The organism is Oceanobacter antarcticus (assembly GCF_044962685.1).
GTDB classification, from domain to species: domain Bacteria; phylum Pseudomonadota; class Gammaproteobacteria; order Pseudomonadales; family Oceanobacteraceae; genus Oceanobacter; species Oceanobacter antarcticus.
Window position 1 is genome coordinate 115344 of sequence record NZ_JBBKTX010000001.1, and the last position, 57671, is coordinate 173014.

A 57671-nucleotide genomic window follows, 5' to 3' on the forward strand; every position below is an offset into this window, starting at 1 on the left:
TTTTTCTTCTCGACAGGATAGTGATAATTCACTTCCTATTGGGGAATTCTCTGGATAAACAGCGCATTGAGTACGGTGTCCCGTGTCATGAACCAAAGGAGGTCAATATGCGCCCGTCTTTCCATGAATCTGAGAATAATCACGATGATGATGAGGATCAGCCTCCGCGTCGCTTGCGTCATCGCAGTGAAGATTATGAACGTAAAAAACGTCGCGCCGAGGCGATTATTGAGCGGAGGAGGCTTGAGGATTTACTCGGTTTTGATGTCGATTTTTCCGATTAGTCAGTAACTGCTCTCGAGTCTGCGAGGTATTTTTACTGCATTCATTGGCACCGGGTACTGTTCCGGTGTCATCTGCTCTTTTTCGATTTTTGCTTTCAGGATTTGCCATGACCTTGCCGGCCCCTTTGTTGGACATTATCAAAAGCCTTATCCGCAGCCCGTCAGTGGTGGGTGCCGAACACTCGTTTTTCCGGGTGTTACAACGTGAGCTGGAAGATCGTGGTGCCAAAGTCACCTGGTATGAAGGCTTGCTGGTGGCACAGGGCAGTGAACCGGAGTCGTTGATGTTTTCTGCCCACATTGACCGCCATGGATTGATATGTACTGGCCCGAACGAGTTTCAGTACGCTGCTTTTGTCTGTGGCGGGCGTTCGGATCTGTTGGGTAATTCGGTTTCTGAAGAGCTGATGTTGCAGATTGTTGACCGCTTTGTGAGTGAAGGGGTGTTTGCCTATGACCCCTGGTCGGGGGCGTATCGTGGACAGGGCAGCATTCGTAATGCCTACATTTGTCCTTACCGTAATAACCTGATTTTTGAGTTGGACGGTATGTCGCATCTGGTGGCCGGTACGCCGGTCGCTTTTCAGGACAAGTTGCGGATTCTGCAGGGCCGGTTGTACGGACAACTGGATAACGTGCTGACCGCTGCGGTTCTGGTGTATCTGTTCGAGCTGGGTTTTCGTGGTACGGCGTTTTTTACTGCGCAGGAAGAGGCAGGACGCAGTTGGCGTTATTTGCTGGAGTGGTTCCGGCGTTTTGGTGGCTCCACCAACCAGTTGGTGGTGGTGGATACCAGTCCCTATCCGGATATCGCGGCGGCCAATGAGCAACAGCTGGTACTACGGCACAAGGATGCCAACGCCGGGTTTAACCGTGACTTGACTCAGGCGCTGGTCACCGGCTGTGAGCAGCTGGGCTTGAGTTATCGTTTCAAGGATGAATATATTGAAGATAATAATCGTCGTCTGGTAGCCGCCGGACTGTCTCCCAAATCCCTTGGCAGTACCGAGATGGGACGTATCGTGGCAGCGTCGGGTGGCTTGGTGGATGGCACCACGCTGCAAATTCCGACGACGGGTTATCACACCATGGATGAAAGCGCTGATCTGGATAACTGCATGGCGTTTGTGCAGTTGCTGTGCAAGCTGGCGGGGTTGTCGATTGATTAACCGCTGCCCGGCCTTCCCACACAGAGTGCTGGTTGGGAAGGCCGGGCGGGTTAACGAACGAAATACTCCCGACTGACGAGGGTATACGCGAGGCCGCAGGGGTTTAGCGATCAGGCAGGGTCACGTTGAGTTCAAGGATGGATGTCTGGCCATGGTTTTCCAGATGAACATTGACGTCTTCGTCTCCAACTTCGACGTATTTTCGAATCACCGCGAGTATTTCCCGTTCCAGTTGTGGCAGATAGTCCGGGCCGTTGGTACGTAGCCGGTCGTGCGCGACCAGTACTCGCAAACGCTCTTTGGCGACAGACGCGGAGGTGGTGCTTTCCTTGCGAAATCGTTTTAACAAGCTCATATCAACCTCCAAAAACCCGTTTCAGAAAGCCTTTTTTTTGCTTCTCAAGAAAACGGTGTGGACGATCCTCTCCCAGATAACGGGCGACGGCGTCGGCATAGGCCTGACCGGCGTCGCTGTCGCTGTCGTGCACCACCGGAACGCCCTGGTTGGAGGCTTTGAGTACGGCTTCGGATTCCGGGATGACGCCGAGTAATGGAATTGCCAGAATGTCTTCCACATCGGTGACTGACAGCATTTCGCCACGTTCAACCCGTTCTGGATTGTAGCGCGTGAGCAGCAGGTGCTCCTTGACCGACCCGCCCTGTTCCGCCAAGCGGGATTTGCTTTGCAGAATGCCGATGATGCGATCTGAATCCCGTACGGAAGAGACTTCAGGATTGGTCACGATAATCGCTTCTTCGGCAAAGTAGAGCGCCATTTGAGCACCATGCTCAATACCGGCGGGTGAGTCACAGACGATAAAATCGAAGGTTTTTGCCAGTTCGTTAAGCGTCTTTTCGACCCCTTCAATGGTCAGGGCGTCCTTGTCACGGGTTTGTGAGGCTGGCAGCACGTAGAGGTTTTCAAGCCGCTTGTCTTTGATCAGGGTTTGGGACAAGGTGGATTCCCCCTGTATCAGATTGACAAAGTCGTAAACAACTCTGCGCTCGCAACCCATGACGAGATCCAGATTACGCAAACCTACGTCAAAATCGATAACAACGGTTTTATGGCCTTGCATGGCCAATGCGGCTGCAAATGCAGCGCTGGTGGTTGTTTTTCCTACTCCGCCTTTTCCGGAGGTCACCACGATTATCTTTGCCAAGGTATTCATCCTGCAGGTTTGGTTATTTTTCCGAGCCGGTGATGGTTAATTGGTCATCGACCAACCGAACCAGTACGCTGCTGTTTTTCAATGTGTGGTCATCTTCAAATAGCTGATAGTGGCCAGCAATGGCGGTCAGCTGGGCATCAAATTGCAGGCAGCTGATCATGGCATCAGGATTACCCTTGATACCGGCGAGCGCCTTGCCGCGCAACGCGCCCATAATCTGGATATCACCTGTTGCCAGCACTTCGGCACCAGGGCTGACCATGCCCATCACCACCAGATCACCATCAAAGTACAGTTGCTGGCCGGAGCGGACGTTGCTGCTGTGAACCTTGACGGCACGGGCCGCTATTGGCTGTAGTTCCTGTTCCTGACTGTCCGGCTGCGTTGGCGTCGGTTGCTGCCGTACCGGCTTGACCGATGACTGACCAAAATCTGCCAGACACAGGGCATCGCAGGCAGAGTGCCATGCCGCTGAGCTGTAACGTACTCCGACGGGCGCCAGTCCATGTTGGCGCAATAATGTCGTCAGACTGGCAAGGCTGGTCTGCTCGGGATCCAGATGCTGCAGGGAAATCAGGCAGGGAAGGCCCTGAAACAGTGCCGGAGCCTCGGAGCGTCGGCGTTGCAGATCGGCGCTGATGACCTCTGGCTCAGTGCTGTGAAATGTCAGTGTGGTCAGGGGAGTCATCCCGGTTTTCATATCCAGCACAGGCGTGGCCATACTATTTTTTTCTCAATGGCAATTGTTCGAAGCGTACGCCTTCGAGGCCATGTTGTTGTAACTGGCGAATGTTCTGATGACTGTCACCGCTCGGGCTCGCCAGAACATCGCGATAGTGTTCGCCAAAGCAGCACAGGGTTTGTTCATCCGTCAGTTGCAGCAGCTTGGCCAGTGCCAGTACCCGACATGAGCCCTGATTCTGTTCCTGGCTGTTTTCCAGCTCACCGTTAGTAAATGCGGCAGCGGAAAATTCGTAGTACTTGTCAATGTAGCCCAGTGTCACTGAGAACAGGTGATCATCGTTCTCGATCCGGGTTAAAAATATTTCTTTTGCCTGGTTGTCGTCGTTCACTTTGGGTTCCTTTTTTCAACTGCTTCAGGCTAACACTGGTTGACCGTATGCGCCACGACAGTGAGTGCTGTATGCCCCAAATTATGGCCTGGTTGGCGGTACGATTTGGGTATTCCCCCATACCTGGGTATCTGATACTGTATGGATGTACAGTTTATGGGGCTGCATTATGGATACTTCTCCACGTCAGGTACTGCATATCGATTGTGACTGCTTCTTCGCTGCCATTGAAATGAGGGATCAGCCAGCGCTGCGGCAGCTGCCTCTGGCGGTGGGGGGTGACCCATCCGGACGCGGCGTGATTTCGACCTGCAATTATATTGCACGGCGTTATGGGGTGCGATCGGCCATGGCATCAGGGCTGGCGCTGCGATTGTGTCCTGATCTGGTGCTGGTAAAGGGAGATATGGTGCGATACCAGCAAGCATCCAGGCAGATTATGGCGATCATGCGTCAGTATGCGCGGGTGTTTGAGCAGGTCTCCATAGATGAAGCCTATCTTGAATTGCCTGTTGGTGAGAACGCCCTGGCCGTGGCCCAGGCTATTCGCCAGGAAGTGGCACACCAGGTCGGTGTGACGGTGTCTGCCGGTATTGCGCCCAACAAGTATCTGGCTAAAATCGCCAGTGATATCAACAAACCGAATGGTCTCCGGCAGATTCCTGCCGATGAGGTCGCGGCGTTTGTGCGTCAGCTTGAGATACGTAAAATTCCCGGAGTCGGGCCAAAACTGGGTGAGCGGCTAGCGGCTGATGGCTTGCACCTTTGTGCCGATTTGCAGGCGTTATCCATGGGGCATCTGATCCATCGTTACGGCCGTATGGGGGCAATCCTGTACGAGCGTTGTCATGGTATTGATCATCGGCCGTTGCGGGAGGTTCGAGAACGCAAGACGGTCAGTGTCGAGCGAACTTTTCAGAGCGATCTGGACAGTGAAGCCGAGTGCCTGCTGCAGTTACCCGATTTGTGGCTGCGCTGGCAGCAACGAGTGGTGAATACTGGCTGGCGTGCGGAAGAGCTGGCCCCTTTTGTGAAGGTCAAATTCGCTGATTTTACCCAAACGACGATGGCCGATAATGATATTCCGGCCGATCTCAATGGGTTTACCCGGCTGATTTCCAGCGCCATGCGACGTCAGGATAAAAAGGTACGTCTGCTGGGGATTGGTGCCAGACACTGCGGTAGCGACCCGGCCCAGGGACGCCTGTTTTGATGCTTGTTTGGGTGAAGTGCAGCCGAGTGTTGCAATAACGAGTGTTGCGACCAAGCCGATAACGTGTGGTTCTTAGTAAATAATAAACGCGAACATACCTGCCGGCCAAATAGCCAGAGAACCATAACTGAGCAACATACCGAGTGACGCGCCAACCAGCACGTCGGTCGGGTAGTGCATCCCCAGAATAACGCGGGACAGTGCCACCAGCAGGGCAAAGGGGGCAACCACCCAGAACAGTAGCGGGAAGAAAAAGCTGATCAGCACGGTAAAGTTAACCGCATTCATGGTGTGTCCCGACGGGAAACTGTAAAGATCCAGCGGAGCCGTGTGTGCTTGAATGGCTGCAAACGAAATATAAGGCCGCTGGCGTACCAGCCTGTTTTTCAGTTGGCTGTAGATGCCGACACAAAGTAAGCCGGTGATGGCCATATGGCCGAGTGCGGCCAGTCCTTCAATGCCGAATATCAGCGGCAACAGCAGCCCCAGTACATACCAGAACTCGCCGTCGCCTGCGCGGCTGATGCCTTTGAAAAACAGGCGTACGCTGCGATTGTATCCCATCCGGTTCATCAGCTGGCACAGGCTCAGCTCGAATCGATCGGCTTTACTGAACAGTAGCGCTGTCTTTGGCTGTAACTGCTTTGCGATTGCCATTAGGGGTTACCTTGGTATTGGCGCCGCTAAGGCGCTGGATGAACTCGTCCACAATGCTGTTCCAGGAAATCTTTTCTGCACGTGAACGGGCTTCCTGACGAATTTTTTGCAGTAAATTCGGGCTGTCGGACAGGGTTTCTACCTGCTTGATATAGGCTTCGTCTTCGCCGAATGGGGCAAGCATACCGGTTGTGCCGGAGGTGATATGCTCGTGACCGGCGGCATAGTCAAAACTGACAACCGCCAGCCCGCTAGCCATGGCTTCGGTGACGACATTGCCAAACGTATCGGTTTTGCTCGGGAACAGAAAAATATCACCGCTGGCATAGTGAGCGGCCAGATCTTCATCACGGCGCATGCCACAACAAATGATTTCGGGATGTTGGGCGCGAATGGCGGGTAATTCGGGGCCATCGCCAACCAGCACCATACGTACCTGTTCATCGGTATTGAGCAGTCTGCGGTAGGCCGCCAGCGCCAGATCCATGTTTTTTTCTCCCGCTATACGCCCCACATACAGCAGCACCAGGTCATGTTCGCCCGCACCCCAGGAGCGGCGCAGTGCGTTACTGCGATGGCAGGGGTTGAACTTCTGGCTGTCGACTCCCCGTGATAACACGCGCACATTGTGGAAGCCATGGGCGTCCAGTTCGTCACGTTGAGTACGGGTGGGTACTAGTGTCGCGGCGGTCCGGTTGTGGAAATAGCGCAGATAGCGATAGGCGAGTTTTTCCAGCCCGGCCATACGATAATGTTCAATATACTGATGGAAATTGGTGTGGAAGCCGCTGATGACGGCCACGCCGGTTTTACGTGCAGCACGAACGGCCGCCCATCCCATCGGGCCTTCCGTTGCAACATAAATAACATCGGGAGCAAAGTGTTGCAGGACGGAAGAAATGCGGCCAGTGAGGGGAACGCCGAATTTCAGCTCCTTGTATCCGGGTAATGGCATGCCAGGCAGCAGCGCGGTTTGTAGCCCATGTTCGTTGGCTGGCTGATCCTGTTTGTGCTGGCGTGGACGAATGATTTGAACCTGAATACCGCGCGCTCTCATGCCATCAACGAGTTGCGACAGCGTATGCGCAACGCCATTGATCTCGGGGGCAAAAGTTTCCGTCACAATCGTGACGCGGTTTACGAGTGCAGTCATGGTGCCATCAGGTCTCTACATATGACTCTTTACTCTGAGGTGTCAGTGTGACAGTTCTTTTTCAGCTCCGTGACATTAGGGTGAAATGCAGTACTCAATGCAATAGTCAATGCAGGCAGACTGGACAGTAATCAGGCTGCCTGAGGAGACGGCTGGGCGGATGCCAGGTTGTGGAAGAGTGCCTGTAAGCGTTTGACGGCCTGCTGTTGCTGATACGGTTGCTCCTGTGCGGCAAGGTGATCCAGTAACTCAACGGAGTTGGTTGTTGTTTCTGCCCCCTGCATGGCTTGGCGTAAGAGTGACATACCGGACAAGTCGCGGGGGCTGATCAGACCGAACTGCTGCAATGAGTCTTGCAGATGATTGAGTGTTGTATCGTCCAGTTCGTTCACATTGATATCACTGGCAAGCGCGCTGATCAGGATTGCACGGGTTGAAGGCTGATAGCTGTCTGGCGTATTACGAGATGTCAGAGACGTGTCGCCGCTGGGCTGTGTAACCGCGCTGGTCGTGTCACTTTCCCGTGTTATGGAGGCGCTCTGGTGCTGCAAGTAGCTGGTGAGTGCATTGAGTAGCATGGCTGTGAACCTCAGGATATGTGACCTGCTCTTCAGTGAGCGGGTTGGTTAGCATCTATCCTGTTTTAGCAAATATTATACCTCTTTTATTTTGTTATATTTTTCAAACACTTATTTGATTTCAGATGACAAGGGGGCAGTGATTTGCCGATAGTAGCGGCATGATGACGGTGGTGGTATCGGCTATGCTGACACAAATTGCCGTCGGTAGTATGTGACCGCCCAGATAGTGGCGAGCCGCGATATGTATAGCATCAGGAAAAATAGTAACCGGCCTGGGCCAGTACCAGACGGGTAATTTCAAGCTCTGCCTGAGTGAATGCACGCCTGGCTCCGCAATGCTGGCAGGTAATCGGTGCCAGCGCTTTCAGATCAGCAATACTGACGTTGGTATCCGCTTCACACTGGTCGCACGTAATGGGAATCTGGGCCTCACAAGGCAATATCGTACTCACATTGTCCTCGATAATGACGGTGGCGATTGGCAATGGGTGAATCATTTGAGCTCCCGAACGGTTCCTGACATATCGTTATCATCCCAGCCTAGCAGGCCATTGTTCTGTCGGAGACAGGTGTGATGGTAATACACCGATGAATTGGTGACGATTCGTGTGTCGTGAGTAGCCGGGATTGGTTATACCAGTGAAATGTTAGCGTTTGTCATTAAACATGGCGACTGTTGTAGTGTTAGTGCGACACATTGTCAGTAATGCCCCGTGTTATCCGATTTCTGCCGCCAGTTTTTTTTCAATAAGCTCCGCTATCGCCAGTGCGGATGTCAGCCCCGGACTTTCGATACCCAGCAGGTGCCATATCGGTGGTGTACTGATATCGCTGCGGGTGATTACAAAATCGACCGCAGGACAGCCTGGCGCGCTCAGTTTTGGCCGGATACCGGCGTAAGCCGCGTGCAGATTATTTTCGTCCAGGCCTGGCCAATACCGGCGTATGGCTCCGGCAAACTGACTGCGCAAATCGGCGCTTACGGCATAGCGCGAAGGGCCAAATGCCGTGTGCTGATCCAGATATTCGACATCCGGACCAAAACGCAGTTGCCCCGCCAGATCGAGCGTGGCATGAATCCCCAAGCCAGCCAGCCCTGGTTCGGGTAATGGATACACCAAATGCCGGAACGGGCTTTTGCCCTGATAACTGAAATAGTGCCCCCGAGCCGGAAACAGTTGGGGGATACGGGTATTGGTGTGGACAGAAGTGTCAGTGGTATGGGTGTTAATTCCTTCAAGTGCTGCCATCAGTGATATGGCTTGCAGACCGGCAGCGTTGATGACGGCCCGGCAGTGAATGTGCCAAGGGCCGTCAGGGGTTTCGACGTCAACCTTCCAGAGCGGCCCGCTGCTGTGAGCACCGGTGACCTGGCTGCGACAAACCAGTAGTGCTCCGGCTTGCTCAGCCTGATGTTGCAAGGCTTGCATAAACTGGTGGCTGTCGATGATGCCGGTTTCCGGCGACCAGAGTGCTGCTGCCGCCGCGACTTCCGGTTCCATCTGTTTTATTTGCTGGCTGTCCAGATGATGCAATGGAATATTGAGGCGTTTGGCCGTTTGCTGCAGACGTTCCAGTTCCGGATGAGCCGCGCTTGGGCTGACAATAAGCTTGCCCGTTTTTTGATGGGGAATGTCAAACTGCTGACAAAACGGATAGGTCAACTCCCGGCCCCGGATACAAAGGGTTTCCTTTAGCGAACCTGGTGGATAATAAAGGCCGGCATGAATGACTTCACTGTTGCGGCTGCTGGTTTCGCTGCCAGCCATGTCGGCCTGCTCAAGTATCAAGACCGAATAATGGCGGGATAGCTGTCGGGCGATCGCCAGGCCGATAACGCCCGCGCCAACAATGCATACATCAAAGTCTGGAGTCATCGAATAACGGTGCCTGCATACGGTAACGGTAGAGGGTGCCGCGCCATGCGGCTTTTGTTAAAGTGTCGCACCGATTTTTACCACAGCTGCGGAGAAGGTAACACCGATGAACATCAGTCACGTTGAGAATGCAGGCATGACAATCGGCATTGCCATTTTGATCGGCTTTATGATGTTTATCATCTACGACCTTGCCAAACGCTCAAATGCGGGCAAATTTGGGATGGGAGTACTGTTTTTTGCACTGGGGCTGGGCATGCTGGGTTTTGTCATCAAGAGTGTGATTGTCGAAATACTCAACCTGTAAGCCTGTTTGTTTTTAAATGCCGTTTTTCCGTTATTGGCACTGCATATGCAATAGCTATCGTTAGATTCACTTGTAGCGAATAGCTGGCCCGGTCAGTAGGCCGTGTCAAACGGAGGAAAAATGGAAGCTGCGCAAAGGCTGGGTAAGCCTGAGGAAGTTATGTTTGCCCGGATTCCAGAGGAATTCATCACATCACCAGGATGGAGTGTGAAGCTGGTTCAGATACCAGTCCCATATACTGGGGATGTATCTGACGAGGAAACGACGGCCAGAATACAGTTGCTGGCAGAAAATCTGCTGCCGACGGCTGTACACATGGCAAATTTTTATCATCTACCCCAAAGCCAGTGGCTGAACCTGGTGTATACCGATTCACGTTCCAGTATTGATGAAAACTCAAACCTGTTACTTGGCTTTTTGTCCAGAATTTCCGGGCAGCAGGAGCTGTGGGTACCTCTGGCGAGTAGCCACAGTATGTTGCTTAACGTGTTGGGCCGGATATTGCCGCAACTGCAATCTCTGGATTTGTCTCGTAATCCATTGCTCTACATTGGCGATCATGCCAATTTTCCTGCCTTCAAACGCCTCGCCGAATCCTGTGATATGCCTATTTTCTGCCAGGCGACGTATTAGGGAGCGTTCTCAATTATTTGCCACGGCCTGTCAGGAGGAAAAATCCCGTCAGGCAAGGCGTTGGACGCCGAGAATGGCGAGTCCTTTTCAAGTCCAATAACACCGCCTGGCGGGATGTTGACCCTGACTCTGACCCTTGGGGCTGAGGCCAGTGACTTCCAGTACGGCGTTATTCGTCACTTGTTTAGCTCGCCCAATCGCGCTCCTCATGCCTTGTTCTGAAACCAACGGGCTCTCAGCAGGCTCGGTTTGATCATTGAGAACGCCCGCTAGTCACAGCTGCCCTTGCCATAATGGAACAACGTCCTCAGCCTGATGCTTGTAGGCGTTGTCCCATCTTTACTGATCCCTGCTTGAACCGCGTTGCTTTATGACATCTGACGGTAATGGTTCCTTTCGCTAAAAACTCGCTGGCGTTATCGGTGTTGTTGTTAAATGTAATCAGGTTCACACAATCGTGCGCAAGATCAGCTGCTGATAGAGTATCCTGATACACAATGACCATATCGTCAGACAACGTGCCATGATCAAGCAGACTGTAGAAAATGAGAGGTGTTTTATGGGAAGCCCGCTAAAAGAACAGCTTCAGCGTTTACATGAGGAATTGTCAGCCAATCCTGAATTGGATGAAGAGACTGCTGAACTGATGAGGAAAGTCGCGGAAGACATTGAAGTTATGGAGCTGACGGACAACGCCGATGTTGTTGAGGGTTTGCAGGAGTATGCCATCCGCTTTGATCAGGATCATCCGACGCTCTCGGAAATCTTGCGACAAATCGTTGATACATTAGGTCGTATCGGAGTCTGACAGGGTGGGGAGGTTCCATTCGTATGGATGTAACTCCGGCGCTTCTTCAGGTACTCGGCTGGCGCATCTGACGACTGATCATCGCTTCCCCCGGTCGTACAGCAAAAAAATAATATTGGAGACCCGTTGTATGAGACATATGCCAACGCTCACTGAGGTAATGACGGCATTCCCGCTGCATGTTAACGAGGATACTTCACTGACAGAGGCTGCTGATCTAATGGCGCAGCACAAATGTCATCACTTACCTGTTATGGATGGAGTGAAGGTTGCCGGGCTGCTGAGTTCTGAAGAGATTAAGCTGGCACAGCTGCCGGGCCACGATCTGGAAGATAGCCAGGGTCTGACGGCAGGTGATATGTGCCAGCGACGTTTTGCTAAAGTGGATTTGCATACTCGGCTTGATGTCGTGCTGTCCTGTATGGCTGAAGAAGGAATCAATGCAGTGGTTGTTATGCGCCATGAACGACTGGCTGGCATTTTGACCAGCCAGGACGCCTGTCGATTTTTTGCCGGTTGGCTGAAAAAAGAGTACTTGCCAGACGATGATCCCAGCATTGCCTGAGGGTTGCCTGATAGTTTGCCTGACCGCAGACACGGCTGGTTAGTTATCAGGTCGTTTGAAACACAAGCAGATATGCCGAACACCGGAGGCATGATTACCCTTGCCGAGGGCTTGCCTCCAGCGAGACTACTGGCAATCTCGACTATTTTGGCCGTCGGCTCGTTTTACTCCGATTGTCTGCGTTTTACCTCGTTAGAGTTACCCCCTTTCTGCACCCTTTTGACTCGACTGTGTCGTCTTTGTGATAATTCTTTGTGCATTTTTGTGATGAGTGCTGGTTTTAGTGTAATGGTTATTGATAGATCGCAATATTTTTTCTGCCATCACTGGGATCGGGTAACGACAGGATTGATACCAAAAGCTCTGAAAGACAGCTTATAGAGCGTGTTTTTGCTCATTATTGTGGCTTCTGCAGCGGTATTTTTGTTGAAACCGGTTCCTGATAAATTTTATTGGCCTGTTTCTAATAGCTGGTACGGAGTTTGCGAAAGACTATACAAAGGAGGATCTGCCCATGTATAAAATCGCTGATATCCAAGACTACCGCCAGCCCAAGCCAACTACCGTTGCCCACTGGCTTACGGGGCTTACTGAAATTATTGAAGGTCGTTACCAGGACGAGGAAAGCATTCAGCGCCTGCTGATGCTGATTTCCGAGCACACTGAGTTGCGCAATGTCTCAATTGCTTTGCCCGATTCGCCGAGTCGTTTCAAGGCGCAGTATTGTTCAACCGGCGTGACTAATGGCGTTTACAGCTTTGCTGTCCAGCACGCCCTGTGTCGTCAGTTTGAGTCGCGAGAGTGGTTGGTTATCAAGGATGGTAGTGAGCGTCCTGAACGGTTTGATCCCCAAGCTTGTGGCCTCACCTTGCAAGATCGTTGCCTGCTGGTGCCACTGGTGTTGCGCCAGTCTGTATTGGCGGTTTTGGTGATGGATCTCCGTGGTGCACGCCTGGATCAAGTCAGTCTTGATTTGGTGCACTGCCTTGGCGCGCAAATCGCCCAGATTCTGGCAACCCAGGTCGTCCCTAACTTCAAAACGCTATATGCTCGCCCTTACCAGCGCGTGCAGGAAGACGAACTGAGTGATATTCACGCCGCAATCGACAAATGTAATGGTAATAAGACGATGGCTGCCAAGGTTTTGGGGCTGACGCCACGGCAGTTGCGTTATCGGCTTTCCAAACTGAGTGAAGAAAACCTGCAGCAGTTAAACGTTGCAGAAGTCACACACTAGGAATTTCACCGATTCGAATCCTGGAATGCAGGCTTTTGGGCCTGCCGGGATGTATTGCTGAATCCGCAATATTGACGAGGGGTTATTCGTTCCTCTCCAGGTGAGCATTGAGATATTTCTGGCTGGTTTGCGGATGACGTCTGTTTCGCCTATTACTGGCCAGGCTACGGTGGCTGATTATTTGAGCGCTGATGCCAGTATTACATTCTGCGGATAATGGCTGGCGGAGAATACCCGGTATGCTGTCATGCTTCATCAAAGTGTCACGTTCGCGCTGGCACACTGGTCAAATTTAGCCAGAGTGCCAGAGAAGTATGGCTTCGCTTCGTATCAGTATTGTCACTGAGACTTATGTTCCCGACGTTAATGGCGTCGCGAATTCCTTGCGCCAGTTAATTAATGCTCTGGATCCCGGTTGTTTCCAGGTGCAGCTGATTCGCACCCGCCCCCGTTCGGAATGGAAACCGGAAGTCGAGGAGGTGTGGTGTCGTGGTCTGACCATCCCCATGTACCCTGATTTGCAAATCGGCTGGCCAGCACGCAGTGAAATACGCGCAGCCTGGGAGCGATTTCAGCCTGAATTTGTATTTATTGCCACCGAAGGCCCATTGGGTAACTCGGCGCTTAATTTGGCCATAGAGCGCCATATTCCGGTGCTGAGCGCTTTTCACACCAATTTCCATCGCTACAGCAGTTATTACGGGCTGGGCTGGATTCGAACACTGACTTTGAACTGGTTGCGACGCTTCCACAATCGTACCGCCGGGACTCTGGTGCCTTCCGAAGAGGTTGCTGCCTTTCTGCGTGAATCACGCTTCCATAATGTTCAGGTGCTGCCACACGGTGTCAATTGCACCTTGTTTCACCCTCGTCGGCGCAGTTCAGGGCTACGCCAGGCATGGCAGGTTGGAGAAGCCGATCGGGTCATGCTGTACGTCGGGCGTATCGCTGCCGAAAAGAACATCCCGCTGGCGATTGCAACCTATGACCGTTTGCGTGTTTCACGCCCGGATCTCAAACTGGTGATGGTCGGAGATGGCCCCATGCGTGACGAGATTCAGACCAGCCACCCGGAGGTGATTTTTGCCGGGGTACAAACCGGTGAAGCACTGGCCCGGCATTTCGCTTCTGCGGATCTGTTTGTGTTCCCCAGCGTGACGGAAACGTTCGGCCTGGTGACGCTGGAAGCCATGGCCAGCGCCTTGCCAGTGGTTGCCTTTGATCTGGCGGCTGCGCATATGCACGTCCGCACCGGTCTTAATGGTGTACTGGCATTAACGGGAGAGGACGGTCATGCTGCAGATTTTGCCTTTGTCGCGGCGGCAGAAGCATTGGTCGACAGTGATCTGGTGGCGTTGGGTAAAGCCGCCCGAGCAACGGCTGAACAATTGAGTTGGGAGAGTGTGGCATCCCAGTTTAGCGGCTACATTGAGCGCCAGCTGGATCGTCCCGTGGGGCAAATAATCGCCGAGAGCAAAACTATGGTATGAGCGTTGCAGTGAACTTTCCAGAACCACTTTGGGGGGAACCACATGGTTGAATTCAACCGCATCAATATCGCGCTACTACAAAAAATAAAGCGATTAGCGAAAGAAGAGCAGGGCTGCATGATTCACTATGATTCGCCTTCACTGGAAGACGACCTCAGAAACCTTGTAAAAAGCGGCGTCAGTCAGGATCTGTTGGCCCTGGTAGAGGAGTTTTTGCCGACCCAGGAGCCACCATCCAGACAACTTATGGATAGAACCTACCGTGGTGCCACCACCATGATTGATGACCGTGAGCGTATTGGACCGTCTACCCGAGTCTATCGAGGCCGAATTATCTCGGGATAGTTTGTTATTGATGTGTTGTTTTTTGGTGCGATATTGAACTGGTTTGATAACGCCTGTAAATTTCTGGTGCAGTTGTCTCGGATTGACCTTATCAGGTTGTTCATCAAGTCGGGTTAATATCCCATCAATCTTTGCCGGGTTGGTGTTTTTTCAACCGGAAACAGTACATGTTTTTTGCCCCTTTCGATAAACGGCTTTTACGCCGACGAGTGCCGGTTTACGCCGGTATTCTGATCACCGTCTGTCTGACACTGGCCTGTAACCGTCTCGAAAGTGGTAGTGGATTCTGGCTGCAGCGTTTGGATTATTTGCTGTACGACTGGCGTTTCGGTCTGTTGTCTGATCATTATGCTGGTGATGCGGACAGCAGGGTGCCGGTTATCGTTGTCGATATTGACGAGTCCTCGCTGGCAGAGCAGGGGCGCTGGCCCTGGAGCCGTCGGCAGTTATCGCAATTACTGACCCGTCTGGCGGACGCTGGTGTGGCGGTTGTTGGTCTTGATATTGTGCTGGCTGAAGCGGAACAACAACCTTTGGGTCGTTGGCTGGATACTGTCCCAGAGCAGCAGCGTTTAATGCTGCTGGAACTGATGAAATCGGCCCCGGATCCCGACACCTTACTGGCCAGTACGATGCGACGGCTAGATGTCGTGGCAGGATTCTTTTTCAGCGACAACAGTACGGATACGCGCGGCGTACTGCCTGCTCCGGTGGCGCAACTGCCTTCTGGTGTACCGATGACATTTTTGGCCAGCCCGGGCTATAACGGCAATTTACCATTATTTGCGGAAGCCAGTGCTGGAGCCGGTTTTGTCTCCACTTTTACTGACCGTGACGGCAGTATCAGACGCACGCCGTTGGTGATGCGCTATGGCGATCAACTGTACCCGTCGTTGTCACTGGCCATGGTGATGATCTACTTGCTCGATTGGCAGCTGGAGACAGAGATAGTTCGTCTGGGTGATGTCATGGTACCAAGGCAGCTGGCGGTGGCGGGTATCCAGGTGCGCACCGATGCACTCGGGCGAGTGATTGTTCCTTATAAAGGGCCAGCCAGAAGCTATCGGTATATCTCGGCCGCTGACATTATGGCCGGACGGGTGGCAAGCGACGTGTTGGAAGGTGCTTTGGTCTTGGTGGGCACCAGCGCTCAGGGTTTGGCTGATTTGCGAACAACGCCGGTCGGTACCCAGTATCCCGGTGTCGAAGTTCACGCCAATGTGATCGATGCACTCCTGAACGGCAGTTTTCCCTATCGTCCAGAGTGGGAACCGGGGGCGACGTTTCTGTTAATGATACTGACCGGGTTGCTGCTGTCGGTTGTATTGCCTGGGATGGGGCCGTTGCGAGCGATTCCATCCAGTATTGCCGCGCTGTTGCTGGTGGTCGTGATTAACGCGATATGCTGGTCGATGGGGCTGGATTTGCCACTGGCACCACTGATTCTGTTGTGTTTTACCCTGGTGATACTCAACCTGGGTTATGGCTTTGTTTATGAAAGCAGAAGTCGTCGCACGCTGAAGGGAATGTTCGACCAATATGTGCCACCGGCACATATTGAAAAAATGCTCGACGATCCGGCGGCTTACCAGTTTCAGGGTGATAACCGTCAAATGACGGTGTTGTTCAGCGATATTCGATCCTTTACCAGTATTTCGGAAGGTTTGCCCGCCAACGAACTGAAACAGCTGCTGAGTAGTTATTTTACGCCGGTTACCAAAACCATTTTTGATCATGAAGGCACCATCGACAAATACGTCGGCGATATGGTGATGGCCTTCTGGGGGGCACCGCTGGACGATGTCGATCATGCCAGCCATGCCGTCGCCGCCGCGTTGGCCATGATTGAGGTGACCAGAACGTTGGAGCAGCCGTTTGCATTACGCGGCTGGCCACGGCTGGTGGCAGGCATTGGCGTTAATACGGGTGCGATGAATGTGGGGGATATGGGATCGTCATACCGCCGTGCCTATACGGTGCTGGGTGATGCTGTCAACCTGGGATCACGACTGGAATCCCTGACCAAGTATTACGGGGTTGATGTGCTGGTTGGCGAAAATACCCGCCATCAGGCGCTGGAATTTGAATACCGTTTTGTTGATCGTATCCAGGTCAAAGGCAAGCTCGAAGCGCTGGATGTCTTTGAACCACTCGGGTTGATCAGTGAAACCTCGGCAGCTACCCGAGAAGAGTTGGACTATCATCGTCGGGCCATGGATCTGTATATCTGCGCTAACTGGCGTGCCGCCAGAGAGGCATTTGACGAATTGGTCTGGCGTTATCCCCAGTGCAAACTTTACCAGGTCTTTCAGGAACGACTGCGAGAGTGGGAGATGCTGCCGCCGTCAGACTGGGACGGCAGCTTTCAGCATCAGCAAAAATAGTCGTCAGTCAGAGGTGTTCAGTTAGGACTGGCGTGTTGCCACAATACCGCGCCGGTGGCGCTGTTGCTGCTGTTGTCGATCAGTTCAAATCCACCGAGGAAGGCATCAGCCTGTTCGCCGACCAGAATGCCACCCAGCTCACTGGTGCCGGTGTTGATGCCGATATCGCCGTGTTGGCCATTCATGATATCCAGGTTAACCAGTGGTGAATTATTACCATCAATCTGAATGCTGCCATCGAAGCTGATGGCCCAGAGATCGGCGCCGGTATCACCAAATCCGGCAGATAATGAGCCGTTGGAAACGCGGCCAGTGTTGAAGTCGAGATCAAACTGCCCCCCGGAAACACTCAGCGGCTGTCCCAGATTATTAAAGCCGATACCCAGGTTGCCAGCAAAATGCACACTGCCAGACAGAGAACTCAACTGGGAAGACAGTGTCGGGGTACCGTGTAGCCAGAGCGCCATGCCGTCATAGCCGCTATGTTCATCAGAATCGCGATCGGAGTAGACCTCAATATCGCTATCACTACCGTCCCAGACACCCCAAATGACATCCAAATTGTTGTCTGGCTGGTCGACCTTTGAGCTGATGCCGGAAAAGCGTACGACATCGAGTTGACCTGCTTCATTGACGGCAACAAATAACGGTTGTTCACCGTCCAGTTGCACTACGGTGCCGACCCGCAGCTCGCCGTTCATGGCGACAGCACCAAGACGGTGACTGGACAAAAATGCCTGATATTCGGTATTGGTCAGGCGGCTGTCCGGGCTGCTGTCGTCAATCGGCGGAGTGTCCGGGTTGGCGTCGGGATCTGTCTCACTATTTACTGACGCTTTCAGAATTGCTTGAAGGCGGGCGCTGTCCTGTTGATCAAGCGGCGGTGGCACGTCGCTGTTGGCGATGTTGGCGTCTGCGGAAGTATTGTGCTGATTGCTGTTGGGTGTGCTTTGCGGTTGTTCGACCGTGTTGTCCTGAAGTTCGGCCGGTGCTTCCAGCAGGCCGGTAAAGCCATCGGCATCCACGCTGGCGTAGTGGAAATCTGCGTCATGACCGAGCACAAAATCACCAGCGTCGGTAGTGATGCTAATGGTGCCTTGCCAGACGCCAAGCAGCAGTCGGCCCTTGTCCAGCAAGGCGCTGTAAAGTGTGCCTCGAATGCCGATGCTGCCAACCGGGGTATCGACCCGGTAGGCGGCTGCGGTGCCCTTGCCAAGGCTACCGGTCAGTGTCCGGAATCCCCCTTCAATCAGCTGCATGACCACTTCCGGTTGATCGTGGCGGGTAGCCTGTTGCTGGTACTGATGTACAACCAGGCTGCTGTTGGCATTCAGTGCCAGCAGGGCATCGTCGTTAAAACGTATCTGCACTTTGCTGTTGTTGCCGGTGGTGACGGTATCCTGCATATAAACCGGGCTGCGGCGCTTGAGGACACGGACATCTTGCTGCAGCTGGAGGGCTGTAACCTCGCCCCGTGCCATGATCACGGTACCGACGTTGTCGTCGGCATAAGCCATTGTCGTCAATAGTCCGAACAAGGTGACCATGGTGCCAAAAAAGATACGCATCCTGATTGTCATAAAACCTCCGCTTCAATTCTGGAAGCTGACCGTCAGGCCAGCCTCAAACAGTGCCCTGTCATACTGATAGACGCTGATGGAACTGGCGTTGCGCAAATAACTGAACTGGTTGTGCAGCGTCAGCCAGTGCAAGAGCTGGTATTGCCAGCCAATGCTGGCCTGACCCAGGTGCTCCTGGCGATCTTTGCCTGGTGCGAGCAAATCGTTGCCATGCTGGTAATCGTACTGCCGATAGAGACCCTGAAGATGCAGTGCCAAACGTGAATTCAACTGGTAAGACAGCCGTGCATCGGCACCTGCGGTATCCCGTGCCAGTTCAGCCTGGTCATCCAGATCGCTCGACCAGCTGACGCCCGCCATGCTGCTCCAGAGTCCCTGCTGGTATGCCAGTGCTGTCCGGCTGCCGATTTGCAGGGTATCGGCTTCATCATTGAGCTGACTGTCTTTGCTGCTGACATGGAGTTCGAGCTGAGGCTGCCAGTGTTGCCAGCCATTCCAGCGCCATTCTGTCGTCAGTTGCAGCATGGATTGCAGGCTGTCGTGGCCAAGCCAGTAGTATTCATAGTCGAGGCTGGCATTCAGCTGGTGTTGTCCCAGCAGCTGCTGGGCACCCGCCCGGAATTGAACGGCATCAAGGTCGTAGGTGTCATTGCCGTTATTGTCTTTGCGAGCGAAGGAGACACTACTGTAGACCCGCCGCTTGCTGGTGAGCGGCAAACTCATCTGGGCGGCGGCAGAGTAGCGAAAATAACCTGAATGTATGGCGCGCTGTTCTTCGCTCAGAATCGCGCTCAACTGGCCATCAAACAGGTCGATTTCCCGTTCACTGGTGGCGGTGTTGATATTGGTGTCGTAACCGGCTGCTGTTGCCAGTGCCACCGACCAGGAGCGTCGGCTACGGGATTGTTGCTGACTGATTTGTTGCAAGTAGTTACGGGATGCGGTGGCGATGGCTGGCAGCGGATCCGCTGCCAACACCGTCTGAAAACCACTTTCCGCAGCCAGCATCTGCCCCATGGCATATTGGCAGCGCGCCAGCTCGAAGTGGTAGTTGAGATTTTGTGGAAAACGGCTATGTAGCCGGTCAAATACAAACCAGGCCTCGTTGAGGTTGTGGGTTTCCAGTGCGGCGCTGCCGTACATCAAATCGAAAGCTTCCTCACCTTCGTACGTTGCCAGCAGTGTATGGGCGATTTGATAGGCGGAACTGAAATCTCCCGCGCGGATGGACGTTATCAAAGTTTCTAGGGTGGCTGCTTCGGTAACCGCTGCCGGCGCGGATGGTGCCGCGTCACTGACACTGGCGGCGCGACAGGGATTCAGCTGCAACGGTGCCAGTGCGGCCAGTAGCAAGATGGGGATTCGGCTGTATGAGTCCCTGCGGTACGGATCAATATGATGATGCATGGGCATTCCTTACCAAAGCGGCGGCGAATGTACTCCCGGGCGATCAGCGTCCGGTGATCCTTATACAGCTCTGACAAAATTATACAGTCTCATTCTGCAGCGCAATAAGCAGGCCACCAAATGGCTCACAATTCCCGATTTTGATACATATCAAGCGTAGCAGCGGTTAGGGCAATGACAGAAAAATCCACTTGATATGGGTCAATCTGGCCCCGGCACAGGCTGTTACATTGAGCTCAACAAGGCAAACGCATGATCGACAGTGAGTGAGGTATCCCACTATGTTTATGGATGAAGTCGTTTTTTCAGGATTGGTAATTGTGGGCCTGACCTGCGTATTTTTTGCAGGTGTTTACCTGGCCATTCGTAAAGACATTAAAAAACACGGTACGGGTGAATAAGTACCGGTTGTAACAATTTTCTGCGCTGAGTACCCTTGCCTCGGGCCTGACCAATTTGGTCATGGCCCTTTTTTTTGTGCGCATTAATTCCTCAGCGGGAAGGGGACTGGTGGCAGCCTGTTAGTTAAGCTGGTGCGCTCCGAGTACGACCGGGTTGTTGATATGCAATTTATCCAGCCGGGCGAGCAAGTCCTGCAGCGGCTTTCCTTCCGGCACCGGGCCAATACGTACTTTGTGCAGGGGCTTGCCATTCAGCTTGCCCTGGTAGACCTCGACCGGCCAGGTCAGCGGCTTCAGGGCGTCACGTAACGCTTGCTGCTGCTTGTTGGCGCTTGGCTGGTCGGACAGGGCAGACACCTGTACCCAGCGTACTTTATCTGGCAGAGGCGGCTTGAGCAGCTCGATCGTGACCGGGGCCGTACCGGAGATATCCAGACCAATCTTGTGAGCGGCGACGTACGACAGATCGATTATACGATCCTTGTAAAACGGTCCGCGATCGTTGACCCGCACGACAACACTTTTACCATTATCTTGCCGGGTCACTTTTACATAACTGGGCAACGGTAAGGTTTTATGCGCAGCGGTGAACTGATAGACATCGTAAATCTCGCCGTTGGCGGTGGCGTGGCCATGAAATTTCATGCCATACCAGGATGCCGTGCCGGCCTCGCGGAAAGTACGGGGCTGCTCCAGCACCTGGTAGCGTTTACCCAGCACCTTGTAGGTGGGGCCATTCCCCATCACGCTGAGTGCTTCAGACGTTGGAGTTGGCTCCTTGAGGGTGGACAAATCGGGTGGCACCGGAGGACTGAAGTCTTCCCTGTGCTGATAACGCGAGCTGCAGGCGCTGAGCAGCAGCGCCATGATCAGCCATAAACCGGTCTTCACTGTTTCAGCGCCTCACTCAACTGGTAGACAGCCATGGCATAGAGGCGGCTGTGGTTGTAACGGGTAATAACATAGTAGTTGTATTGTGCCAGCCAGAATTCCGCGCCCTGTTTGCCGATCAGTTTGACCAGGCTGGCGGGGGCATCAGCTGATGCTGGCTCAGTCGCCGACACGCCCATGGCGGCCAGTTGCGCTACCGTCCACTTGGGTTTCAGGCTGTCATTTACGACCGTCTCGTATTGTTGACCACTGACCCGTACGCGCTGTACAACGGGCTCACCAGTTCGCCAACCGTGGACACGGAAGTAGTTGGCCACGCTGTTAATTGCATCTGTCGGGCTCGACCACAAATCACGTTTGCCATCGCCATCGCCGTCGACGGCATAGGCCAGGAAGCTGGTCGGAATAAACTGGCCGTAGCCCATGGCCCCAGCGTAAGAACCTTTGACCGTACCGGGGTCGAGCTGTTCTGCTTTGGCAAGGGAGAAAAAGGCTTTTAATTCACGCCAGAAAATAGGCCGTTGGGGATAATCAAACGCCAGTGTTGCCAGTGAATCCAGTACCCGGTAGTTGCCCTGGCGGCTGCCGTAGAAGGTTTCAACGCCGATGATGGCGCTGATGATTTCCTTCGGAACACCGTATTTTTGCTCTGCCGCAGCCAACAGCCCGGCATGCTGTTGCATAAAGGACTTGCCACCTTCAATCCGCTTTGGGGTCAGGAATATGTCCTGATAGCCATCCCATTCGAGGGTTTTTTCCGCTGGTCGGGCGATTGCTTCCAGCACGGAATCGAGTTTTTTTGACTCCGCCAGCCAGCGTTTGGTTTCTGCCGGGGGGATGTGATATTCCTTTTCCAGCTCGGCGGCAAACTCATTGAAGCGTGCATGCTGATCGTAGCTGGCATGTACCAAGGCTGAGCCTCCGAGGCTGACAACCAGGCAGGTCTGTGCCAGTTGACGTGTGAGTCTGGTCATACTAATTCCCTGTTGTGTAGATTAACGTTTTTGATGTGTCGCCATTGACATGATCAGGCCGAAGGCGGCCATCAGGCTGACCACCGACGTACCACCGTAGCTGACCAGTGGCAATGGGACACCAACCACTGGCAAAATTCCGCTGACCATACCGATATTCACGAACACATAGATAAAAAAGGTAACAGACAAACTGCCAGCCAACAGTCGGCCGAACAAGGTTTCACAGCGGCTACTGAGTACCAGGCAGCGAAATATAATCAGAAAGTACAGCAGCAGCAGCAGTAAAACGCCAATCAGTCCCAGTTCTTCTGCCAAGACGGCAATAATAAAGTCGGTATGGCTCTCGGGCAGAAATTCCAGCTGTGACTGGGTGCCCTGCATAAAGCCTTTACCTTCAATGCCGCCAGAGCCAATGGCGGTTTTTGACTGGATGATGTTCCAGCCCGAACCCAGCGGGTCGCTTTCTGGATTGAGGAAGGTCAGTACCCGCTGTTTCTGATAAGCGTGCATCACAAAAAACCACATCAAGGGTGCACAGGCGGAGACCAGAGCGATCAGAGACCCAATCAGCCGCCAGGACATGCCAGCAAAAAACAATACCAACAAACCGGACGCGGAAATCAGCAGGGATGTGCCCAGGTCCGGTTGTTTGAGAATCAGTATGGTGGGCACAACAATAATCACGCTGGCCTTGAGCAAGTCGGTGATATGCGGTGGAACCGGACGTCTGGCCATATACCAGGCGACGGTCAATGGCAGTATCAGTTTGACCAGCTCGGAAGGCTGGAAGCGCGGCAGGCCGGGCAACGCCAGCCAGCGCTGTGCCCCCTTGGCGTCTACCCCGGCAATCAGGACGCCGAGCAGTGCTGCAAGGGCAACAAGATAGGCCCAGGGGGCAATCAGCTGATAAAAACGTGGCGGCAGTTGTGCAGCCAGAATCATGCCGAGCGAACCAATACCCATGTGAATGGCCTGGCGTGTCAGCATATGCAGATCTTTACCACTGCCGGTGTAGAGAATCAGCAAGCCGGTCAGGCAAAGAACCAGCAGCAGTACCAGCAGCAGCAGATCCAGGTGCATACGGGTGAACAGGGCACGGCTGCGATCAAATCCTGGATGTGCGCCGCTGCCGAGTGTGCGGGTAAAGTCAGAACTGCTCATTCGCCAGTGCTTCCGCTGAGATAAAGATTGATCACCGATTGGGCAATGGGGGCTGCTGTACGCCCGGCTGATTCACCATTTTCGACCACTACGGCAATGGCAATCTGGGGATCTTCGACCGGAGCAAAGGCAATAAACAGGGCATGGTCACGCAGACGCTCACGCAGCGCATCGGAGTTGTATTCTTCATCCTGTTTGATACCAACGACCTGGGCGGTGCCGGTTTTGCCGGCTATTGAGAATTCCAGATGCTTTTGCAGTACCCGAGCAGTGCCATGAGGACTGCTGATCACCTTGCGCATGGCTGCAAACATCCGATCCCAGTTGTCTTCATTATTCAGTTTTATGTCCTCGACCCCGCTTGCATCAATGGCTTCGTACTGGCCGCTATGAGCTGCCAGCAACCGTGGTGCCATCCATTTGCCTCGGTTGGCCATCACCGCAGTAGCGGTTGCCAGTTGCAATGGCGTGACCTGGATATAGCCCTGGCCAATCCCCAGGTTGACGGTGTCTCCGGCATACCAGCTGGCCTTGTGATGGCGCTGTTTCCATTCGCGTCCTGGCAACAAGCCGGAGAAGGCATTATCCACATCAATGGCCAGATTCTGGCCAAAACCGAATTGCGCCAGAAATGGCTCCAATCGATCGATTCCCGCCCGTACCGCGGCATCATAAAAATAGACATCGCAGGATTCAACAATGGCTCGTTCGAGGTTGACTTCACCATGACCCTGACGCTTCCAGTCCCGATATTCCCGATCGCTGTTTTCCAGGGTGAAGCTGCCGGTGTCAAAAATAGTACGGCTCCAGCTGGTTACACCCATATCAGCAACACCCAGGCCAATGAAGGGTTTCAGGGTGGACGCGGGGGGGTAACGACCACGAATGGCGCGGTCAAACAGGGGCAGGTCCGGGTTGTCACGCAAGGCGTTGTAGTCGGTATGGGAAATGCCGGTGACAAACAGGTTGGGATCGAAGCCGGGATTGCTGTAAAGGCTGAGAATGCCGCCGGTTTTTACTTCAATGGCAACGAGGGCACCACGACGACCGGCCAGTTGGTGTTGCGCCAGCCGTTGCAAACGACTGTCGAGGTGTAATGTCAGATCTTCTCCAGGAACCGGATCCGATTGTTCCAGCACTCGCAGAATGCGGCCTCGGGCGTTGGTTTCGACTTTCTGATAGCCGGGCTCGCCGTGTAAGTCGCTTTCGTAATGTTTTTCGATACCCTGCTTGCCAATGTACTGGGTGGCGCTATAACGGCGTTTGGTCTCACTGTCGGTGTCCAGCTGGTTTTGTTCGCGCTGGTTGATACGGCCGACATAACCGAGTACATGGGCAAAGGTTTCACCCTGGGGGTAGTGGCGCACCAGCTGGGCTTCCACATCGACGCCGGGCAGGTAAACCCGGTTGACCATGACTTTGGCAATCTCGACTTCAGTGAGCTGGTGGCGCAAAACGACCGGTTCGTAGGGGCGGCGGCGCAGTTCCAGACGCTTGTCGAGCTGTTCCCGGTCGCGCTCCGAGATACCGATCATGTCGTTAATAAAACTCAGCGTGGCATCCATGTCGCGGACGCGTTCAGGCACTAGCGTAAGGCTGTAAGATGGCACATTTTCTGCCAGCAGTTCACCATTACGATCATAAATCAGCCCACGTTTTGGGGGCAGTGGTTGGATCTTGATGCGGTTGTTTTCTGATAGATTCTGGTATTTTTCGTACAGGGTAATTTGCAAATAAGCCATACGCCAGACGAGCACTCCCAGCAAGGCAAAAATAATTAGGCCCAGAATCATGGCGCGAGAGCGAAACAGCTTTACTTCAGCTGATTTGTCCCGGAAGGAGTGCTCCCACATGCAGGCCTCATTTGTGGTAAGGATGACCCTGCAACAGGGTCCAGGCTCGATAGATCTGTTCTGCCACTACCACACGTACCAGCGGATGGGGCAAGGTCAGACTGGACAACGACCAGCGCTGTTTCGCCTGCGTCAGCAAGGGGGGGGCGATGCCATCCGGGCCACCAATGACCAAAGCAACATCGTGGCCATCCATACGCCACTGTCCCATCTGGCTGGCAAGCTGTTCGGTTGACCAGGGTTTACCAAGGACATCCAGTGCGACCAGATGTTCCTGCGGCCGAATCGCTTTCAGCAGGGCATCAGCTTCTTGCTGCATGGCTTTTTCTTTACTGCTGCTTTTGCTGCGATAACCCGGACTGATTTCGACCAGTTCAAGCGCGCAATCGGCAGGCAGTCGCTTGGCGTATTCCTGATAGCCTTCGGTAACCCAGGAGGGCATTTTCTGGCCAACAGCAAGCAGCCGGATTTTCATTCCGCCGAATTTTCCTGGCTGGTGCTGTCCGCCGGCTCACCCCAGAGCCGCTCCAGATCGTAAAAATGGCGCGCCTGATCGGTCATGACGTGGACGACCACATCGAACAAGTCGATCAGTACCCAGTCGGCAACCGCGCGGCCTTCAGTACCATTGGGTCGCAGGCCGGCATCCTTGGCTTTTTCTTCAACATGACCGGCAACGGCAGTGACGTGGCGGTTTGACGTCCCCGTGGCAATGATCATCCAGTCGGTCACTGAAGTACGACCGCGTACATCCAGAATAATGATGTCTCTGGCTTTCATATCGTCCAGGGAATCGACGACCAGATTTTTGATTTGCTCAGTTTGCATTCGCTACTTATCGGTAAAGTTGGTGTTGAGTGAGATAGTCCAGCACAGGGTCTGGAGTAAGGAACCGGATATTCTCGCCTTCGGCGATACTCTGGCGCAAGCCTGACGCTGAAATATCCAGCCCCGGCCAGGTTTGCTGACAAATGCGGCCGGCCGGACTTACCAGGAGTTCATCCAGCGAGGCCTGTCGTGCCAGCCATTGTTGTTGTTGCCAGGGGGCGACGGGTTGCCGTTCCCCCGGACGACTGATTACCATCAGGTTGGCCAAATCGAGAATGTCGTCACAGCGATGCCAGCGGTCAAAACTGAGCCAGGCATCGGTACCCATCGCCCAGCTGAAGGTGACTTCCGGGTACAAAGTGCGTAGCAGCTCCAGGGTGACAGCACTGTAGCTGCATTCAGGACGTTGCAGTTCAATGTCACTGACATCCACGCCGTCAAGATCACGGGTAGCCAGGGTCAGCATGGTCAGACGTTGACTGGATGACGCCCGTGGCGACGGCCGGTGTGGCGGAATGCGGTTAGGCATCAACAACACACGGTCAAAGCCGGCATCACGCAGCTGCAGGGCAATACGCAGGTGGCCGATGTGAACCGGGTCAAACGTACCACCCAGGATTGCCCAGGGAGCAGCCCGACAGGCTGCCGCTGCTAACGTCATTATGTACGTACTTCGCCGTTACCAAATACCACGTATTTTTGTGAGGTCAGACCGTCCAGGCCGACTGGACCACGGGCATGAATTTTATCGGTAGAGATGCCAATTTCAGCCCCCAAGCCGTACTCAAAGCCGTCGGCAAAACGGGTTGAGGCATTGATCATCACGGAGCTGGAATCGACTTCCGTGAGGAATTGGCGCGCCAAGGTGTAGTTTTCGGTCACGATGCTGTCGGTATGGTGTGAGCCGTGGCGATTGATATGCTCAATGGCGTCATCGATCGAAGCAACGATCTTGATGGACAGAATCGGTGCCAGGTACTCGGTGTCCCAGTCGGCTGCTGTAGCCGCATGAATACTATTAAGAATATCGCGGGTCTGGTCACAACCGCGTAATTCGACACCCAGTGCTGCAAAGGCTTCGCCCAGTTCCGGTAGCCATTCATTCGCCACCTGCTGGTGTACCAGCAGGGTTTCCATGGTATTGCAGGTGCCGTAGCGGTGAGTCTTGGCATTCACGGCAATGTTCAGGGCCTTGGTCTTGTCGGCAAAGCGATCCAGATAAACATGGCAGATACCATCCAGATGCTTGATGACCGGCACGCGGGCTTCCTTGCTGACGCGCTCAATCAGTCCCTTGCCCCCGCGAGGCACAATCACATCGACGAATTCGGGCATGGTGATCAGTTTGCCAACGGCTGCACGATCCGTGGTTTCAACCACCTGGACGGCGGTTTCGGGCAGGCCGGCAGCCGCCAGTCCAGTGCGTATGCAGGCTGCCAGCATCTGGTTACTGGCGATCGATTCTGATCCACCGCGCAAAATAGTGGCATTGCCAGATTTCAGACACAGGCTGGCGGCTTCAATGGTCACATTCGGGCGGCTTTCATAAATAATGCCAATAACCCCCAGAGGTACGCGCATTTTGCCGACCTGGATGCCGCTGGGACGGTATTTCATATTGGTGATTTCACCCACCGGATCTGGCAGCGTGGCGACCTGGTGCAAGCCTTCGATCATGGTATCAATACGTGCATCCGTCAGTTCCAGACGATCCAGTAAGGCGGCATCAAGCCCCTTGGCCCGGCCGTTTTCAAGATCGGTGGCATTGGCCTGGTACAGTGCGCTACGCTGTTGGCTGATCGCATCGGCAATGGCCAGCAAGGCCTTGTTCTTGTCCTGGGTTGATGCTCTGGCAATGGCAGTGGCAGCGCTGCGTGCCTGCTCGCCCAGCGTTATCATGTATTGGTTTACATCCATCGATTACACCCGATCGGTCGGAAACAGATAAAGTCGACTAGTATACACTACCCACCTCTGGATTAACCCGGTAATTACACCCGGATGTGTGGTGCTTGAAGCAAAGCAGCCCCCAGCTGCTTTGCGGCCAGTCCGGCGAGAATCGGGGCTGACGGTGCATAAATCTGCCCGATCAACGTGATTGAGGACACCACTGATGCTTACAGGCAAGAACAATAGCTATTTTTTACGCCAGCAAGAATTGCGACTGACGGCTTTCTATTGCCTGTTGATGGCGGTCTGCCTGACGTCGTTATCGTTGCTGGACTGGATTGATCAGCGGATAGGGGAGGCGCTTGCAGCCTTGGCTCTGGGTTGTCTGCTCAGTGTCTATGCCGGTTATCTGCTGCTGCGGGATCGACCTTATCGCCGTCGTTGGCCCGAATGGTTAGTCGTGACCTTGCTGGTGCTGATGACGCTACGTGAAATGAGTACCGGACTGGATACAGTCCATATTGGGTATTGGGTGCCGTTTTATCTGATTTTTGCGTTTCGCTGGGCGCATGCCTATTGGATGTTGTTGGCGTTTTCACTGTTGTTTTTATGTCTGGCGGTATGGTCGGATATGTTGCTGCGCGCACAAATTGTGGTGACCTATCTGGTGAGTGTCGTCGTGGCGGCAGCGATCGGCTGGTTCAACGAGTCGGGTGCCGTCCGGCTGCGAGAAGAAGTCGGTGCGGATCCTCGTACCGGGGCCTATAACGAGGATCAGCTGCAAATCGATCTGGCTCGTGAGATTCCCCGTGCAGATCGGCAGACGTCACGGTTGTTGCTGGCTCTGGTGGTGTTGCCAAGTGCTTGGCGCCAGTGGGATAGTGAAAAATATGAAGACAGTATTCATCAGTTAGGGGAACAACTGCAGCAGGGGGTATTGGCATTTCACACCCTGTATCGATTGAAGTCGGACGACTTTCTGGTGTTGATGCCGCACGGCAATAGCCATGATATTGAGCTGATTGAACAGCGGATTGGCAGTGGTCTGCACGAACCGGTAGACCAGCAAGTGGAAGTAGTCGCCATTCACTATCAGCCGGACGATGATATTCACAGTCTGATGGATCGTATCAGCGAGGCCCGCCATGATTTCCATCATTGACAGTCATCGTCAAGGGCCGGTGTTGCGAGCGGGATTGTTTGGCCTAACGGCACTGTTGATGAGCGGTCTGTTGTGGGAGCAGTTTCAGTTGGGTTTGTACGACACCGTGCTGGCCAGCATCTATGTCATTCCAGTACTGGTATTGGCTGCGGTGGTGATTCTGTTTAGCCGGGATCGCAGTCACCATGACTGGTTGGTGTTGCCAGTGCTGGTGCTGGTGACAATCCCCGGACTGGTTCGGCTGGAAACCGGTGTTGCCCTGTCGCTGAATTATCTGTTGATGATGCCGTTTCTGAGCTACTTCTGTCTGCGTCGAGCGCTTGGCCATATCTATAATTTTTGCATGGTGGTGGCAATTTGGATCGCTACTCTGGCGGTGTCGGATTTGCTGGTCGCCACCCGATCTGCGCTGGTATACATCATGGTGGCGGCGTCGGTGGCCTGTTACGGGCTGTTGATCAGCCATCGTCTGCTGGTTGCGACGTCGCTGGCCCTGAAAGATGGAGAATCCGGGGCTTATAACGCCCGTCAGTTTGCGTTGATGTTGGAACGCGAGGTAGCGCGCAGTGTACGGGCCAAACGCCCGCTGTCGCTGATTGGATTCAGTATCGAGGACTTTTCCCAGCTGTGCGATCTGCATGGTAATCGCGCCGTGATCCAGTTTCTGCCGGATTTTGTTGGCTGTATTCGGGATGAGGTACGGGCCGGGGATGAAGTTTTTCGGATCCGTGAAGAATTGTTTATCTTGTTGTTGCCAGACTGTGCGGAAGACGGTGCTATCGTGTTGATGGAGCGTATCAGGCGACATCTGGAACAACGTCATTGGCCGGTGCTGGGTGAAGTCTCGTTGTTAACCGCTACCGTCGCGCTGGCAGCGGGTGAAAAGGGGCGGGACGTTGAACGGCGCCTGCTTACCCGGTTAGCGAAACAGAAGCGTGCCAGTTTGCAGGCGTCGGCATTCTGAGCCCGATTATCCTGGTCAGGGTGCCGGGAGGTTATCCTGGCGACTTTCCAGATAACGTATGGTTTTACTGGCTTCGTTAAGCTGGTAACTGAGATCGGCCGCCTGTTGTCGCAACTCTTTGCCTGCCTGCTGCTCTTGCTGGTGTTGGCTGACCAGCTCCGCCAGGCTGGTTTCGGCATCTTTTATCTGTTGTTGCCAGCGTCGACTGAGCCAGATGCCAACGCTCCCTCCGCCAATAATCAATCCGGATATCAGAGCAAATACGATCAGCATAAGTGGTCTCCTGTGGGCTGCCCGTTCGGTTGGTTGCCATCATACCTGCTTGTCGGTGACGTCGGCAGGGGGATCTCGTTGGGGTACTGGCGGGTCGCACCGTGTGGCGCTGCGGTGTCTTACCGGCAACCGGACAGGCTGCAGAATCTGCTACACTGGCGACCGTTTTTGCATTTTGTTTAGAGGGCAACGAGTGACCATCACTGATCTGGTACGCCAGCGTGGCGCCAACCTGCGTATATTTGATATGGGCCGCCGCATTCAACCGCTGGACACTGCGCTGTTTGAAGAGATTGAACAGCAGTGTCGCAGTTATCCCGTTCCTTACCTCAAACATGCCTGGCTGGCGTTGCTGAGCTGGCATCCGGAGCAGCCGGGTCAGCATGCAATCTGGTTTTTGAAGTTGCCGCTGGATGAACAAAATCTGCTGGATGCTCCGGCGCGCGATGGGTTTGTCCGTTATATTGCGCAGCGCCAGGCATCAGGTGATAGCACCACCGACAAGGGTGAAGCACCTTTCAGTTTCAAGCCGGACGGTCATCGCATGGCGTATTTTCATGCTCTGGCAGCGCGTGAGCTGGGTGCACCGGTCAGTCGTTTTTATGGCACAACCCGCGGTTATCTATCGGGAGATATCGGTTGGGAAAACTGGCAACAGCTTGGGTTGCAGGGGCTGGCTGAAGTGGTTGCCGGCTATCAACAGGATAACAATCAGGCGTTGTTGACCCGTGCACTGCCCTACTTGCCGAGGGTGCCACTCAATGTGGTGCTGGGCTTTATGGAAAATATTTCGCCGGGTCAGGCGCTGACCAGTGCGGTGAATGACCGGCTTGCCAGTGTGATCGCCGGGGAACCGGATGCCAACGACCTGGCGGCGTTTGCCCGGGCGCTGTCGCACAGTGAAAATATCGAGCAACGCCGCTTGTTGGTGCAGGCGCTACTGGCACATCCCAAATCTCGCTCGGTGGAAGTACTGGCGGCGGTATCTAGCCGTTGCTGGGCAGACCTTGAGGGTGAGCTGCTGTTGGCGTTTTTGAGCACACTGGCGGTGAATGAGCAGGGGCAAAATGCCTTTGCAGCGCTGGTTGCGGATATGATGACCCTGCCGGGGATGCGGCAGCGGATGCTGGCTGCATTTTCATCCGGCCAGCACAGTCCACAACTGGATCAGGCCATTACCCGGCTGTTAGGGATGGTAAGAGGACAAACACAATGACACCGGATTCCCCTTGCCCGTGCGGCAGTTCGCAGGGTCATGGTTCAAGCCATCGTTCATTCGACTCCGCAGTTCTTGACTATGGCCACTGCTGTCAGCCATTACATCTTGGTCAACCCGCTGCCAGTGCTGAAGCCCTGATGAGATCACGTTATTGTGCCTATGTATTGGGCCTGGAAGCCTACCTGCTGGAGAGTTGGCACCCGGAAACCCGGCCGGTTGGCCCGGTCTGTGATGCTTCAACGCGCTGGTATGGGCTGAAGATAGAAAGCAGTGAAGAGCAGGGTGAGTCTGGCACTGTCTGTTTTCGGGCAACTTTCCGGGCCCATGGCCGCTGGCAAACGTTGCATGAATGTTCACACTTCGTCAAACAGGATGACCATTGGCGTTACCACGATGGTGAAGCTGACTGGCAGCAGCTGCAGCCGGGCCGGAACGATCCCTGTCCTTGTGGTTCCGGTGAAAAATTCAAAAAATGCTGTGCCTGACGTGGCGGTTGATACCAGCAGGCCATTTGAGTCAGTGCGGTTGTCGGCCCTGACTCGGGCCTTTCAATACCATGCCAAGCGTCATGGCCAGCGCTCCTGCGGTTGCAATCAGCAGGCTGATATTGATCAGCAGGCTGTGGCGAGCGTAATAAGTCATGACGGGTTCGGTGGCGGCGATACAGCTGCCGAGAGCGGGGGAGTAGCTCAGCCCCTGTTGCTGGCAATCGGTAATTCGCGACAAGTCGAGTCCATAGACTATCAGCAGTGCGACAGCAGGAAGCACGCAAATCAGAGTGCCAAAGCGTAGTAATCCGGTTGGGTTAAGCATAAGGACGTATTTCCTCGAATGAGTGTTCAATGTCAGGGTTTGCCAAGCGGATTGTCTGTCAGCGGTGTGTTGATCGTGGTGTTGTTTTTGCTGACTGGCGTCAGCCTGTTGGTGCTGGCCGAGCCAACAGCATCACAGACAGCAACAGTAACAGTAACAGCAACACAAGCTGTCGGTTCTGCTGCGGTGGTTATTCCTGTAACTATTCAGGTAACTACTCCGGTAACTATGGATCTTTCAGCCAGCACTGCGTTGGGTCTTATTCGTCAGGATCTCGCTGTCGGGCGATTATCCCAGCCTCCGGGCCTGAATGCCATGGTACGTATCGACGAATTTCGTCGGCGCTGGCCAACGGATATGGCAGTGGTGCCGCTGGCGTATCAATGGGCCGCTGCTTATCAGCAGCAGGTGGCCTATTGGCTGGAAATGGGCGATCTGGCGGCGGCGGCATCCGGTCTGGAGCAGCTCTGGGAACTGGTGCCGCTCACTCAGGGGTTGGATGCCTTGCAGCAACGCTTTGATCAGGCCCGGTTACTGGCGGAGCAGGTGGCGGCACTGACAGCAGGATCAGCGGCATTGTCGTTGGCTACGGCAAGCACTCTGGAAACCCCGGTCGCGATGTTGCTGGATTATCGGTTGCTGGATGCTGCTGTGCATAATGAATTTCGTAGTCCTTACGAAGACAATTCACCACCGCTGGCAGAGTTTTCACTCGATGCCGAGCTGGTTGAGCTGCGTGACCGTTCTATTCGAGAGGCGATGGCACCGCTGTGTCAGGCGATTGTGGATAATCAGGCGTCGGTCATTGTGCACGCCGAGGATCGGGTCGACTATCGTTGGTTGACGGTACGGATAACGCTCTGTGTTCGTCGTATCAATGAAGGATTCCGTTTACGCCACAGTTATCGCCAGCATGATGGCGCGCCAATGATTTCCCTGCATCCTGCCCGTGCCGAGTCGTTGTTGCCTGACCCTGAGGTCGATCACTCGTTAGATGATTGATCTTGTTGGCAGGCTGGTGCCGCTTTACCCGCTGTAGCGGCACCAGCCTGGTATCAGCTCAGTGGGCGACGGTGGCTTGCTCGGGTGCTGTTTCGACCGTGAGCGCGTGACGCATCAGATGAAACAACCAGTGCTGTTCCAGTGTGCCGCCAAGCAGGTCTGACCAGGGGCCTGCCCCATAAACGGCGACGTCTTCTCCGCCATGGGTTTCCGCTTCCATCGGTACCAGCGCTTGCTGGCGATAGTCTGGTGCTCGGACTTCGGCAGCGGTGATGGCAGGGCGTGGCAGGGTCACGGCTCCGGGGCCATTACGATAATTCATTGAGGTGTAATGTTGGCCATCGGCCAGTCGGTCTGGCTCGGTAGATGGATGACCGTGAGCATCGTTGCCGGTGACCAGTGCGGTCATCGGATTGCCTCGGGTCGGGTAGCCTGCCAGAGTCAGGGTATGGCTGTGGTCAGCGGTGACCAGCAGCAGGGTATTGTCGAGATCGAGCGATTGCAGCAGCCATGCCACCGTCTGATGCAGTTCTTCGGTTTCCTTCAACGCACGGTAGCCATTGCCAGCGTGGTGGGCGTGATCGATTCGGCCTGCTTCAATCACCAGTACGTATCCCTTCGGGTTGTGAGACAGGCGCTGTACTGCTGCTTGGGTCATGTCCAGTAAGCCTGGCGTCTGTTCACCGCGATCGTCGACATACGGCAGATGAGACGGAGCAAACAAACCAAGCCATTGGCCGTAACTCAAGTCAGCCGTGCGTAACGCTGCGGGTGTTGTGAGCAGGTGATGATCCGGGCGTTGTTGCCAGGTGTCGGTGAGGTCACCAGACTGTCGGGCACCGCCTTCGGTCGCAGGTAAAAACTGGGCAAGGCCGCCACCCAGGGCGATGTCGAGGTCGCTGTGTACCAGTTGGGTGGCGATGTCTTCACAGCCTGCGGCTCGTGCTGCGGGCGTCAGCTGGCTGTCGTTTTCCCAATTACGTTCAACGCTGTGCGCATAGGTGGCTGCCGGTGTGGCGTGGGTCAGGCGGGTGGTGGTGACGACGCCGGTGCCTTTGCCTTGTGCCAGGGCCAGATCCATCAGAGTATCCAGTGCTTGATCCTTGCCGCTGGCGCAGTCGCCGCGTATCACGGCCGGACTGACGGACAGCACCCCGGCGCGTGTTTTGGTGCCGGTCACCAGAGCGGTCATGGTGCCTGCGGAATCAGGCGTTTGCTGATCGGTATTATAGGTTTTGACCAGTGCCGAATAGGGCAGGGTTTCAAAACTCATGGCAAAGTCTTCGCCACTGAGTCCCAGTTGTTGGCCACTGAATATACGGCCAGCCGTTAAGGTGGTGATGCCCATGCCGTCACCAATCACCAGCACCAGATTTTTGGCGCGGTGGTGATTGTCGGTTTGTTGTTGGCGCTGGTCGGCTTGTTGCTGCCCGGTGGCATACCATTCGTTACTGGTGACGGGGCCGATAGGTCGAGGAGACTGAGCAGTGGCTAACGGGCTGTCGTGAGTTGCACAGCTGGCCAAGGTAAGAACGGTCAGGGTTGTGACAGCGAGCATACTGGTGCGTCGTACTGCCTGATAGAGCGTGTTAAAACCGATCATTTTAATAGCCCTCCGTTGCGGTTGGCGCCTGAGTTGTCAGATGCAGGGCGCGACTGGCGAGGTGAAACAGGCTGTTTTGTTCCAGTAATCCGCGAAACCACTGTGAGCCTGGGCCTTTGGCGTGAATCGCAACATCATCGCTGCCGTGGGTTTCACTTTCTTTATGACCCAGTGATGCCTGGTGAAAGTCAGGATCCGCCGTGTTTTCATCGTCATGCCATCGGATACGGCCATTGATACGACCGGGAGTTTGGCCGGAATCACTTGCAGTCACCGGATCAATGTCGTTGGCTCCCAGGCCATTGGCGTAACCCAGCGTTGTATAGGGCGCGTTGTCAGCTGCCCGACTGAGCTTGTCGGGTTGGCGCACCAGACCGAGAATATCGTTACCTCGTTGCGGGTAACCGGAAAATGACAGCGTATGGCTATGGTCAGCGGTGACCGTGATCAGGGTGTCGTGGTCATTGGTCATACGGTCGGCAAACGCCACTGCGTCGGCCATGGCAATGGTGTCTGTCAAGGCGCGGTAAGCATTGCCTGCATGGTGGGCATGGTCGATTCGGGCACCTTCAATAATCAGCACATAGCCCTTGTCGGTGTTCTGCGTTTGCTGCTGCAGTACCTGTAAGGCAGCAAAGGTCATTTCGGTGAGCGACGGTTCGGCAGGGGTGCGGTCGTAGGCGTAGGCCATATGGCTGCTGGCGAACAGTCCGAGAATCGGTGTGCGGGCATGCATGCTCACAAGGTCATTTCGGCTCAATAGAAGTTGTCCGTTCGGGTACTGGTGGTTGAATTGCCGGGTCAGATCAGTGTCGAGACGCTTGCCGCCCTGGCTGGCGGGTAAAAAATTCTGGCGCCCCCCCCCCATCGCCAGATCCAGGCCATTGGCAAAGCCGTTGTTAATCAACTGGTCTGCAATGTCCTGACAGCCTTGTTGGCGGGCTTCGTCAGAGAGGTCGCTGTCGGCTTCCCAGTCCCGTTCCGGTGTGTGGGCATAGGTCGCTGCCGGAGTGGCATGGGTGATCCGTGCGGTCGTCACGACACCGGTGGCAAACCCTTGCTGGCTGGCGTATTCCAACAGGGTGGTCAATGAGTGTGTATTGCTGCCCTGGCAGATGGAGCGATCTTGCTCCGGGCCGATACTGAGGACTCCGGCACGGGTTTTGACACCGGTCATAATGGCACTCATGGTGCCTGCGGAGTCGGGGGTCTGCTGGTTGGTGTTATAGGTTTTGACCAGGCCCGAGTAGGGAAAGCGCTCAAAGGAGAGGAAGTTTTCTTCTCCGGTGAACCCTTGTTGCTGGCCCTGCCAAATACGTGCAGCGGTCAGGGTGGTGATGCTCATGCCGTCGCCGAGAAACAGAATCAGGTTGCGCGCATGGGTTCCCGGTGTGGTACTGGCCAGCCGATAATCGAGCCAGGCTTCACCCTGTTGATAATCCGGCTGATACGCCGACGGCGCTACTGCCAGCACGTTTGAGGGTGTGACCAGGGTTGCTGTGGTGATTGTTGCAATGGCCAGCAGGCCGGAACAGACAAGGCGTTGCATGGGAACTTCCTGTCAGATAAAGGTTCTTGTGAACGTTGGTTTGTATTGGTCAGTGTAAATCGGGGTGCGAACTGCGCCTATAGTCTTTACTGCCTGATTGCGGCCAGCAGGGGTCTGACTGGCTCAATTATCCTGACTCAGTGACCCTGTATATCGCAGCTCTGTATGACGGCAATATGTCGTTCTCGTCTGGACTGCAAATTCTGCTGGCCGTGTTACAATACCCGGCTCAACTCTCCTACTTTTAGTCAAGAGTCATGCGCTATCTATTAAGTCTGTTTTTATACGTCAGTGCGGCCTGTACATCGGCTGCTGTCATTGTACCCAAAGCTCCCGATCTGGATGCGCGGGCCTTTATTCTGGTGGATGCCGAGAGTGGCAATGTATTGGTCGAACAGAATGCCGACGAGACCCTGCCACCTGCCAGTCTGACCAAAATGTTGACCAGCTATATTGCGGTGCACGAACTGGTGACCGGTAATGCCAGCGACGACACCATGGTGCCTATCAGTGTTAACGCCTGGAAGAAGGGTGGCTCGAAAATGTTTGTGCGGGAAGGTACCGAGGTGCCGCTGATCGATCTGCTACGCGGCATTATTGTGCAATCTGGTAATGATGCTTCAGTGGCGGTGGCGGAATACTTTGCCGGTTCTGAAGATGCCTTTGCTGACTGGATGAACCAGTACGCCATCAAGTTGGGCATGGACAACAGTCATTTTATGAATGCGACGGGCTGGCCAGCGGAAGGGCACCACTCAAGCGCACGGGATATAGCCACGTTGGCTTTGCATATCATCAAGGATCACCCCGATTATTACGCTCTGTATTCCGAAAAATATTTTGAATACAACGATATTCGCCAGCCCAACCGCAACAAGCTGCTGTGGCGTGATTCCTCCGTTGATGGCTTGAAAACCGGCCATACCGAGGCGGCCGGTTTCTGTCTGGCCGCTTCTGCGGTACGTGACGACATGCGTCTGATTGCCGTGGTGATGGGGACTCGCAGTGATGATGCTCGTGCGCAGGAAACCCAGAAGCTGCTGGCGTATGGTTTCCGTTATTTCCAGACCCACAAGCTGTACGGTGCCAATGATGTGCTGGAGCAGCGCAAGGTCTGGCTGGGTCAGCAGGATCAGGTTGAACTCGGTGTACAGAATGATCTGTACCTGACCGTGCCACGTGGCACCGAAGGGGATCTCGATGTCGAGCTGATCACAGATGAATACCTCAAGGCTCCAATTGCTGCCGGTGCCGTGGTCGGTACACTGGTCGTGCGTAAAGACGGTGAAAAAATCGACGAGCGGCCCCTGATAGCGATCAGTGCTGTTGATGAGGCTGGTTTCTTCGGTCGCTTGCTGGGCGAGATCCAGATGTTTTTTACACGTTTGCTGGGGTAATCGAAATGGCCTTGATCAACGCTGACGGACAACCTGCGACCACTCAGGAAGCACCAAAAATAGAGTTCCCCTGTCCCGATTACCCCATCAAGGTGGTCGGCAAGGGCAAGGATAACTATCGCCAGGTCGTGCTGGATATTTTCCAGGTTCATGCGCCCGGATTTGATCTTGAGAAAATCCAGGTGCGTGACAGTAGCAAAGGCAATTTTCAATCGCTCACCATCTATATCACCGCGACGGGTATTGAACAGCTTGAAGCATTACACCAGGAATTGAGCGCCCACGAACTGGTGCACATGGTGATTTGATGCCCGATGTGGTGGTTCGTCGGCTGGGGCTGGTTGATTATCAGCCTTGCTATCAAAAAATGGTGTCATTTACTGCTCAGCGTCAGCCCGATACCCCGGATGAAATCTGGCTGTTACAGCATCCTCGCGTATTTACTCAAGGCCAGGCTGGTAAGGCAGAACATTTGCTGGTGCCCGGAGATATTCCCGTGGTGCAGACGGATCGCGGTGGCCAGGTGACCTATCACGGTCCGGGCCAGCTGGTAGCTTATTTACTACTGGATATCAAACGTCTTGGCATTGGCCCCCGTTTGCTGGTAACGGCGATGGAAGAATCGATTGTGGCGACACTGGCGTACTGGGGGATCCACTCGGCAGCAAAAGCCGATGCCCCGGGGGTTTACGTTGGCGGTCGCAAGATTGCCTCGCTGGGGCTGCGTATCCGCAACGGTCGTACTTTTCATGGCCTGGCGCTGAATGTGGATATGGATATGACGCCCTTTCTGCGTATTAATCCCTGTGGTTATGCCGGGCTTGAAATGACACAGGTAGTTCGGGAAGTACCGGACGCCACTTTGAACATTGATCAGGTTGCTGAGCAGCTGGAACAGCAGTTGGTCAGCCACCTGGGTTTTGCAACGATCAAACGCCCGGCATAATCTGCCGTGCTGGATCCAAACTATACATCCCGGTTGCGGTGATCCCGCCGACCGGGCAGGCTGGGGTAAACAGATGACTGAAAGAGCAAAAGCCGTACAAGGGCTGAAGTTGCGTGGCGCTGACAAGGTGGCCCGTATCCCGATCAAGGTGATTCCTACCGAAGAAATGCCACGCAAGCCTGACTGGATTCGTGTGCGTATTCCGGCTACCCCGGCGATCAGTGACATTAAGGCCAAGCTGCGCAAGCACAAGCTTCATACTGTGTGTGAAGAAGCCAGTTGCCCTAACCTGGGCGAGTGCTTTGGTGGTGGTACCGCGACCTTTATGATTATGGGTGATATTTGTACCCGTCGCTGTCCGTTCTGCGATGTTGGCCATGGGCGTCCCAATCCGCTGGATGTGGATGAGCCAAAAAACCTGGCCCTGGCGATTGCTGATATGGGATTGAAGTACGTGGTGATCACCTCGGTTGACCGCGACGACCTGCGTGATGGTGGTGCCCAGCACTTCGCTGACTGTATCTCCCTGACCCGTGAACACAGCCCGAGTATCAAGATTGAAGTGCTGGTGCCAGACTTTCGTGGACGAATGGACGTTGCTCTGGATGTACTGGAGCAGACGCCTCCTGATGTGTTTAACCACAATCTGGAAACGGTGCCGCGTTTGTATAAAAAGAGCCGTCCGGGCTCGGACTACCAGTGGTCGCTGGACTTGCTGAAAAAATACAAACAGCGTCGCCCGGATGTGCCAACCAAATCTGGCCTGATGCTGGGGTTGGGTGAAACCAATGACGAAGTGATTGCAGTGATGAAAGACATGCGCGCTCACAACATCGATCACATCACTATGGGGCAGTATTTGCAGCCAAGCCGTGAGCACCTGCCGGTCGAGCGTTTTGTGACGCCGGAAGAGTTTGATGAGCTGGGTGATATTGCCAAAGGCATGGGATTCAGTCGGGTTACCAGTGGCCCAATGGTACGTTCTTCCTATCATGCTGATGCACAGGCTGCCGGTGAAGACGTTAGCGGTGTGTGGAGCGGCCACAAAAAATCGTCATAAGCATCCATGCATCGCACATATTAACGGATAAAGCAGGGGGCTTGCTTGTATAGCAACGGCTGCTTGTCTGCGGTTATTTTTTGTGCGCTGTTCAGGAATTATTTGCAGGAATCCTGCGGTCAACCCTGTCCACCTGATTGGCGCTGCTGCGATCGAACTGTCGATCAAACGGAGAAAGCCAGAACCGCCCGGCTACGGGTTATAGCGGCTGCTGACGGTTGGTGTTGAGTCGCCATCCCACTGCCGGGAGGGCAGGCAGTGAGAGTGGAGAGGGGCGGCGAGCAATAGAATGGCTCAGAGCAGCGGAGGAATGACCGTAAGCGATGAGGACAGGTGCAGGCTCTCGTTTTCACTCGACGCAATATGTAACGCTTGCTCATCGTTCCATACCAGTACGTCGTAGTAGCGGCGTATGTTCTGGACATAGTCAACGGCTTCACGTCCACGCGCATAACCGTGGCGGGTATTCTTGTGGTAACGCTTCTGGCTCAGCAATGGCAAGGCTTCTTTGACATCACGCCAGAGGTTCGGGTTGCCACCCATTTCATAAGCGAGGCGACGAGCATCTTGCAAATGGCCATAACCGACGTTATAGGCCGCTAAAGTCATCCAGGTGCGATCCGGTTCTGCGACCTGGGTGCCCAGACGGTCTCGTAATGTATTCAGATAACGTCCGCCGCCCAGAATGCTCTGTTCGGCGTCGAGGCGATCACTGACGCCCAAGTCACTGGCGGTGGCGGTGGTCAGCATCATCAGACCACGGACACCGGTATAACTGGTGGCGACTGGATTCCAGTGACTTTCCTGATAACCGACGGCAGCCAGCAAGCGCCAATCAAACTGATTGTCAGTGGCAGAGCTGACGAAGTAGGGCTTGTAACGATCCAGTTTGCGTACGGTCTGGCGCAAGAAGCGTTTGGCTCCGACATAGTCCAGCTCACTCAGGTGGCCATAGTAACGCTCGTTCAGTGTCGCCAGTTGCTGACGGGTCTGACGTGACTGGAAAAAGTCGCGGGAAGCATTCAGCAAGGAGTCGTCGCGGCTGTGCTGAAAGGCCCAGGCCAGGGACTGCTGCTCGGTTATGGTGAAACCCACTCCGATGTTGGGAATATAGGCTTGCAGCATATTAAATTCATTGGAGTCGACAAGGCTGTAATCGATGTCGCCAGTAGCGACCATATGCATCAGGTCGGTCACGTCCAGTTCGCCGGTTTCACTCCAGCTCAGTTCGGGCCGTTCGGTGACTTGTGCTTTGCGTAATGTCTGGGCATGGCTTGATGAGGCCGGAACGACGGTCATGCCGCCGAGCAGGTCATCCAACTGACGTGGCCGTTGGGTACCACGACGATAAATAACCTGTTCACTGACCTGTTGATATGGCTCACTAAAGCGAAACCAGCGCTGACGCTCTGGTGTAATGGCAAGGCCTGCTGCTGCAAACTGAGCCTGGTCAGTATCCAGTGCAGTGAATATATCGGTCAGGTTATCAGCAACCTGAACATTTAATTTGACGCCGAGGTAGTCAGCAAAGGCCTGGGCCAGTTCAAATTCATAGCCGGTTTGGCCGGTTCGGTCTTCGTAGTACGTGGTCGGGCTGTTGCGGGTGACGACGGTAATTTCACCGTGCATCCGTATTTGCTCCAGCTGCGTTGGACGTACGCTCCCTGTGATGGCCGTAAGGCAGACCAGCAAGGTCATCAGACCAGTCATCAGTTTGACTGATTTCAATAACATGTAAGCTCCAGAATTTACTTTCTGCTCTCCTGCACCAATAGTGGGCGCGGCAGCAATTATTGTTCCATTTTATAACATAAGGTGGTCAAAAAACAACCGCCTAGCCAATAGCTCTGGTGAATGGCGACAAGAAAGGCAATCAATGGGCGCTTCTTTCTGTTTGGAACAGCCCATGGAGTGCTGCTGAAATTATAGTTCAAATGATTGTAAATACGTTGTCGGTAGTTGCGCCAAGGTGTTGTCTGAGCAGGAGGAGGCAGCTAATAAGTCCGCTCGTTCTGGGGGCGGGATAGCCCTCTGGTAGCGGAGTTGGCCACTATCCAGTATCATTCGGCCTCATTTTTTCCCGTATTTTCGGCCCCAACCCCTGGAGTCAAGGCACAATGCTTGAGCTGCGTGGCGCACCAGCGCTTTCAGAATTTCGTCAATCCAGAATCCTGGCCAAACTGCAGGCTGCGGTTCCGGCCGTGACCGGTGTGTACGCCGAGTTTGTACATTTTACTGATCTCAGTGAGGATCTGGCGGACAACGAGCGTCTGGTGCTGGAACGTATTCTTCGTTATGGCCCCAAGGCTGCCCGACAGGATGTTGTGGGTGACTATTTTCTGGTGACGCCGCGTTTCGGTACCATTTCTCCGTGGTCGTCGAAAGCGACAGACATCGCCCATAATTGTGGTTTGGGCAAAGTGCAACGGCTGGAGCGGGGGATTGCCTATTATGTCGCAGGAGCGGCCACTACGGATCGTGATGCCATTGCCGCCGTGCTGCATGACCGTATGGTCGACACCGTACTGGAGCGCAGCGAGCAGGCCGAAGCCCTGTTTTCACACGCTGAACCGGCACCGTTATCGATTGTGGATATTCTTGTCGGCGGGCGAGACGCGCTGGTTGAGGCCGATAAAACCCTGGGTCTGGCGCTGGCCGATGACGAAGTGGATTATTTGCTCGATAACTACCAGATCATGGGCCGTAACCCGACCGACGTCGAATTGATGATGTTTGCTCAAGCTAATTCCGAGCACTGCCGTCACAAGATTTTTAACGCCAGCTGGACTATTGATGGTCTGGAGCAGGACAAATCCCTGTTCCAGATGATCAAGAATACCTACGAGTGTTACAGCGACAACATCCTCTCTGCCTATAAAGACAATGCCTCGGTGATTCGTGGTCACAAGGCTGGTCGTTTCTTCCCGAACCCGGTGGATTCTGATCAGTCCCGCCAGTACCGCTATCATCAGGAAGACATGCACATCCTGATGAAGGTCGAAACCCACAACCACCCGACTGCGATTGCGCCGCATTCCGGTGCCGCCACGGGTTCCGGCGGTGAGATTCGCGACGAAGGGGCAACCGGTCGTGGTTCCAAACCCAAAGCTGGTCTGACCGGTTTCACTGTCTCCGACCTGAAAATTCCCGGTTTCGAACAGCCGTGGGAAAGCGACTACGGCAAGCCGGGTCGTATCGTCTCGGCATTGGACATCATGATCGATGGCCCACTGGGAGGCGCGGCGTTTAACAACGAATTTGGTCGTCCGAACCTGTGTGGCTACTTCCGTACCTTCGAACTGCAACACGACGGTGAAGTCCGTGGTTACCACAAGCCGATTATGATCGCCGGAGGTTACGGCAACATCCGTGACGAGCACGTTCAGAAAGGTGAAATTCCGGTTGGCGCAGCCCTGATTGTACTGGGTGGCCCGGCGATGCAGATTGGTCTGGGTGGTGGTGCTGCGTCTTCGATGGCGTCTGGTCAGTCCAATGCCGACCTCGATTTTGCTTCTGTGCAGCGCGAAAACCCGGAAATGGAACGTCGCTGTCAGGAAGTGATTGACCGCTGCTGGCAGAAAGGCGATCAGAACCCGATTGCCTTTATTCATGATGTCGGTGCCGGAGGTATCTCCAACGCTTTCCCCGAGCTGGTGGGCGACGGTGGCCGAGGTGGTCACTTCGAACTGCGTAACGTACCAAACGATGAACCGGGCATGAGCCCGCTGGCGATCTGGTCGAACGAATCCCAGGAACGCTACGTCATGGCAGTGCCGCTGGAAGATCTGGCCACTTTTGATGCCATTTGTCAGCGTGAACGCTGCCCCTATGCGGTGGTCGGGTACGCCACGGAAGAAGAACACCTGACCGTGACCGACAGCCATTTTGGCAACAAACCGGTGGATATGCCGCTGCAGGTGCTGTTGGGTAAACCGCCACGTATGCACCGTGATGCAGTCACCCGTGCAACAAGCGTCAGAGCATTTGAATCCACTGGGATCGATCTGGCCGAAGCGGCTGAACGGGTGCTCAAGTTGCCAACGGTCGCCAGCAAGTCATTCCTGATCACTATTGGTGACCGCTCCATTACCGGTACTGTTGCCCGTGACCAGTTTGTTGGCCCCTGGCAGGTGCCGGTAGCTGACGTTGCGGTGACGACCTCGTCTTATGACTCTTTTGTGGGTGAAGCGATGGCCATGGGGGAACGTACCCCGGTGGCGTTGCTGGATGCCCCGGCATCCGGTCGTCTGGCTGTAGCAGAAACGATCACCAATCTGGCGGCTGCGCCGATTGCCCAGCTGGCAGATATTAAATTGTCGGCTAACTGGATGTGCGCCGCTGGCCACGACGGTGAAGACGAAAAACTCTACGCCACGGTCAAAGCCGTGGGTATGGAACTTTGCCCGGAACTGCAAGTGACCATTCCGGTAGGCAAGGACTCCATGTCAATGAAGACCCGTTGGCAAGACACCAACGAACAGGGTCACAGCGAAGACAAAGCCGTTACTTCGCCGATGTCGCTGGTGATCACTGGCTTTGCGCCCGTGACGGACGCCCGTTCGGTACTGACGCCACAAATTCAGAAAAATGTGGAGTCGGATCTGATTCTGGTCGATCTGGGTCGTGGTCAGAATCGTCTGGGTGCCTCCTGTCTGGCGCAGGTATACCAACAGCTGGGTGATGTTCCGGCTGATCTGGATGATGCCGAAGATTTAAAAGCCTTCTTTGCCGTGGTGCAGGGGCTAAACGCCGATGGCAAGTTGCTGGCTTACCACGATCGTTCCGATGGCGGTCTGTTTGCCACGCTGGTGGAAATGGCCTTTGCCGGTCACGCTGGTCTGGATATTTCGATGGACTTGCTGGCGGATGCCGAAGACGAGCTGGCAGGAGCGTTGTTTGCTGAAGAACTGGGTGCGGTGATGCAGGTGCGTCGAGACGATCTGGAAGAAGTTCTGACGCAATTTGAAGCTGCTGGATTAGGTGACTGCACCGCTGTGATTGGCTCTGCCAACGACGATGATCAGATTACCTTCAGTTTCCAGGATGAAGAATTCCTCAGTGAGTCTCGTGTCAACTGGCACCGCATTTGGGCAGAAACCAGCTTCCGTATGCAGGCGCTACGTGACAACGCCGACTGTGCCCAGCAGGAATTTGATGCACTACTGGAGATTGGAAATCCCGGTATCCACGCTGAGCTGACTTTTGATATCAATGAAGACATCACCTCTGATTTACCAGCTGCTGATGTTGACGGCGCACTCAAGGTGGCGATTCTGCGTGAGCAAGGTGTAAACGGCCAGATTGAAATGGCCGCCGCCTTCGACCGCGCTGGTTTTGCCACCGTCGATGTTCATATGAGTGACGTGTTGTCGGGTGCTGTGACGCTGGACAGCTTCCGTGGACTGGTGGCGTGTGGTGGTTTTTCCTACGGTGACGTACTGGGTGCCGGTGAAGGCTGGGCCAAGTCGATCCTGTTTAACGCCCAGGCTCGTGGTCAGTTTGAAGCTTTTTTCGCTCGCAACGATACCTTTGCTCTGGGTGTCTGTAATGGCTGTCAGATGTTGTCCAACCTGCATGAACTGATTCCGGGGGCAGAACATTGGCCGCATTTTGTGCGCAATATGAGCGAACAGTTTGAAGCCCGTGTTGCCATGGTCGAAGTGCAGGAATCGGACTCCGTGTTTTTCGCCGGTATGGCGGGTTCCCGTATGCCTATCGCGGTGGCGCACGGAGAAGGCCGGGCAGAGTTCAGCGCTGAATCCGATTTCGACGAACTGGTTGGCCAGATTGCGCTGCGTTACGTTGACAACTACGGCCAGGTTACCCAGCAATACCCGCTGAATCCGAACGGTTCGCCGCAAGGTATTACCGGCCTGACCGCAGCCGATGGCCGCGTCACCATCATGATGCCGCACCCGGAACGGGTATTCCGTGCCATTCAGAATTCGTATATTCCGATGGGCGCTGATGGTGAGTCCTGGAGTGAAGACGGTGCCTGGATGCGAATGTTCCGTAATGCCCGTGTGTGGTGTGAAGAGAACTGAATATGCTCGGTTGACTGAGATTCAGTCGATTATTGGACGAAATCGCAGAGCGTCTGGGCTTTAAGGCTGGGCTTTAAGGCTGGGCTTTAGCTGGGTTTAATAAGTGGATTCTGAAAATCCGGTATCCGTTTTCTGGTAGCGGATTTTTTGTTTTAACCGGCCGTTGTAACGGCCCGCGCGCTCTGAGTATGCCGATTCCAGATGCGGCATTTCCAGCCGTGAGTCAGATCATCGTATCAACAGAAACAGTGAGAACAATGATGAAAAAGGTGTGGGTTGGATTGCTGCTCGGCGTCAGTATGAGCGCCAGTGGAGTCAGCGCAGAGTCTGTTGAGATTCGCGATGGGGTTGATGAACAGAGTTGCCGCATGGTCAAGCAGGAGATGTGTTCTACTACAAGCCGGGACGGCGTGGCGCATTGTCGACAGGAACACCTGAAATCTGCCGCAGAATTCGGCGCCAACCGGGTCGTTATCGGCACCACCGACCAGAGCGATCATAAAAAACGGATGGCCAACGGTCTCTACACCAGTGTGACCAAAACAAGGATGAAGGCCCGTTATTTTGCTTGTGATGAAACGTCCCAGGTACGTCAGCCTGCAGCAGTGCAGGGCGGAGGCAAAAGCATTGAGGAGCGTTTGTTGCGACTGGAGTCGCTACGACAAAAGCACTTGCTGACTGAGTCGGAGTACACGGCAAAACGTGCGGCAATACTGGATGATTTGTAAGACCGGCAGTAGTCATTTGGCCATGCGTCAGGACGCTGCAGCTGTCGGTTGCCGTTGCTGTTGTTAATTCTGGAACAGTATGTGAAAACAGTATGGTTTCCAATTTGATAAATAGCAGGCTAGTTTAGCGCCCTGTTCTGGTTCACTGGCTGGTGTGGTGCGATGCGTAAACTGGTTATTGCTCTGTTTGTGGTGCTGTTCGTCGGCTTGGTGGGTTATTGGTGGTGGTGGCACCAGGGTCGCGAAGATACCGACAATGCCTACGTCAAGGCGGATATTGTGCCTGTCATGAGTCGTGTTGACGGGACGGTGTTGGCCTTGTTGGCGGAGGATAACCGACGTGTGCAGCAGGGTGAGGTTTTGCTGGAGCTAGATCCCGGGCTGTATCGGGCACGCTTGCGACAACAACAGGCGTTACTGGCGGCGGCACAGGCGGGGTTAACCCATCTGGCTGATCGGGTACAGGCAGAACAGTCGCTGATTGCTTCTGCCGCTGCATCGCTGGAAGGGGCGCGAGCAGAATACTTGCGCGCCCAGCAACAACTACAACGGTTACAAAAGCTCAAACAACAGCAATACGTCTCGCAAGACAACATTGACGCAGCGGCCCTGACGCTGGCTTCGGCAGAAGCCCGGCTGCATGAAAACGAAGCGCAGTTGGCGTCACGCAAGGCCAATCTGGTATCGGTCAAGGGTGAGGCACCACAGCTGACAGCCAGTGTCGATGAAGCCCATGCAGCGGTAGCCCAGGCGCAACTGATGCTGGATTACTGTACCGTCGTTGCGCCACGAGACGGCGTGATTACCAGTCGTCAAATTCAACTGGGCCAAGGTGTGGCTCCCGGTGCACGACTGATGAGCCTGGTCACAGAGCCCGTCTGGATCTATGCCAATTTCAAGGAAACCCAGATTGCGGCAATGCAGGCAGGGCAAGCTGCTGAAATACGGGTGGATGCCTTGCCTGATCAGGTATTCAAGGGCCATATCGATAGTTTTTTTGCCGCCACAGGATCGGAATTTGCGCTGCTGCCACCGCAAAATGCAACGGGTAACTTTACCAAGGTGGTACAACGGTTACCGGTGAAGCTGGTGTTTGAGGCTGGACAGGACACCTCAATGCTGCGGCCGGGAATGTCGGTTGAAGCGGCGGTATTTACTGCTCAAACTGTCGTTGAATAAGTTGTGGTAGACCGTTTTCCCCGTCACTGGCTGGCGATTGCCGGTGCGCTGATCGGCGCTTTCATGGCGATTCTCGATATCCAGATCACCAACTCGTCACTGAAGGATATTCAGGCGGCGCTGGGGGCGACACTGGAAGAGTCATCGTGGATAGCGACGTCGTATCTGGTGGCCGAGATGATCGCCATCCCGCTGACCGGTTTTTTTGCTGGTTGGTTGTCGCCACGCCGTTATCTGGTGTGGAACAGTGCCGCTTTCGTGTTGGCGTCGCTGGCTTGTTCAGAAGCCTGGAATCTCGAAAGCATGATTGTTTTTCGGGCATTGCAAGGGTTTACCGGCGGTGCATTGATTCCAATGGCCTTTAATCTGATTGTGACCTTGCTGCCGGTGGATAAACGTCCGGTAGGCATGGCATTGTTTGGTGTTACTGCGACGTTTGCCCCCAGCATCGGCCCGACACTGGGCGGCTGGCTGACCGAAACCTTCAGCTGGCATTATCTGTTTTACCTCAATGTCTTGCCTGGCGCTGCGGTGATTGCCCTGCTGTCGATGGGCCTCGACAAACGCGAGGTGGATGACTCCCAGCTCGCCCGTATTGATCTGTTTGGCATGGTGACGATGGCACTCGGACTGGGTTGCTTACAATTGGTACTGGAAGAGGGTGCCAGAGACGACTGGTTTGATGCGGAATATATTCGCTGGCTGGCGCTGGTGTCAGTGGTATCGCTGATTTTGTTTGTACGGCATCAATTACGTGCAGCGTTCCCGCTGGTGAATCTGCGGCTGTTTGCCAACAAGGAGTTCAGTCTTGCCTGCGTGGCGTATCTGATGCTGGGTTTCGGGTTGTTTGGTTCTGTCTATCTGGTGCCTTTGTATCTGGCGTCGCTACACGACTACACCGCGCTCGATATTGGTCTGGTCTTGATGTGGGTAGGTTTTCCACAGTTGCCCTTTTTTCCCTTGATCCCCAAAATTCTCAAATTCGTGCAAGCCCGTTTTCTGGTGGCGATGGGGTTTGTAGTCATGGGGCTGAGTCTGTTTATGAATATGCACATGAGTATGGATTACGATGGCAGTTACCTGATTCCGGCCTTGTTGCTGCGAGCACTGGGCCAGCCGTTTATTATGGTGCCGCTGTCTTTGATGTCGGCGTCGGCACTGCCGCCAAAGGACGTTGCCTCGGCATCGATCCTGTATAACGTGATGCGTAATCTGGGTGGCGCTATTGGGATCGCCAGTCTGGCCACCTTGTTGCAAAAACGAACGGACATACACACGACAGAAATTCGAGAGACGCTGGTGGCCAACAGCCAGTCGACGCTCGATTATCTGTCCCAGATGGGGCAGCAAATGGGCTTGTCGGAGCAGGCTCCCCAGGTGTTGTCCCGAGTGGCCAATGAAATTCATCAACAAGCTGCGGTGATGTCTTACAACGAGGCTTTTGCAGTACTGGGTGCGTCGATGCTGCTTGCCGCTGTGGCTTCAGTGATGGTCAAACCGTCGAAGCCGCAACCAGCCACGGTGGTGGCTGAATAGCCGCTGGGCTGTTGTCTGTAGCAGCAAGGGTTACGCCGGGGCAAGAAAACGGCCATTTACTTCCCAATCAATCCAGCATACAATCTGCGCCCCTTTTAATAGGCCTTTTTCGCCTGTTTCCATGTTTGATGTGAGCAACCTCCGGGTTTTCATGCCCTGCCTGGCAAGCGAGAAAGATGTTGAACGGTGGGCGATTCCAAAACCCACCACCCGGAATATCCGGTAGTGTGACTCTGTTTTTCAGACCAACGCTGACTGGGATTCCGCTTGATAAAACGATCGGAGTAGATCTTTTTTATGGTAGTTATTCGTCTGGCCCGTGGTGGCTCTAAAAAACGTCCTTTTTATCACATCAACGTAGCAGATTCGCGTTGTCCTCGCGATGGTCGCTTTATCGAGCGTATGGGGTTCTTTAACCCGGTTGCTCGCGGCTCCGAAGAAGGCCTGCGTCTGGATCTGGAACGCGTTGATTTCTGGCTGGCGCGTGGTGCTCAGCCTACTGAACGTGTTGTCAAACTGATCAAAGATGCACGTAAAGTCCAGCCTGCTGCTGCTGCAGCTGAAGCTGAAGCTTAATACGTGTTGGCTGAGGGTGTGTTGGTGACAGACCAGGAAATCACCGTCCTGGGCAAGGTAGCCACCGCATTTGGCATCAAGGGCTGGATCAAGGTGTATTCCTTTACCGACCCTGTAAGCAACATTCTGGACTACCCGATCTGGCTGCTGAATATCAATGGCGAGTGGCGGAAGTTTGAAGTGGAAGCAGGCCAAACCCAAAGCAAGGGGATTGTGGCAAAACTGCAAGGTATAACAGACCGCGATGCGGCTCTGGCGTTGTCTCAAACCGAGATTGCGGTATATACCTCACAGCTGCCTGAACCCGACGACGATGAATTTTATTGGTTCCAGTTGGAAGGCCTGAAAGTAGTCAATACTCAGGGTCAGCTGCTGGGCAAGGTGAAAGAACTGTTTGATTCTGGTGGCGGTAACCAGGTAATGAAGCTGACGAACTGTGAAGGCAGTATTGACCAGCTACAGCGCCTGATCCCCTACGTGGATACCATCGTTCTGGATGTTGACCTTGAAACAAAGGTCATCCAGGTCGAATGGGAAGCAGATTATTGACCGGTGCTGTTTCGACAACATTGGTAGAGGCACAAACGATGTGGTTTGGCGTTGTCTCCCTGTTTCCAGAAATGTTCAACTCGCTCACCGATTTTGGTGTGAGTGGGCGGGCAGTGAAGCAGGGACAGATTTTGCTTGAGCGCTGGAATCCCCGTGATTTCGCGTATGACAATTACCAAACCGTTGATGATCGCCCTTATGGTGGTGGCCCAGGTATGCTGATGAAAATTCAGCCTCTGCAAGAAGCCATCGCCGCCGCTCGAACAGCGGCAGATCAGCAACCAGGCAAGCCGGCGCGAGTGATTTATCTGTCACCGCAAGGGCGCAAGCTGGATCAGGCGGGGGTGCTGGAACTGGCACAACACGACAAGCTGATTCTGGTATCGGGGCGGTACGAAGGCATTGATGAACGTTTGATTGAGCAGGAAATCGACGAAGAGTGGTCGCTCGGCGATTTTGTACTCAGCGGTGGTGAACTGGCTGCCATGACGTTGATGGATGCAGTGATTCGTTTGGTGCCGGGTGTATTGGGACATGACCTGTCGGCCCAGCAGGACTCCTTTATGGAAGGCTTGCTCGACTGTCCGCATTACACTCGTCCGGAAGTTTACGACGGACAATCTGTGCCCGAGGTATTACTGAGTGGCAACCACGAGAAAATCCGTCTTTGGCGGTTAAAACAGTCTCTTGGCAGAACCTGGGAGCGTCGGCCAGATTTATTGGACGCGCTGGAACTGAGTAACGAACAACATAGGTTATTGACAGAGTATCTGAGCGAACGAGTGAGTGAATCCGACACCAAATCGCCAGACTGTTGAGGAGCAAACAATGAGCAGCAAGAATCCAATCATTCAGCAGATTGAGAACGCCCAGCTGAAAGAATCCGTTCCTGAATTCGGCCCAGGTGACACTGTGGTTGTACAGGTTAAGGTAAAAGAAGGTACCCGTGAGCGTCTGCAGGCGTTTGAAGGTGTAGTGATTGGCAAGCGTAACCGCGGCCTGAACTCTGCTTTCACTGTCCGTAAAATTTCTCACGGTGTTGGCGTAGAGCGTACGTTCCAGACTCACAGCCCACAGATTGACAGCATTGCAGTCAAGCGTCGTGGTGATGTGCGTCAGGCGAAACTGTACTACCTGCGTGAGCGTAGCGGTAAATCTGCGCGTATCAGAGAGAAGGTATAACCTTCTTGTTATGAAAAACGGGCCTTGCGCCCGTTTTTTTATGGCTGAAAAACAGCACGGAGAGAGTGCATAAGGTATTGTTGGAACCAATGATGAGCCTTTGGCCTCTAAGCCTGAATTTATTCCTGACAACAGGGTGTTGGACACGATGAAAAAATTATTATTGGCGTTGCTGGTGGTTGGCCTGGCCGCGTGTAACGATTCGGATGCGGGCAACAGCGATACGGCGGCTACGCAGAATCAGGCTGCCAGCTCCGATAACCGTACACTGGCAGAATCCCGCTTACAGCAAGTTTATGGCCCACATGTCAGTGTCGAAGCAGCCACTCTGATTGCCAATGGTCAGATACTGGAAGTGATTCTGGAAGGTGGCCCGGCAATTTATATGACACCGGATGCCAGTCATCTTATCTATCGGGATGAACTGATCGCCATTGATGGCCCGCAGGCTGTCAATATTACCCAGCAGCGCATGAACCCGCGTCGAGCCGAGAGCCTGGCAGCAGTTGTCGATTCGGACACCGTGCTGTTTCCAGCCAAAGGCGAGCAGAAAGCCCTGATTAACGTGTTTACCGATATTGATTGTGGCTACTGTCAAAAGCTGCATCAGGAAATCCCGCGTATTAATGAACTGGGAATCACCGTTCGTTACCTGGCGTACCCTCGTTCTGGAATTCAGGATCCGCAAACGGGTCGACCTACCCAATCGTTCCAGAAGATCAACTATGTCTGGTGTCAGGATGATCGTAAGACCGCGATGTCTGAAATGAAGAATACCCAACGCGAGTTAAATTCTTTAAGTCGCCAGCTGCGAGCCGGTGATGCTGCCGTGCAGACACGGGTGAATGAATTACAAAACACGCTGGTTTCTAACATGAAAGCAGGAGCAGCCTGTCAGGAACCGATTGCCGTACAGTACCAGTTGGGTCAAAAGCTGGGGGTGAATGGAACGCCGGCGATTATTGTTGACGATGGTCGTTTGTTTCCCGGTTACATGCCCGCCGAGGAGTTGGCAAGAGAACTGGGCGTGCTCTGAAGGGGTTGGGTATTTTCAAGAAATAAAAGCAAACCGGCAGTACACCGCAAAACCAACATGGCCCGGATGACTCGACGTTGCAGCAGCAGGGTCAAGGCAGCCGGGCTTTTTTGTGGCTGTTTTTATGGCAATAACGTTTTATAACCGCAGTCGCTTTTGCGCATTTTTCTGGCCCTGGCTGATTATTCCTGAAGCTTATATAAATAATATTTTTTACTTCCAATGCCCGACTCTTGCTGAATCAAGTGCTGGCTTGTTTCTGTGGGTAACATTGTTATCGGTCTGGTTAAAAAACAACCAATCTGGGGTGGGTCGTTGCCCTGACTGGCTCTGGAGCGCTTTTGAAGATGATATTCACACGATTATCCACAGAAACTGTGGATGAAGTTGTGAAGGGTTAAATTGACAGAATAATGACGTCAAGTGTCTTTTCGGGAAAGTCACTCAAAACAGCGATAAAAAACACGCGGCGAAGTTGAGGCGTTGAAAAATTACTCACACTGGAGAAAAAGGCCAAGAGTCGCGGTTTTGTCGTAATGACATTGACAACCAGCCGTTGTAACGCTCTAAGGTATTGAAAAGCAGGTATTTTTTAAAGCCGGAATCGGATGAGCAAAATGCAGGGCGCTGTGATGAATATCCATTTTACAGCGCGTGATTTTATCCACTAGGTTATCCACAAGATGTTAAGAAGAAATTTCAAGGCTTTGGTAAAATTAGCCCAAGAATGATGGCATGCAAGTCTTGACAGAGTTTTTTTTAAAAATGCAGCACAAATATTTTCTAACAGCCGTTATTCACAAAGTAATAAAACGGTAATTTCCTCCACCGAGGAAAGTCAATATATGTCTTTGAAAAGTTGAAATTTTCCTATCTTATTGATATTTAAAGAATTTTATTTCTGGTTCAAAACCGACCAATCTGAAGCCAAGCCAGTATTTTCGCGGCTCTCAGGTACTTTTAAAGAAATTGTCCTCAGATTTATCCACAGATTCTGTGGGTAACCGGTCGTCAAGAGAAATTGGCGGTTATTTTGCTGGTTTTGGCAAAAAATCCTGTCAAAAATACACAAAAAAAAAGTGGTTAGCATGGATTTTTACGTTATCGGCCTCGGTGACTGTGCACAACTTCTAATCAGACCGGTTGTGCACAACTCTGGGGAGTAAGCATCGTCGGAGGGGCTATTGCTGTGCAAGGGTACTCGGTGCTTCGTGCCTGGTTCCGGGCAAGGTCTCAGACAACAGGCCGGGTAGCTGCTGCTGCCATTGAAAACGTTTGACCAGCGACAGCCAGATATCGTCCAGCGGTGCGGTAAACACCAGGGGTTGCCCGGTAACCGGGTGGGTCATACTGAGTTGCCAGGCATGGAGCAGCAGGCGACCGGCGTCAAAGTGATCGCGAAAGTAGCGACTGTGACGGCCTTTGCCATAACGGGCATCGCCAATAATCGGGTGACTGAGGTGTTTTAGATGGCGGCGGATCTGATGTTTGCGCCCGGTTTTGGGCATGGCTTCGACCAGTGAATAACGGGACTGCGGATATTTGTCGATCTCGACATCCATTTCGACGGTGGCTAATAAGCTGAAGTCGGTAATGGCTTCTTGCGCTGGTTTGATTACTTCCTGCTTGGCGTACTTGTCGATTGGCGGACTCATGGCGTAGTCGAGGTGGACAAATTCCGGCATATAGCCACGCACAATGGCGAGGTAGCGTTTATCAATGGCACGCTCGCGCCATTGATCAGCAATCATGCTGGCCATTTCGCTGGAGAGCGCAAACACCAGAACACCGGACGTCGGTTTATCCAGCCGGTGTACCGGATACACGCGCTGTCCCAGCTGGTTACGCAGCAGTTGCAAGACAAAACGGGTTTCGTGACGGTCGATTTCACTGCGGTGTACCAGCAGTCCGCTGGGTTTATTGATGGCAACCAGATGGTCGTCAAGATAGAGAATATCGAGCAAGAGTAATCTTTTAACCTCTCGGGGCGGGCATAGGGGACGGGCATAGATTGTGGCGGGACTGTAGCCGAATCAGCATCTGGCTGCCACTCACGGCGGGGGAGTCATGGTTGGCAGAGTGGGTTTTGTCATCTATTCGCGTTTACACTGAAGCCTGGTCTATGCGTTGTTTAGCCCGTTGTCTGTATCACTGTCTTTCAGGACATGGATTGCCTTTTTATGTATGTAGCCACCCGCTGTCACATTTCTACTATTACCCGACCGGATGAACGGGTTCGGTGTCTTTGGCCGCTGTTGTCGTTGCTGTTACTGTTGTGGTTAGTCAGTGGCCCGCTACGAGCTGAAGCCGTGGGCTGGCAATACCAGGGCCAGCATTGGTTTTCGCTGCAGAGCGAGCATTTTGTGGTCAATTACCCCTCCGGTCTGGAGGATATTGCCCACCGAACCGTGCAGATCGCCGAGCAGACCCATACCGAACTGTCGGCCTGGTTTGGCAGTCAGCCAGAGCATCCTACCCAGGTGGTGCTGGTGGACGACTTTGACGTCGCCAACGGCTGGGCCACTCCTTTGCCATTTGCCCAGATGCGTTTGTATATTAGTCCACCGGATCAGGTTAGCGGTCTGGAGCATTATGACGACTGGCTCAGTTTGCTGATTCGCCATGAGTATACCCATGTACTGCACGCCGATTTGCAGCGCGGTGCGGTACGTCAGAGTCGCAATATATTTGGCCGAATGTGGTTCAGCTTTCCTCATGCACTGGAGCCATCACTGTTGCTGGAAGGGTTGGCGGTGTATCTCGAAAGCAACAAGGATCTGGGTAGTGGCCGACTCAACAGCACCTTTTATCGCATGCAAATGCAGGCCGAGCTGGAACAGCAGCCTGACTCCCTCGACCAAGTGCTGGTTCCGCCACGGGACTGGCCATACAACAAGGCCTATCTCTATGGTGCCTGGTTTGTTCGTTATTTGGCGCAGCAATACAGTGAACAACAGCTGAAGTATTTCCTCTGGCTGCACAGTGGGCGGCTGCTGCCTTATTCAGAACTCAGCGGCGATTTTCGGCGCAGTTTCGGGCTGTCGCTGGAGCAGTTGTGGCAGGGGTTCCTGGCCGCTCAGGCAGCCGACTGGCAACCTCAGCGGCAGCAGCGTCTGGCGCAATCGTGGCAAGGTGAGCCATTACCCGGTAATGATCTGGTCACAGAGCGACGGCCGATGGCCAGCAACGGCACCTGGCTGGCAGCGGTGGAATACAGCGGCGAGTCGGCCCGGCAGCTAGTGAGTTATCAGCCGGCAGGAACGGGCTGGGAACGGGTACAGCACGGGTCGGTAAAAGGGGCATCCAGTGTGGACATTGGCCAGGATGGGAGACTGGTGTATAGCCGTCCGGTGACAGCGGTTGATGGCCGGGTCTGGAATGATGTTTTTTACCGTCAGAAAAACGGCCGGGAAGTGCGTATCAGCCAGGGTTTGCGTGCCCGCCAGGTACGTTGGCTGAATACAGGGCAGCTGCTGGTACGCCGTATGGTGGCAGGGCGGGCAGAACTGTTAACACTGGATTTACACGGCAACCGCCAGTTGCTGTGGCGCGGCGACTATGGTGTGGTGATCGGCGATGTTGACCTTTCACCGGATCGTACCCGTCTGGTCGCGGCGGTCAAACGGCCGCGACAGGGCTGGAATCTGGCTCTGTACTCTCTGGCTAGCGCGACATGGCAGCCGCTGACCAACACCTCCGCTACAGAAAATGCGCCGGTATTCCGAGATAACCAGACCCTGCTGTTCAGTGCCGATTACGAGGCAAACTTTGATATTTACCAGCTGTCGCTGACCGACCAGCAGCTGACCCGCTGGACGCGGGTGACGACCGGCGCATTTGAACCACAATGGCTGGCAGACCGGTTGGTTTATCAACGCTATAGCGCCGAAGGCTATCGCTTGTATGAAGTGCAAGAGCTGTTGACGGCAAGCGCTACAGGATTGCCAGATAACCGCCAACTGGCTGAATACCGGCAAGCCGATACCAGGCCTATCACGGCCATCATTCAGGCTCACCCAGCCGCCGCGACCCTCGACCAGACATCGCCGATATCTGCTCAGGCAGCGGCACCTGCCGATCAATACCAGCCCTGGCACGACCTGCGGCCGCGCAGCTGGTTCCCACTCTGGTATGTCGATGAGTTTCATACCGAACTGGGTGTTACCACTTGGGGTCAGGATGCCTTGGGGCGACATAACTACAGCGTGAACCTGTTGCGTGATGTCACTTATGGGGTGACCAGCGGAGCCCTGCTGTACAGTTACGACAATCGCTACGGGCTGTACCTCTCCCGAGAATACCGCTATGCCCAGGGTGCCGAGGATAACGAGCGCGATCAGCAGGGTCGCGAGGATCGGCTAATTGCCCAGCGTAATTACCTGTTACACGGCTTTGAGGATCGTTTCGCGCTCCACCTGGGTTCGGTTTGGGAAAGTAAACGGGTGATCGACAACGCCGGTTTGTCCTGGCGTGGTGGACAATGGCATCAGGGGCTGGTGGGGCTGGCGGCGACCTGGAACAATCGCCAGAGCTTTCGTCAGGTGCCCGGTGTCGGGCAGGGCAGCTACGCTGATCTGGTGATTGAAAGCAACGATGTGCTCAACAGCCAATACCGGGGAGCGCTGGCCCAGTTCCGGGGCCGTTACACACTGGATCTACCTGGTCGAGATACTCTGACGTTAGGTCTCGATGGCGGCATCGCGGCGGATACCGGCGAATACTTTGCATTGGGTGGGCAGACCGGTGATGAGGCGCAGCTGTTTGGTCGCGATCAGATCGCCTTGCCCGGCTATCACGCAGGTGTCCGCTACGGCCACCGTTACCACAAGGAGAGCCTCAGTTCCCGCCTGTGGCTCGGGCGGCTGGAGCAGAACTGGTCGACCTGGCCAATCGGCTTTGGCGATTATTTCACCCGCG

The 57671-nt window shown here is 54.2% G+C and carries 56 protein-coding genes (1 of these 56 only partly in view); 31 read left to right on the forward strand and 25 right to left on the reverse strand.

The annotated features are described in order from the left end of the window. The first annotated feature begins 107 nt into the window (after positions 1 to 107). Together WG929_RS00545 and WG929_RS00550 are read left to right on the forward strand one after the other, a co-directional pair. Positions 108 to 284 carry a hypothetical protein gene (locus WG929_RS00545; RefSeq protein ID WP_416204439.1) on the forward strand — a complete coding sequence of 59 codons (177 nt, stop codon included), beginning with the start codon at positions 108 to 110 and terminating at the stop codon, positions 282 to 284. A gap of 107 nt (positions 285 to 391) precedes the next feature. Then, positions 392 to 1453: a peptidase M42 gene (locus WG929_RS00550; RefSeq protein WP_369857095.1), complete on the forward strand. Its 1062-nt coding sequence runs from the start codon at positions 392 to 394 to the stop codon at positions 1451 to 1453. A 103-nt stretch (positions 1454 to 1556) separates the two neighbouring features. Here the strand turns inward: WG929_RS00550 and minE are convergent, their stop codons facing one another. The 4 genes from minE to WG929_RS00570 are packed head-to-tail and all read right to left on the reverse strand — an operon-like array spanning position 1557 to position 3698. Then, positions 1557 to 1808 (reverse strand): cell division topological specificity factor MinE, encoded by a 252-nt coding sequence (gene minE / locus WG929_RS00555; protein WP_369857096.1) that lies wholly within the window; start codon positions 1806 to 1808, stop codon positions 1557 to 1559. A 1-nt stretch (position 1809) separates the two neighbouring features. Continuing rightward, a complete protein-coding gene (minD, locus tag WG929_RS00560; protein WP_416204440.1) occupies positions 1810 to 2616 on the reverse strand; it encodes a septum site-determining protein MinD in 807 nt (268 codons plus the stop codon). A 22-nt stretch (positions 2617 to 2638) separates the two neighbouring features. After that, positions 2639 to 3346 carry a septum site-determining protein MinC gene (gene minC / locus WG929_RS00565; RefSeq protein WP_369857098.1) on the reverse strand — a complete coding sequence of 236 codons (708 nt, stop codon included), beginning with the start codon at positions 3344 to 3346 and terminating at the stop codon, positions 2639 to 2641. Between the two features lies 1 nt (position 3347). Continuing rightward, positions 3348 to 3698 carry a HopJ type III effector protein gene (locus tag WG929_RS00570; RefSeq protein WP_369857099.1) on the reverse strand — a complete coding sequence of 117 codons (351 nt, stop codon included), beginning with the start codon at positions 3696 to 3698 and terminating at the stop codon, positions 3348 to 3350. A 169-nt stretch (positions 3699 to 3867) separates the two neighbouring features. Here WG929_RS00570 and dinB point away from each other — a divergent pair, with 169 nt between their 5' ends. Next, positions 3868 to 4911, forward strand: coding sequence for a DNA polymerase IV (gene dinB, locus WG929_RS00575; RefSeq protein ID WP_369857100.1), 1044 nt, complete (start codon positions 3868 to 3870; stop codon positions 4909 to 4911). 72 nt (positions 4912 to 4983) lie between these two features. Here dinB and WG929_RS00580 read toward each other — a convergent pair whose 3' ends face one another. The 5 genes from WG929_RS00580 to WG929_RS00600 all read right to left on the reverse strand — a co-directional run bounded on the left by WG929_RS00580 (position 4984) and on the right by WG929_RS00600 (position 9179). Further along, positions 4984 to 5568, reverse strand: a complete 585-nt coding sequence (locus WG929_RS00580; RefSeq protein WP_369857101.1) for a phosphatase PAP2 family protein — start codon at positions 5566 to 5568, stop codon at positions 4984 to 4986. Next, positions 5519 to 6721: a glycosyltransferase family 4 protein gene (locus tag WG929_RS00585; RefSeq protein ID WP_416204441.1), complete on the reverse strand. Its 1203-nt coding sequence runs from the start codon at positions 6719 to 6721 to the stop codon at positions 5519 to 5521. Before WG929_RS00585 ends, WG929_RS00580 begins: the two co-directional genes overlap by 50 nt. 131 nt (positions 6722 to 6852) lie before the next feature. Then, complete coding sequence (locus tag WG929_RS00590; protein WP_369857103.1) at positions 6853 to 7299, reverse strand: hypothetical protein; 447 nt, start codon at positions 7297 to 7299, stop codon at positions 6853 to 6855. A 254-nt stretch (positions 7300 to 7553) separates the two neighbouring features. Continuing rightward, on the reverse strand, positions 7554 to 7799 hold the full coding sequence (locus tag WG929_RS00595; protein ID WP_416204442.1) for a hypothetical protein: 246 nt from the start codon (positions 7797 to 7799) through the stop codon (positions 7554 to 7556). Between the two features lie 219 nt (positions 7800 to 8018). Next, positions 8019 to 9179 carry an NAD(P)/FAD-dependent oxidoreductase gene (locus WG929_RS00600; protein WP_369857105.1) on the reverse strand — a complete coding sequence of 387 codons (1161 nt, stop codon included), beginning with the start codon at positions 9177 to 9179 and terminating at the stop codon, positions 8019 to 8021. 106 nt (positions 9180 to 9285) lie between these two features. On the opposite strand from WG929_RS00600, the gene WG929_RS00605 reads away from it, so the two are divergent. From WG929_RS00605 to WG929_RS00640, 8 genes are all read left to right on the forward strand, one after another. Further along, positions 9286 to 9486 (forward strand): DUF2788 domain-containing protein, encoded by a 201-nt coding sequence (locus WG929_RS00605; protein ID WP_369857106.1) that lies wholly within the window; start codon positions 9286 to 9288, stop codon positions 9484 to 9486. Positions 9487 to 9801: 315 nt separating this feature from the next. Further along, positions 9802 to 10119: a hypothetical protein gene (locus WG929_RS00610; RefSeq protein WP_369857107.1), complete on the forward strand. Its 318-nt coding sequence runs from the start codon at positions 9802 to 9804 to the stop codon at positions 10117 to 10119. Positions 10120 to 10642: 523 nt separating this feature from the next. Next, on the forward strand, positions 10643 to 10927 hold the full coding sequence (locus tag WG929_RS00615; RefSeq protein WP_369857108.1) for a DUF4404 family protein: 285 nt from the start codon (positions 10643 to 10645) through the stop codon (positions 10925 to 10927). 130 nt (positions 10928 to 11057) lie between these two features. Further along, positions 11058 to 11492, forward strand: coding sequence for a CBS domain-containing protein (locus tag WG929_RS00620; RefSeq protein WP_416204443.1), 435 nt, complete (start codon positions 11058 to 11060; stop codon positions 11490 to 11492). Positions 11493 to 12006: 514 nt separating this feature from the next. Beyond that, positions 12007 to 12729 (forward strand): helix-turn-helix domain-containing protein, encoded by a 723-nt coding sequence (locus WG929_RS00625; protein ID WP_369857110.1) that lies wholly within the window; start codon positions 12007 to 12009, stop codon positions 12727 to 12729. Positions 12730 to 13043: 314 nt separating this feature from the next. Then, positions 13044 to 14219 (forward strand): glycosyltransferase family 4 protein, encoded by a 1176-nt coding sequence (locus WG929_RS00630; protein WP_416204444.1) that lies wholly within the window; start codon positions 13044 to 13046, stop codon positions 14217 to 14219. A 42-nt stretch (positions 14220 to 14261) separates the two neighbouring features. Further along, positions 14262 to 14564, forward strand: coding sequence for a hypothetical protein (locus WG929_RS00635; RefSeq protein WP_416204445.1), 303 nt, complete (start codon positions 14262 to 14264; stop codon positions 14562 to 14564). Between the two features lie 167 nt (positions 14565 to 14731). Next, complete coding sequence (locus WG929_RS00640) at positions 14732 to 16948, forward strand: CHASE2 domain-containing protein (protein ID WP_416204446.1); 2217 nt, start codon at positions 14732 to 14734, stop codon at positions 16946 to 16948. A 17-nt stretch (positions 16949 to 16965) separates the two neighbouring features. On the opposite strand, the gene WG929_RS00645 is transcribed toward WG929_RS00640, so the two are convergent. Next, a complete protein-coding gene (locus WG929_RS00645) occupies positions 16966 to 18528 on the reverse strand; it encodes a FecR family protein (RefSeq protein ID WP_416204447.1) in 1563 nt (520 codons plus the stop codon). A gap of 12 nt (positions 18529 to 18540) precedes the next feature. Continuing rightward, entirely contained in the window at positions 18541 to 19935 is a 1395-nt protein-coding gene (locus tag WG929_RS00650) for a hypothetical protein (protein WP_416204448.1), read from the reverse strand. A 281-nt stretch (positions 19936 to 20216) separates the two neighbouring features. On the opposite strand from WG929_RS00650, the gene ccoM reads away from it, so the two are divergent. After that, the gene (gene ccoM / locus WG929_RS00655; RefSeq protein ID WP_369857116.1) at positions 20217 to 20336 is read left to right on the forward strand and encodes a cytochrome c oxidase subunit CcoM; all 120 of its coding nucleotides are present in this window, start codon (positions 20217 to 20219) and stop codon (positions 20334 to 20336) included. A gap of 120 nt (positions 20337 to 20456) precedes the next feature. On the opposite strand, the gene WG929_RS00660 is transcribed toward ccoM, so the two are convergent. From WG929_RS00660 to WG929_RS00695, 8 genes are read right to left on the reverse strand one after another with little or no spacing between them, the layout of a single operon-like run. Further along, a complete protein-coding gene (locus WG929_RS00660; RefSeq protein ID WP_416204449.1) occupies positions 20457 to 21227 on the reverse strand; it encodes a septal ring lytic transglycosylase RlpA family protein in 771 nt (256 codons plus the stop codon). Continuing rightward, positions 21224 to 22201 carry a lytic murein transglycosylase B gene (mltB, locus tag WG929_RS00665; protein WP_416204450.1) on the reverse strand — a complete coding sequence of 326 codons (978 nt, stop codon included), beginning with the start codon at positions 22199 to 22201 and terminating at the stop codon, positions 21224 to 21226. The genes WG929_RS00660 and mltB overlap by 4 nt, the downstream gene beginning before the upstream one ends. 21 nt (positions 22202 to 22222) lie before the next feature. Beyond that, positions 22223 to 23365, reverse strand: a complete 1143-nt coding sequence (gene rodA / locus WG929_RS00670) for a rod shape-determining protein RodA (RefSeq protein WP_416204451.1) — start codon at positions 23363 to 23365, stop codon at positions 22223 to 22225. Further along, positions 23362 to 25218, reverse strand: a complete 1857-nt coding sequence (gene mrdA, locus WG929_RS00675) for a penicillin-binding protein 2 (protein WP_416204452.1) — start codon at positions 25216 to 25218, stop codon at positions 23362 to 23364. Before mrdA ends, rodA begins: the two co-directional genes overlap by 4 nt. A 7-nt stretch (positions 25219 to 25225) precedes the next feature. Further along, entirely contained in the window at positions 25226 to 25693 is a 468-nt protein-coding gene (gene rlmH / locus WG929_RS00680; RefSeq protein ID WP_416204453.1) for a 23S rRNA (pseudouridine(1915)-N(3))-methyltransferase RlmH, read from the reverse strand. After that, positions 25690 to 26046, reverse strand: a complete 357-nt coding sequence (rsfS, locus tag WG929_RS00685; RefSeq protein WP_416204454.1) for a ribosome silencing factor — start codon at positions 26044 to 26046, stop codon at positions 25690 to 25692. Before rsfS ends, rlmH begins: the two co-directional genes overlap by 4 nt. 7 nt (positions 26047 to 26053) lie before the next feature. Continuing rightward, positions 26054 to 26707: a nicotinate-nucleotide adenylyltransferase gene (gene nadD / locus WG929_RS00690; protein ID WP_416204455.1), complete on the reverse strand. Its 654-nt coding sequence runs from the start codon at positions 26705 to 26707 to the stop codon at positions 26054 to 26056. Beyond that, a complete protein-coding gene (locus WG929_RS00695; protein WP_416204456.1) occupies positions 26707 to 27963 on the reverse strand; it encodes a glutamate-5-semialdehyde dehydrogenase in 1257 nt (418 codons plus the stop codon). The genes nadD and WG929_RS00695 overlap by 1 nt, the downstream gene beginning before the upstream one ends. A gap of 196 nt (positions 27964 to 28159) precedes the next feature. Between WG929_RS00695 and WG929_RS00700 the strand changes: the two genes are divergently transcribed. Both WG929_RS00700 and WG929_RS00705 read left to right on the forward strand, forming a co-directional pair. Then, positions 28160 to 29098: a nucleotidyl cyclase domain-containing protein gene (locus WG929_RS00700; RefSeq protein ID WP_416204457.1), complete on the forward strand. Its 939-nt coding sequence runs from the start codon at positions 28160 to 28162 to the stop codon at positions 29096 to 29098. Then, entirely contained in the window at positions 29082 to 30062 is a 981-nt protein-coding gene (locus tag WG929_RS00705; protein WP_416204458.1) for a GGDEF domain-containing protein, read from the forward strand. The genes WG929_RS00700 and WG929_RS00705 overlap by 17 nt, the downstream gene beginning before the upstream one ends. 15 nt (positions 30063 to 30077) lie before the next feature. Here the strand turns inward: WG929_RS00705 and WG929_RS00710 are convergent, their stop codons facing one another. After that, entirely contained in the window at positions 30078 to 30335 is a 258-nt protein-coding gene (locus WG929_RS00710) for a hypothetical protein (RefSeq protein WP_416204459.1), read from the reverse strand. A 193-nt stretch (positions 30336 to 30528) separates the two neighbouring features. Here WG929_RS00710 and WG929_RS00715 point away from each other — a divergent pair, with 193 nt between their 5' ends. Then, positions 30529 to 31551, forward strand: coding sequence for a DUF3549 family protein (locus WG929_RS00715; protein ID WP_416204460.1), 1023 nt, complete (start codon positions 30529 to 30531; stop codon positions 31549 to 31551). Continuing rightward, complete coding sequence (locus tag WG929_RS00720; RefSeq protein ID WP_416204461.1) at positions 31548 to 32039, forward strand: YchJ family protein; 492 nt, start codon at positions 31548 to 31550, stop codon at positions 32037 to 32039. The genes WG929_RS00715 and WG929_RS00720 overlap by 4 nt, the downstream gene beginning before the upstream one ends. A gap of 31 nt (positions 32040 to 32070) precedes the next feature. Here WG929_RS00720 and WG929_RS00725 read toward each other — a convergent pair whose 3' ends face one another. Continuing rightward, the gene (locus tag WG929_RS00725) at positions 32071 to 32367 is read right to left on the reverse strand and encodes a hypothetical protein (protein WP_416204462.1); all 297 of its coding nucleotides are present in this window, start codon (positions 32365 to 32367) and stop codon (positions 32071 to 32073) included. 18 nt (positions 32368 to 32385) lie between these two features. Between WG929_RS00725 and WG929_RS00730 the strand changes: the two genes are divergently transcribed. Next, entirely contained in the window at positions 32386 to 33369 is a 984-nt protein-coding gene (locus WG929_RS00730) for a hypothetical protein (protein WP_416204463.1), read from the forward strand. A gap of 58 nt (positions 33370 to 33427) precedes the next feature. Here WG929_RS00730 and WG929_RS00735 read toward each other — a convergent pair whose 3' ends face one another. Next, complete coding sequence (locus tag WG929_RS00735; RefSeq protein ID WP_416204464.1) at positions 33428 to 34972, reverse strand: alkaline phosphatase; 1545 nt, start codon at positions 34970 to 34972, stop codon at positions 33428 to 33430. Position 34973: 1 nt separating this feature from the next. Continuing rightward, on the reverse strand, positions 34974 to 36521 hold the full coding sequence (locus WG929_RS00740) for an alkaline phosphatase (RefSeq protein WP_416204465.1): 1548 nt from the start codon (positions 36519 to 36521) through the stop codon (positions 34974 to 34976). A 257-nt stretch (positions 36522 to 36778) separates the two neighbouring features. Here WG929_RS00740 and WG929_RS00745 point away from each other — a divergent pair, with 257 nt between their 5' ends. From WG929_RS00745 to lipA, 4 genes are all read left to right on the forward strand, one after another. After that, positions 36779 to 37918, forward strand: coding sequence for a D-alanyl-D-alanine carboxypeptidase family protein (locus tag WG929_RS00745; RefSeq protein WP_416204466.1), 1140 nt, complete (start codon positions 36779 to 36781; stop codon positions 37916 to 37918). Between the two features lie 5 nt (positions 37919 to 37923). Next, on the forward strand, positions 37924 to 38226 hold the full coding sequence (locus tag WG929_RS00750) for a YbeD family protein (protein WP_416204467.1): 303 nt from the start codon (positions 37924 to 37926) through the stop codon (positions 38224 to 38226). Further along, complete coding sequence (gene lipB, locus WG929_RS00755) at positions 38226 to 38864, forward strand: lipoyl(octanoyl) transferase LipB (protein ID WP_416204468.1); 639 nt, start codon at positions 38226 to 38228, stop codon at positions 38862 to 38864. Before WG929_RS00750 ends, lipB begins: the two co-directional genes overlap by 1 nt. Positions 38865 to 38937: 73 nt before the next feature. Continuing rightward, positions 38938 to 39924: a lipoyl synthase gene (gene lipA / locus WG929_RS00760; protein ID WP_416204469.1), complete on the forward strand. Its 987-nt coding sequence runs from the start codon at positions 38938 to 38940 to the stop codon at positions 39922 to 39924. Between the two features lie 294 nt (positions 39925 to 40218). Here lipA and mltF read toward each other — a convergent pair whose 3' ends face one another. Next, entirely contained in the window at positions 40219 to 41658 is a 1440-nt protein-coding gene (gene mltF / locus WG929_RS00765; protein ID WP_416204470.1) for a membrane-bound lytic murein transglycosylase MltF, read from the reverse strand. A 383-nt stretch (positions 41659 to 42041) separates the two neighbouring features. Here mltF and purL point away from each other — a divergent pair, with 383 nt between their 5' ends. From purL to WG929_RS00810, 9 genes are all read left to right on the forward strand, one after another. Next, on the forward strand, positions 42042 to 45968 hold the full coding sequence (purL, locus tag WG929_RS00770) for a phosphoribosylformylglycinamidine synthase (RefSeq protein ID WP_416204471.1): 3927 nt from the start codon (positions 42042 to 42044) through the stop codon (positions 45966 to 45968). Between the two features lie 257 nt (positions 45969 to 46225). Continuing rightward, positions 46226 to 46696 carry a hypothetical protein gene (locus tag WG929_RS00775; protein ID WP_416204472.1) on the forward strand — a complete coding sequence of 157 codons (471 nt, stop codon included), beginning with the start codon at positions 46226 to 46228 and terminating at the stop codon, positions 46694 to 46696. 162 nt (positions 46697 to 46858) lie between these two features. Further along, entirely contained in the window at positions 46859 to 47875 is a 1017-nt protein-coding gene (locus WG929_RS00780) for an HlyD family secretion protein (RefSeq protein ID WP_416204473.1), read from the forward strand. Positions 47876 to 47878: 3 nt separating this feature from the next. Next, positions 47879 to 49411 (forward strand): DHA2 family efflux MFS transporter permease subunit, encoded by a 1533-nt coding sequence (locus tag WG929_RS00785; RefSeq protein WP_416204474.1) that lies wholly within the window; start codon positions 47879 to 47881, stop codon positions 49409 to 49411. 297 nt (positions 49412 to 49708) lie between these two features. Next, complete coding sequence (gene rpsP / locus WG929_RS00790; protein ID WP_416204475.1) at positions 49709 to 49987, forward strand: 30S ribosomal protein S16; 279 nt, start codon at positions 49709 to 49711, stop codon at positions 49985 to 49987. A 24-nt stretch (positions 49988 to 50011) separates the two neighbouring features. Next, on the forward strand, positions 50012 to 50536 hold the full coding sequence (gene rimM, locus WG929_RS00795) for a ribosome maturation factor RimM (RefSeq protein WP_416204476.1): 525 nt from the start codon (positions 50012 to 50014) through the stop codon (positions 50534 to 50536). Between the two features lie 38 nt (positions 50537 to 50574). Continuing rightward, a complete protein-coding gene (gene trmD, locus WG929_RS00800) occupies positions 50575 to 51354 on the forward strand; it encodes a tRNA (guanosine(37)-N1)-methyltransferase TrmD (protein WP_369857145.1) in 780 nt (259 codons plus the stop codon). 10 nt (positions 51355 to 51364) lie between these two features. Beyond that, positions 51365 to 51718: a 50S ribosomal protein L19 gene (rplS, locus tag WG929_RS00805; protein WP_369857146.1), complete on the forward strand. Its 354-nt coding sequence runs from the start codon at positions 51365 to 51367 to the stop codon at positions 51716 to 51718. Between the two features lie 148 nt (positions 51719 to 51866). Then, a complete protein-coding gene (locus WG929_RS00810) occupies positions 51867 to 52754 on the forward strand; it encodes a DsbC family protein (RefSeq protein ID WP_416204477.1) in 888 nt (295 codons plus the stop codon). Positions 52755 to 53935: 1181 nt separating this feature from the next. On the opposite strand, the gene truC is transcribed toward WG929_RS00810, so the two are convergent. Next, positions 53936 to 54718 carry a tRNA pseudouridine(65) synthase TruC gene (gene truC / locus WG929_RS00815; protein WP_416204478.1) on the reverse strand — a complete coding sequence of 261 codons (783 nt, stop codon included), beginning with the start codon at positions 54716 to 54718 and terminating at the stop codon, positions 53936 to 53938. A 216-nt stretch (positions 54719 to 54934) separates the two neighbouring features. On the opposite strand from truC, the gene WG929_RS00820 reads away from it, so the two are divergent. After that, on the forward strand, positions 54935 to 57671 hold the 5' portion of the coding sequence (locus WG929_RS00820) for a TolB family protein (RefSeq protein ID WP_416204479.1). Its footprint extends 203 nt past the window's final position; the window shows 2737 of its 2940 coding nt (coding positions 1-2737); it begins with the start codon at positions 54935 to 54937; its stop codon lies off the right edge, out of view.

Coding starts and splice junctions, on each gene's coding strand:
- WG929_RS00545 (WP_416204439.1), top strand. CDS start 108: ATGCGCCCGTCTTTCCATGAATCTGAGAATAATCACGATGATGATGAG.
- WG929_RS00550 (WP_369857095.1), top strand. CDS start 392: ATGACCTTGCCGGCCCCTTTGTTGGACATTATCAAAAGCCTTATCCGC.
- minE (WP_369857096.1), bottom strand. CDS start 1,808: ATGAGCTTGTTAAAACGATTTCGCAAGGAAAGCACCACCTCCGCGTCT.
- minC (WP_369857098.1), bottom strand. CDS start 3,346: ATGGCCACGCCTGTGCTGGATATGAAAACCGGGATGACTCCCCTGACC.
- dinB (WP_369857100.1), top strand. CDS start 3,868: ATGGATACTTCTCCACGTCAGGTACTGCATATCGATTGTGACTGCTTC.
- WG929_RS00580 (WP_369857101.1), bottom strand. CDS start 5,568: ATGGCAATCGCAAAGCAGTTACAGCCAAAGACAGCGCTACTGTTCAGT.
- WG929_RS00585 (WP_416204441.1), bottom strand. CDS start 6,721: ATGACTGCACTCGTAAACCGCGTCACGATTGTGACGGAAACTTTTGCC.
- WG929_RS00590 (WP_369857103.1), bottom strand. CDS start 7,299: ATGCTACTCAATGCACTCACCAGCTACTTGCAGCACCAGAGCGCCTCC.
- WG929_RS00595 (WP_416204442.1), bottom strand. CDS start 7,799: ATGATTCACCCATTGCCAATCGCCACCGTCATTATCGAGGACAATGTG.
- WG929_RS00600 (WP_369857105.1), bottom strand. CDS start 9,179: ATGACTCCAGACTTTGATGTATGCATTGTTGGCGCGGGCGTTATCGGC.
- WG929_RS00605 (WP_369857106.1), top strand. CDS start 9,286: ATGAACATCAGTCACGTTGAGAATGCAGGCATGACAATCGGCATTGCC.
- WG929_RS00610 (WP_369857107.1), top strand. CDS start 9,802: ATGGCAAATTTTTATCATCTACCCCAAAGCCAGTGGCTGAACCTGGTG.
- WG929_RS00615 (WP_369857108.1), top strand. CDS start 10,643: ATGATCAAGCAGACTGTAGAAAATGAGAGGTGTTTTATGGGAAGCCCG.
- WG929_RS00620 (WP_416204443.1), top strand. CDS start 11,058: ATGAGACATATGCCAACGCTCACTGAGGTAATGACGGCATTCCCGCTG.
- WG929_RS00625 (WP_369857110.1), top strand. CDS start 12,007: ATGTATAAAATCGCTGATATCCAAGACTACCGCCAGCCCAAGCCAACT.
- WG929_RS00630 (WP_416204444.1), top strand. CDS start 13,044: ATGGCTTCGCTTCGTATCAGTATTGTCACTGAGACTTATGTTCCCGAC.
- WG929_RS00635 (WP_416204445.1), top strand. CDS start 14,262: ATGGTTGAATTCAACCGCATCAATATCGCGCTACTACAAAAAATAAAG.
- WG929_RS00640 (WP_416204446.1), top strand. CDS start 14,732: ATGTTTTTTGCCCCTTTCGATAAACGGCTTTTACGCCGACGAGTGCCG.
- WG929_RS00645 (WP_416204447.1), bottom strand. CDS start 18,528: ATGACAATCAGGATGCGTATCTTTTTTGGCACCATGGTCACCTTGTTC.
- WG929_RS00650 (WP_416204448.1), bottom strand. CDS start 19,935: ATGCATCATCATATTGATCCGTACCGCAGGGACTCATACAGCCGAATC.
- ccoM (WP_369857116.1), top strand. CDS start 20,217: ATGTTTATGGATGAAGTCGTTTTTTCAGGATTGGTAATTGTGGGCCTG.
- mltB (WP_416204450.1), bottom strand. CDS start 22,201: ATGACCAGACTCACACGTCAACTGGCACAGACCTGCCTGGTTGTCAGC.
- rodA (WP_416204451.1), bottom strand. CDS start 23,365: ATGAGCAGTTCTGACTTTACCCGCACACTCGGCAGCGGCGCACATCCA.
- mrdA (WP_416204452.1), bottom strand. CDS start 25,218: ATGTGGGAGCACTCCTTCCGGGACAAATCAGCTGAAGTAAAGCTGTTT.
- rlmH (WP_416204453.1), bottom strand. CDS start 25,693: ATGAAAATCCGGCTGCTTGCTGTTGGCCAGAAAATGCCCTCCTGGGTT.
- rsfS (WP_416204454.1), bottom strand. CDS start 26,046: ATGCAAACTGAGCAAATCAAAAATCTGGTCGTCGATTCCCTGGACGAT.
- nadD (WP_416204455.1), bottom strand. CDS start 26,707: ATGACGTTAGCAGCGGCAGCCTGTCGGGCTGCTCCCTGGGCAATCCTG.
- WG929_RS00695 (WP_416204456.1), bottom strand. CDS start 27,963: ATGGATGTAAACCAATACATGATAACGCTGGGCGAGCAGGCACGCAGC.
- WG929_RS00700 (WP_416204457.1), top strand. CDS start 28,160: ATGCTTACAGGCAAGAACAATAGCTATTTTTTACGCCAGCAAGAATTG.
- WG929_RS00705 (WP_416204458.1), top strand. CDS start 29,082: ATGATTTCCATCATTGACAGTCATCGTCAAGGGCCGGTGTTGCGAGCG.
- WG929_RS00710 (WP_416204459.1), bottom strand. CDS start 30,335: ATGCTGATCGTATTTGCTCTGATATCCGGATTGATTATTGGCGGAGGG.
- WG929_RS00720 (WP_416204461.1), top strand. CDS start 31,548: ATGACACCGGATTCCCCTTGCCCGTGCGGCAGTTCGCAGGGTCATGGT.
- WG929_RS00725 (WP_416204462.1), bottom strand. CDS start 32,367: ATGCTTAACCCAACCGGATTACTACGCTTTGGCACTCTGATTTGCGTG.
- WG929_RS00730 (WP_416204463.1), top strand. CDS start 32,386: ATGAGTGTTCAATGTCAGGGTTTGCCAAGCGGATTGTCTGTCAGCGGT.
- WG929_RS00735 (WP_416204464.1), bottom strand. CDS start 34,972: ATGATCGGTTTTAACACGCTCTATCAGGCAGTACGACGCACCAGTATG.
- WG929_RS00740 (WP_416204465.1), bottom strand. CDS start 36,521: ATGCAACGCCTTGTCTGTTCCGGCCTGCTGGCCATTGCAACAATCACC.
- WG929_RS00745 (WP_416204466.1), top strand. CDS start 36,779: ATGCGCTATCTATTAAGTCTGTTTTTATACGTCAGTGCGGCCTGTACA.
- WG929_RS00750 (WP_416204467.1), top strand. CDS start 37,924: ATGGCCTTGATCAACGCTGACGGACAACCTGCGACCACTCAGGAAGCA.
- lipB (WP_416204468.1), top strand. CDS start 38,226: ATGCCCGATGTGGTGGTTCGTCGGCTGGGGCTGGTTGATTATCAGCCT.
- lipA (WP_416204469.1), top strand. CDS start 38,938: ATGACTGAAAGAGCAAAAGCCGTACAAGGGCTGAAGTTGCGTGGCGCT.
- mltF (WP_416204470.1), bottom strand. CDS start 41,658: ATGTTATTGAAATCAGTCAAACTGATGACTGGTCTGATGACCTTGCTG.
- purL (WP_416204471.1), top strand. CDS start 42,042: ATGCTTGAGCTGCGTGGCGCACCAGCGCTTTCAGAATTTCGTCAATCC.
- WG929_RS00775 (WP_416204472.1), top strand. CDS start 46,226: ATGATGAAAAAGGTGTGGGTTGGATTGCTGCTCGGCGTCAGTATGAGC.
- WG929_RS00780 (WP_416204473.1), top strand. CDS start 46,859: ATGCGTAAACTGGTTATTGCTCTGTTTGTGGTGCTGTTCGTCGGCTTG.
- rpsP (WP_416204475.1), top strand. CDS start 49,709: ATGGTAGTTATTCGTCTGGCCCGTGGTGGCTCTAAAAAACGTCCTTTT.
- trmD (WP_369857145.1), top strand. CDS start 50,575: ATGTGGTTTGGCGTTGTCTCCCTGTTTCCAGAAATGTTCAACTCGCTC.
- rplS (WP_369857146.1), top strand. CDS start 51,365: ATGAGCAGCAAGAATCCAATCATTCAGCAGATTGAGAACGCCCAGCTG.
- WG929_RS00810 (WP_416204477.1), top strand. CDS start 51,867: ATGAAAAAATTATTATTGGCGTTGCTGGTGGTTGGCCTGGCCGCGTGT.